Origin of the sequence: Actinosynnema sp. NPDC050436, from assembly GCF_040655415.1 — a bacterium.
Classification (GTDB): domain Bacteria; phylum Actinomycetota; class Actinomycetes; order Mycobacteriales; family Pseudonocardiaceae; genus Actinosynnema.
In genome coordinates, this window is sequence record NZ_JBFAJV010000009.1 from 282,163 (window position 1) to 339,833 (window position 57,671).

Below are 57,671 nucleotides of genomic sequence, written 5' to 3' on the forward strand. Positions count from 1 at the left end.
CGTGCGGGCGTTCCCGCAGGCGGTCGCCAAGGGCGCGCGGGTGGTGTTCCGGGGCCGTGACCTGCCGTCCGACGACCTGAACATGTTCGTCGCCCGCACCGACCTGCTGGCCCGGGGCCCCGAGGTCGTCCGCACCCTGATCACCGTGCTGTCCGAGTTGGACGAGCAGGAGAAGGCAGAGCCGGAGAAGTTCCAGAACGTGTTCGCCGACCAGGGACCGACGGCGGCGACGGGGCTCCAGCTCGACAACAACATCGCCATCGGGCGGTACGACAACGTGCTGCGCCTGCCCGAGCCCGAGGACGAGGCGCGGCTCACCGGGGTGTCGGCGGTGTTCACCGAGAACAAGGTGCTGCCCGCCGCCGCCGACCCGAAGAAGGCGTTCCACGACTGGGCGGGCACCAAGTGACCGTGACGGCGGTCCGCCCGGCCCACGCGGCGCCGGCGCTGGAGGAACCCGCCTTCCTGGGCACGAAGTCGCGCAACCGGTGGCTGTCCCTGGCGCTGCGGGCCGGCGTGCCCGCGCTGCTCCTCGCCGCGTGGTGGTACTCGACCGCGCACGACCTGGTGTCGACCGAGGTGCTGGCCTCGCCCGGCCAGGTGGTGCGGGCGTTCTGGGAACTGGTGGGCACCGGCCAGCTCCGGGACTACGCGCTGGCGTCGTTCGGGCGGGCCGGGCTCGGCGTCGGCATCGGCGTGGGCGTCGCCCTGGTCCTCGGCCTGGTCAGCGGGTTGACCAGGCTCGGTGAGGAACTGGTCGACGCGACCGTGCAGATCGTCCGGGTCGTGCCGTTCCTGGCGCTGGTGCCGCTGTTCATCTCGTGGTTCGGCGTGGACGAGGCGTTCAAGGTGGCGCTGATCGCGGTGTCGTCCGCCTCGCCCATGTACGCCTACACCTACCTGGGCGTGCGGTCGGTGGACCGCAAGGTGGTCGAGGCGGTGCGCGGGTTCGGGCTGACCGGGTGGCGGCTCGCGGTCGGGGTGATCGTGCCCAGCGCGCTGCCGAACATCCTGATGGCGCTGCGGATCTGCCTGGGCATCAGCCTGGTCGGGTTGATCGCGGCCGAGCAGGTCGGCGCCACCGAGGGGATCGGCTACCTGGTCACCCTCGCCCAGCAGTACTACCGGAACGACTACATGGTGCTGTGCATCGTGGTGTACGCGGTGATCGGGATCGGGGTGGACCTGGTGATCAGGCTGGTGGAGCGGACCGCGATGCCGTGGCTGCGGCACGGGGCGGCGACCGGATGAGCGACGCCGTGGTGCGGTTGCGCGGCATCCGCAAGGACTTCGGGGCCAAGCGCGTCCTGGACGGGATCGACCTGGACGTCGCGCCGGGCGAGTTCGTCGCGCTGCTCGGCCCGAGCGGCACCGGCAAGACCACCCTGCTCCGGCTGCTGTCGGGCCTCCAGCGGCCCGATGCCGGGACGGTCCTGGTGCCCCGTGCGCGCACGGTCGTGTACCAGGAACCCCGGCTGGTGCAGGCCCGCCGGGTGCTCGCCAACGTGACGATCGGCCAGCGGGGCAAGGCCGCGCGCGGTCCCGGCCTGGCCGCGCTGGCCGAGGTGGGGCTCGCGGACAAGGCGCGGAGCTGGCCCGCCACGCTGTCCGGCGGGGAGGCGCAACGGGTCGCGCTCGCCCGCGCGCTGGTCCGGCAGCCGGAGCTGCTGCTGCTCGACGAGCCGTTCGCCGCGCTGGACGCGCTGACCCGCCTGCAGATGCAGCAACTGGTGGCCGAGCTGTGCGCGCGGCACCGCCCGGCGGTGCTGCTGGTCACCCACGACGTGGACGAGGCGCTGCTGCTGGCCGATCGGGCGATCGTGCTGCGGGACGGCGGTTTCGCGCTCGACCGGCGCATCGACGTGCCCCGGCCGCGCGACCGCGACGACCGCGCCGTGATCGCCCACCGCAAGGACTACCTCGCCGCCCTCGGCGTCTCCCCCGACCACCCTCCCAGGAGCACCCATGAGCACGTCGACGCTTGAGCAGGACCGGATCTGGTACACCCGCTGCCCGGTGCCCACGGCCAGCGGCCTGGCCCACGACCTGGGCTGGCTGGCCGAGGAGTTCGCGGCCGACGGCCTGGACGTCGGCGTGCTCCAGGACGCGCCGCCCGACATCGCCGCGCGGCACTTCGACCACCGGCTGGTGGGCCTGTTCCGCGAGGGCGGCAACGTGCCCGCGCTGGTGGCCAGGTCCGAGGGAGCGCCCACCCGGCTGATCGGGTTGACCTGGATCGACGAGTCGCAGCTCATCGTGGTGCGACCGGGCTCCGGCATCACCGCGCCCGAGCACCTGGCAGGCAGGCGGGTCGCGCTGCCGGCGTTCGCCGCCGACCGGGCGCGCAGCTTCCCGCGCGCGATGGCGCTGCACGGGTTCGCCGGCGCGCTGCGCGCGGTCGGGCTGTCCCTCGCCGACGTGGTGCCGGTCGAGGTGCCGACCGGGCAGGGCGACGTCGGCCGGGGCGCGCAGGGCGGCGGTTCGCTGTTCGGCATCGAGGCGCTGGCGCGCGGCGAGGTGGACGCCGTGTACGTCAAGGGCGCGCGGGCCGCCGAGGAGGCGGCGGCGCACGGGCTGGTGACGGGGGTCGACCTCGACGCGTTCGCGGACCGGCGGTTCCGGGTCAACAACGGCACGCCCCGGCCGATCACCGTGCACGAGCAGATCCTCGCCGAGCGGCCGGACCTGGTGGCCCGGTTCCTGTTCAGGACGCTGCGCGCGGCCGACTGGGCGGCGGTGAACCTGGACCGGGTGCGCGAGATCCTGGCGCGGGAGACCCGTTCGGGCCCGGACGGCGTGGCCGCCGCGTACCGGGACGGGTTCCACGAGTCGCTGCACCCCGACCTGTCGCCGGAGCGGCTGGAGCTGCTGACCCGCCAGAAGGACTTCCTGCTGGCGCACGGGTTCCTCGCGCGGGACGTGGACGTCCGGGCGTGGGCGGCGCACGAGCCGCTGGCCGGGGCGCACGCCCTGCTGGAGGCCGGCCGGTGAGCGCGCCCAGAATCATCTGGACCATCCCGACCCGGGGCGACGGCCCGCGCGCCCGGGGCTGGGCGGCCGCGCCGGCGCTGCCGCCGTTCATCCGGGACGGCCGGGCCGGCGGGCCGCCGCCCACGCCGTTCGACCACCTGCACCAGATCTCCCGCGCTGCGGAGCTGGGCGGGCTGGCCGGAGTGCACGTGCCCTACGACCCGTTCGGCGAGGAGTCGCTCGTGGTCTCCGCCTCCCTCGGCCGCGACAGCCGCTTCCTCGACGTCGTGGCGGGCTTCCCGGCGGGCATCGCCACCCCGGTGTACGCGGCGAAGCTGTCCGCGACCCTGCAACGGGCCTTCGGCGGACGGCTGGGCTGGCGGCTGGAGGTGGAGCTGGACGACCGCGTCCAGCGCGCCCAGGGCGACTTCGTCACCGGCGCGGACCGGTACGCGCGGGCGGCCGAGTTCCTCACCGTGGCCCGCGCGGTGTGGCACGGCCGGGACGTCGACTTCACCGGCCGGTTCTACGAGGTCGTCAAGGGCGGGTTCACCGGCCCGCTGGCAGGCCTGCCGTTCCCGCCCGTCTACCTGTCCGGCACGTCCGACGAGGCGCTGGCGCTGTCCGCCGAGCACGCCGACGTGCACGTGTTCGACCACGCGCCGGACGACGAGCTGGACCGGCACCTCGCCCGGCTCGACGGACGGGTCCGGCGGGCGTTGCAGGCCGTCGTGCACGCCCGGGAGGAGGAGGCCGAGCTGACCGCCGGACCGGGCCTGCGCGGCACCTACGCCCAGGTCGCCGATCAGGTCGAGGCGTACCGGGAGCGGGGTTTCGACACCTTCTTCCTGTCCGCCGACCCCGCGCTCGAAGAGGTGCTGCGGATCGCGCAGCACCTGCGTCCGCTGCTCGCCGGGAGGGCCTGACATGACCATCGACCTCTGGTGGCGGATCGGCATGGCGGGGGACCCCGCCTCGATGCGCACCGCACACCGGCAGTCCCGGGGCGACTGGGCGCCGCCGGGGCCCGACAGCATCGCGCCGGGCACCCGCGACGGCGAGCCGGACGGCTACGGCCTGCTCGACTACCTGGTGCAGACCGCGCGGGCGGCGGAGTCCCTGGGCTTCCACGGCGGCCTGCTGCCGTCGTTCCCGGGCACCGACGACCCGTGGGCGGTGGCCTCCGCGCTGGCCCGGGAGACGAAGACCTACAAGTTCATGGTCGCGTTCCAGCCCGGCTTCCTCAACCCGGTGCAGGCCGCGCGGATGACCGCGAGCCTGCACCGCGCGACCGGCGGCCGGGTCGCCTACAACATCATCACCGGCGGCGGCGGGCCGCCCCAGCTCTGGTGGGGCGACAAGGTCGCGCACGACGACCGGTACGCGCGCACCTCGGAGTTCCTGGACGTGCTGCGCGGCGTCTGGGACGGCGGGCCGTTCGACTTCGACGGCCGGTTCTACCGGGTGGAGGGCGGCGGGCTGCCCGGTCCGCTGGCCGGGCTGCCGTTCCCCGAGGTGTACTTCTCCGGTTCGTCGCCGGCCGCGATCGAGGCGGCCGGGCGGCACGCCGACTACTACCTGTCGTGGCTGGAGCCGGTCGAGGCGCTGCGCGCCAAGTTCGACGCGGTCCGCGAGCGCAGCACCGCGCCGGAGTTCGCGGTGCGGATCGACGTCCTGGCCCGCGAGACGGCGGAGGAGGCGTGGGCCGAGGTCGAGCGCGGCTGGCGGCACGTGCGGCCGGAAGCGGTGCGGGCGCAGCTCTCCCGCGACGGCGGCGACTCCTTCGGCGTGCGCCGGGCGCTCGCGTTCCAGCCCGGGTCGTTCACCGGCTTCCGCGACTTCGAGGTGCGCCCCAACGTCTTCGCCGGGTTCGCGCTGATGCGGCCCGGCCCGGCGTTCGGCCTGGTCGGCAGCTACGAGCAGGTCGCCGAACGGCTCGACGAGCTGATCGACCTCGGCGTGGGCTCGTTCATCCTGGCCGGCGGGCCGCACCTGGAGGAGGCGTACCGGGTCGCCGAGGGGGTCCTGCCGCTGCTGCGGGGCCGGCTGGGCGACCGCGAGCGCACCGGGCCGGTGACCGCCCGTGCGTGACGGCGAAGGAGCGGCGGACCGGTGAAGACGACGAACGGGGCCCCGACGGGCGCGCAGGCGGTGCAGCGCGCCCTCGGCGTCCTCCAGTGCTTCCGGCACCGGGGGCCCGATTTAGGCGTCACCGACATCGCCAAGGCCATGGGGCTGCCGATCAGCACCGCGCACCGGCTGGTCCTCGCGCTGGTCGCGGCCGGGTTCCTGGAGCGCGACCCGGGCACCGCGCGGTACCGGCTCGGCACGACCGTCGCCGAGATGGGCCGGCTGCACTACTTCCAGCACGGCCTGCACCGGCTGGAACCGGTCCTCGCCCGGCTGGCCCGCGCCACCCGGGCGTCGGCCAGCATCTCGGTGCGCAGCGGGCACGACGCACTCGTGCTGATCGGCGGCGCGGTCGGCGGGGAGTCCTCGGACGGCGTCCGCGCGCCGCTGCACGCCACCGCCATGGGCAAGGTGCTGCTGGCGTGGGCGCCGCCGGGCGAGGACGACCTCGACGCGCTGCCCGACCTGGTCCGGCCGACCGACCGGACCATCGGCTCCCGCGACGGGCTGCGCGCGGAGCTGGACCGGGTGCGCGCCGCCGGGTACGCGCTCAACGACGGCGAGAGCGAGGTCGGCGTCCGGTCGGTCGCCGTGCCGGTGCCGGACGCCGACGGCTTCGGCTACGCCGCGCTCACCCTGCGGGCCACGCCCGAGCTGATCACCGACGACCGGGTCCGCTGGTTCGTCGACCAGGCGCTGGCCCGGGTGGACCGGATCGCCGCGCTGCTGCTGCCCCCGCGCTGACCGCGCATCCCCCTTCCCCCGTCACCCGGCGCGTGTCCGCGCCGGGTCCTCACCGAACTCGCATGGAGGTCCGCGATGGCCGTTCGCGTGGGATTCTTCCCGCACAACAACTCGCTGTTCGTGCTGCGGCACAACGGCATCCTGGAGCGCAGGCTCCCCGACGTCACGTGGGTGGACCTGCGGTCCCTGCCGCAGGGCGACCGGCCCGACCCGAGGTCCGGGCTGCCGACCGTGCACAGCGACCAGCTCTTCGCCGAGGGCGGCTACGACGTCATCGGCACCGGCTTCACCCCGCCGATCACCGCGCTGGGCGCGGGCCACGACGTGGTCTACCTCGGCGTGTCCGGGCCGCGCACGGAGAACGGCCGGATCGTGGTCCGCGCCGACTCGCCGATCCGGGAGGTCGCCGACCTGCGCGGTCGCCGGGTCGGCGTCGCGCACGGCTCGTGGCAGACCACGCTGCTGCTGTTCGCGCTCGACCAGGCCCGCCTGAGCTGGGCGGACGTCGAACCGGTCGACACCGGGGCAGACGCCGCGCAGCTGTTCCTGGACGGCGGGATCGACGCGTGGACCGGGTCCTACCCCGACCTGGACCGGGTGGAGGCCCGGATCGGGCTGCGCACGCTGGTCGCCACCGAGGGCCTGTTCAGCCACCCGTCGCTGTGGTTCACCCGCCGCGACTTCGCCGAGGGCCACCGGGAGGAGCTGGCGGCGATCGTCGAGGCGTTGCAGGAGTCCGACCGCTGGATCACCGAGAACCCGCGCGACGCCGCCCGGTACTTCGTGGACGACGCGGCGGCGCGCGGCGTGGACGCCGACCTGGACTCGTGGGAACGCGCGCTGCGCAACCGGCCGTTCGGGGTGCACCCGGTGGACGAGGCGTTCCTGGACGAGCAGCAGCGCGCGGCCGACCTGCTCGCCGCCAACGGCCTGCTCCCCCGCCCGGTGCGGGTCCGCGACGCGGTGCTGCCGTGGGTGGGCGACCTGGTCGCCCACACCCTGACGGCCCGCACCTGACCGCCCGCCCCGGCGTCGGCGACCGACCGGCGCCGGGGCGTCCGGCCCGCGCTCGTGCTCGTGTGTTGCGCCGGCGGACGTAGGCGGCGATGGCGGCGTTCTGTTCGGCGTGGCTGTGGTCGGTGCCGCTGAGAGCGAAGTGGCACAGGGCCGTCGGCCTCCAGGCTTTGCCCACTTGGACACCGGCTACGGCACCTGTGCTCGGCTGTCCCGCGACCTCGGGGCAGCCGAGGTGGTCGACGACCGGGCAGTGCACGACGTGCGTCGACACCGGGTGGGCCTCTCGCTGCTCACACCGACGACACCCGTCGCGCTGTCGACCACACGCTGGGACGCTGACGTCTACGCTGAGGCGATGGGCGAGGCAGGGTTGCGGGCCCCGAAATGGACTGTGCCCACCGTTCCCGAACCGGAGACGGCGCGGCGCGGGCTACTGGACAGCGGGCCTCCCGCGCCGTGCGCACGGCCGCCGGGACGGTGTCCAAGGTGATCCCGCTGCCCGGAGCCGTGGCGTCGCTCCTGATCCGTTCGGCCACGGACACGTCGATGAACGCTCCCCTGTGCGGCAGCCGACCGACCAAGCTGGTCGAGCAACAGTCCTCGCCCGTGGGATCCAGGGGCACGACTCGCGTTCGCCGCCGGGGTTGCGGTGATGGCATCGGCTGTTCTCCTCGAAGCAGCAGGAGCGGCGAGCGGGCTCGGTGCTGGTGCGACGACCAATCATCCGGTTGATCGTGGCCCGTGTGCGGTGAACGCATCCGCCATCACCCCGATGGACGCCCATGCGGTGCGACTCGCAAGTGCTGCGTCACGCGACCTTGGTCGGGTAACGGGTCCAGGTGCGGACAGGTGAGTCGGGGGCGCGCTAGCTTGGGTGCGACGCGACGACGAGGGGATCTCGTGGAGTTCCAGGACGTGGTGCGGCGCAGGCGGATGGTGCGCAGGTTCACCGACGAGCCGGTGCCCGAGCAGAGCGTGCGGCGGATCGTGCGCAACGCGCTGCGCGGGCCGTCCGCCGGGTTCTCGCAGGGGCAGGCGTTCCTGGTGTTGCGCGGGGACGAGCGGACGCGGCTCTACGACCGCATCACGCTGTGGACGTCGCCCTCGGTCAAGGACGCGCCCGTGGTCGTGGTGCCGTTCGCGGTGAAGGACGCCTACCTCGACCGGTACGCCGAACCCGACAAGGGGTGGACCGACCGCTCGGAGCAGCGCTGGCCGGTGCCGTTCTGGTACGTCGACACCGGCATGGCGGCGCTGCTGGTCCTCCAGACCGCCGTGGACGAGGGGCTGGGCGCGGTGTACTTCGGGCTCGGCGCGGACGACTTCGACGCGGTGCGCGAGGAGTTCGGGGTGCCGGCCGACCACGAGCCGATCGGGGTGATCGCCATCGGGCACGACGCCGACGAGCCGATCTCGCCCGGCGCGTCCCCGCGCACCCGCGCGCGCCGGCCGTTCGAGGAGGCCGTGCACTTCGGCCGGTGGTGAGTGCCCGACCCGCCGCGCGGCGGGTCGGGCGACGGGTCGATCACCGGACGGCTCGGTGCGCCGTGCGCTAAAGTCGCGCTCCGGCAAGGAGTCCGGGATCGGACCTGGACCACCGCCGGCAGTGCGCGGCACGCGGGGGCGTGCCCGCGTCCCGAGTCCCGCCCCCGGTGTCCGGTCGCCGACCCGTGGGCCGAAGGGGTCGTGCCGTGACCATCTACTCCCAGCACCCCAGCCGTGGCAAGGTGCAGGTGTTCGCCACCTACCGGGGCCACGCGGGCGTGGTGTCCTCGACCGTCACCAGCATCGACGACACCGGCCTGGCCGCGTCGGTGGTGGACGCGCTCAACCGGATTTCCGCCTGCGCCACCGTGCCGGTCAGCGTGCCCGACACCCGGGACGGCCGGTTCGCGCACTACCCGGCCGACCACCTGGCCGCGATCACCGACCACGCCGTGCGCCGCGACCTGCTCACCGGGGCCCACAGCCTCTGGTACGAGTACGTGAAGGCGCTGCTGCACGACTCCCTGCTGTACCTGGACGAGTGCACCGCCCGGGTCCCCGAACCGGTCCGGCTGGCGATCGAGGCCGAGGTCGAGACGGAGGTGCGCGGGTTGCGCGAGGCGCTGGCCGCACACGCCGCCGGCACCGCGCCGCCGGCCTCGGACGGTCGGCTGTGGGACTTCGGCGCCCCGTTCGTGTCCTACGGCGACGTGGACGGGCTCGGCGGCGAGGCCCGCCGGCGGCTCGACCGCGTGCAGGAGGGGCTGACCGCCGACCAGGTCCGCACCGGGGCCGCCGACCTGCGGCTGCTGCTCGACGCCTACACCCGGTGCGCCAACGACAACGCCCGGTTGCTGGTCGAGGACTTCGCCCTCACCGACGACCCGGTGGGCGACGGCGAGGACGGCTGCTTCCTCAGCGTCGAGGCCCCGGTACCGGACGGCTCGCACGACCGGGCCGGCTGGCGGGTGGAGATCTGCCGGTGGGTGCCCGACGACCCGGACGACGAGGACAGCGGCGCGACCGGCGAGCCCGTGCTGCGGTGCGCCCGTGACGTGCACCCCTCCGCCGCCGAACTCGCCGACCTGCTCGACCGCAGCGCGGGCCGGCCCGAGCAGGTGGCGGAGTGGGCGCTGACCCCGGTCGGTGAACCGTTGGCGGGCACCGCTTTCGTCGTGACCAAGAGGTACGGGTGATGACCTGTCGGTGACGACCGGGCGAAGGCGTGCGCGCACGGCCAAATGGCGGACACGGCCGCACAAGAGCAGCGCCGGCCGAGTTCGTATGCTGGCGGCAAACCCTGCTGAGGTCCGGAGGCGCTGAACCATGACCATCCACCGCGACCTGCTGATCGCCGGCTCCGACGTGCCCGCGACGTCAGGCCGCACCGTCGAGGACGTGAACCCCTTCACCGGCGAGGTCTACGCGACCGTCGCCGCCGCCGGCCCCGAGGACGTGGCGAACGCGGTGGCCGCCGCCGACGCCGCGTTCGCCGAGTGGGCGGCGGTCCGCCCGTTCGCCCGGCGCAAGATCCTGCTCGACGCGGCCGACCTGCTCGACTCCCGCGCAGAGCAGGCCGTGGAGCTGATGGCGGGCGAGGCGGGCGGCACCCGGCGGTGGGCGGCGTTCAACGTCTTCCTGGCCGCGAACGTCCTGCGCGAGGCCGCTGCGGCGGTCACCGCGCCGCTGGGCGAGGTGCTGTCCGCGCAGGAGCCCGGCGCGCTAGGGCTCGCCGTGCGGGAGCCGCTCGGCGTGGTGGCGGCGTTCGCCCCGTGGAACGCGCCGCTGATCCTGGGCGTGCGGGCGTTCGCCGCGCCGATCGCGGCCGGCAACACGGTGGTGCTCAAGCCCAGCGAGGACGCCCCGCTGGCGTCCGGGCTGTTCCTGGCCGACGTGCTGCGCGACGCGGGCCTGCCCGCCGGCGTGCTGAACGTGGTCACCAACGACCCGGCGGACGCCGCCGAGGTCGCCGAGTCGCTGATCGCCGACCCGAGGGTGCGGGCGGTGAACTTCACCGGCTCCACGGGCGTCGGCCGGATCATCGGCACGCACGCCGCCCGCCACCTCAAGCCGGCCGTGCTGGAACTGGGCGGCAAGAACGCGATCATCGTGCTGGACGACGCCGACCTGGACCACGCGGTGGACGCGGCGGTGTTCGGCGTGTTCATGAACTCCGGCCAGATCTGCATGTCCGGCGACCGGGTGCTGGTGCACGAGCGGATCGCCGACGAGTTCACCCGGCGGTTCGTGGCGAAGGTCGACTCCCTGCCCCACGGCGACCCGGCCGACCCGGAGACGGTGATCGGCCCGCTGGTCAACGAGAGGTCCGCGACGCGGGTCGCCGCGCTGGTGCGCGACGCGCGGGAGAAGGGCGCGACCGTGCTGACCGGCGGCGACGAGCCGACCGGCGCGCTGCACCGGGCGACCGTGCTGACCGGCGTGACGCCGGGGATGGACCTGCACTACGGCGAGGCGTTCGGGCCGGTGTGCGTGCTGGAGACCTTCACCTCCGACGACGAGGCGGTGGCCCGCGCCAACGACACCGAGCACGGCCTGACCTGCGGCATCCTGACCGAGAACGGCACCAGGGGGCTGGCGCTGGCCCGCCGGGTGAAGACCGGGATCGTGCACGTCAACGACCAGTCCGTGGGCGACGAGCCGCAGGCCCCGTTCGGCGGCGTGAAGTCCAGCGGCTACGGGCGGTTCGGCGGCCGGTGGGGTCTGGAGGCGTTCACCGCGACCCGGTGGATCACGCTGGCGACCGAGCACGCGCACTACCCGTTCTGATCGCCCTCCGGGTAGGAGCCCGTCCCCGACCATCCGCTGCGACGGTCGCGGGCGGGCTCCGCCGCACCGGGTGGCGTCAGCGGCGGGTGGCGGCGGCGGTGAGGGCGAGCAGGGCGGCCAGGCCGAGCAGCCCGCCGGACAGGCCGACGACCACGGCGATGCCGCCGACCAGCAGCGGGCCGCCCGCGTCGCCCAGTTCGCGGCCCACCTCGGCGCTGCCCATGGTCTGGCCCAGGCGCTCGGGCGGCGTCGCGGCGGCCAGGGCCGCGAAGCCCAGCGGGGTGACCAGGCCCGCGCCCGCGCCGATCGCGACCGCCGCGACGAGGGTCGCCGCCAGGCCCGGCAGCAGGCCCGCCACCCCGTAGCCGGCGGCGGCCAGCAGCAGGCCGGCGGCCATGCCGGCACCGTCGCGCAGGCGTCCGGCGTCGCGGGCGCGGCCCGCCCAGGGCTGGACCAGCGCCGCCGCAGCGGCCAGGGCGGAGACCGCGATGCCGGTGGCCACCGGTCCGGCGGCGGCCGTGTGCACGGGCAGGAAACCGACCCCCACGGCCAGTGCGGCGGTGGCGGCGGCGAGCGCCGCCGTGGGGCGCAGGAAACCGGGGTGGGCGAGCCTGCGGGCCAGGTCCAGGAGGGTCTGCCGGGCGCGCGGGAGCGGCGGCGCGGCGGGCACCGCGAGCAGCGCCCACCCCGCGACCGCGAGCGCGAGGCCGGCGAGCACCGCGAACAGCAGCGGGTAGCCGCCCACGGCGGTGAGCACGCCGCCCAGCAGCGGTCCGAGGGTGTAACCGAGGCCCTTCCACGCGCCGTAGCCGCCGAACGCGCGCCCGTGGCCCTCGGCGGGCGTGAGCCGGGCGACCAGCGCGCCGGCGGCCGGGGAGAACGCGGCGGCGGCAGCGCCCTGGCCGAGCCTGGCCACGGCGACCGCGCCCGCGCCGGCCTCCCCGGCGACCACGAACGCGGCCGAGGCCAGCGCGAACGCGACCAGGCCGCCGAGCAGCACCGGCCGGGGTCCGACCCGGTCGGCCAGCGAGCCGAACACGGGCTTGAGCACGACCTCCGCCCCGTCGTACACGGCCAGCAGCAGGCCCAGGGTGAGCAGCGAGGCGTGGGTGTAGCCGCCGAGGCCGGCCGCGATGCCGTGCGCGCCGAACGCGGTCACGAAACCCGCCGCGTACAGGGGGGAGAGGGACCGCATGGCGTGCACGCTAAACGAGCGCGGCCTCGTGCCGGTCCCCCTGCCGCCGGTGTCGTGCTACGGTTTCACATGTAAGAACTTTCTGACACGTGAAGGGTTGGGCTGACCATGACGCGGCCGACCGGTGACGACCTGGTCGAGGTCCTGGCCGCCCTCGCCAACCCCCTGCGCCTGCGGATCGTCGCCACGCTCGCCGGCGGCCGGGACTACGTCAGCCACCTGGCCCGCGAGATCGGCATCAGCCGCCCCCTGCTGCACATGCACCTCCAGCGCCTGGAGGCGGCCGGCCTGGTGGTCGGCACGCTGGAGCTGTCCGAGGACGGCAAAGCGATGAAGTACTACGAGGTCACCGGGTTCGACGTGCGCCTCACCGCCCCGGCGATCGCCGAGGCGGCCCTCACCCTGACCGACCCCGACAAGGGTCCCGGACGCAAGGAGCGTTCCTGATGAACGTCAGCCCGCAGGGAGGCACGACGTGGCCCGACGCGGTCCTCACCATCGGACTGGTCTTCCTCGCCGTGGTCACCGCCCTGTTCCTGTTCCAGAGCCTCCTGGACATCCGCAAGGCGCGGATCAACGCCGAGCAGGAGGAGCAGTTGCGGCAACTCGTGGGCCGCTACGAGCAGCTCGCCGAGAAGACCCTGGACGCCCAGCAGCGCACCGCCGCCGACGTGGCCGAACTGCGCACCCGCGTGGCGTCCGTCGAGCAGATCCTGCGGACCGTCGAGTGAAGGCGGCGGTGCAGCACGAGTACGGCACGGCGGAGGTCCTGGAACTGGCCGACGTCGACACGCCGACCCCGCGCGGCGGCGAGGTGCTGGTGCGGGTCCGGGCCGCGTCGCTGAACTACGCCGACTGGCTCTTCCTCACCGGGACGCCGTACGTGCTGCGGCTCGCGGCCGGGGTGCGCCGACCGAGGAGGCCGGTGCGCGGCAGCGACCTGGCCGGCGTGGTCGAGGCGGTGGGCCCCGGCGTGACCGGGCTGCGGCCGGGCGACGAGGTGGTCGGCCAGGGCGTCGGGGCGTTCGCCGAGTGCGCCGTGGCGAAGGCGGCGCACCTGGTCGCCAAACCGGCGAACCTGACGTTCGAGCAGGCGGCGGCGCTGCCGATGGCCGGGCTCACCGCCCTGCACGCGCTGCGCGCGGCCGAGTTCTCGGCCGGCGACCGGGTGCTGGTCAACGGCGCGGCGGGCGGCGTGGGGTCGTTCGCGGTGCAGCTCGCCCGGCACCGGGGGTGCGTGGTGACGGCGGTGTGCGGCGGGTCGGCCGAGCTGCTGCGGTCGGTCGGCGTGGACGACGTGATCGACTACCGGGAGCGCGACTTCACCACCGAGGACGCCCGCTACGACGTCGTGCTGGACAACGTCGGCAACCACCCGATCACCGACCTGTGCCGGGTGCTGACCGAGCACGGCACCCTGCTGACCAACAGCGGGCGCGGCGGGCGGTGGCTGGGCAGCCTGCCCCGGGTCGTCCGCGCCGGCGTCACGTCGATGCTGGTCAGCCAGCGGGTCAAGGTCGTCGTGTCCACGGTGGTGCCGGCCGACCTGGCGGAACTGGTCGCCCTGGCCGGTTCCGGCGCGATCGTGCCGCTGGTCGGGCGGACCTACCCCCTGGCGCAGGTCGCGGACGCGTTCGCGCACCTCGGCGAGGGCCACGCCCGGGGCAAGGTCGTCATCACGGGCTGAACACCCCCGACCCCCGGGGGTCGGGGTCAGGGCCTGGTCACCGGGCCCGGCAGGTGGTGCAGGTACGCACCGAGCCAGTCGACGGTGTCGTGCGGCGGCTCCTGCGGGTGCCACGGCACGAAGTTCGCCGCGTCGTCCACGCTCCCGCTGCCGTCGTACCGGGCCTGCACCGGGTACGGGAAGACCGGGCGGGTGCGGGTGACGGTCCCGTCGTCGGCGCGCGCGGTGGCGACCACGCGGTCCGGGGCGGTGCCGCCCTCGGTCCACCGGACCAGCTCCGGCAGCGGGTCGAAGGTGGTGAGGGTGTCGCCGCCGCCGCAGTGGTAGACCGCCGGGACCATGAACAGCCTGGCCCACCGCTGGGTGGCGGCGCGACCGCCCTCCCGCCGGGTCAGCCGGTCGTAGTAGTCCAGCACGCCGGCGGGCGGGATGGCCTGGTCGTTCCAGCCGTGCCAGAGGACGAGCTTGCCGCCGGCGCGGCGGAAGGCGCTCAGGTCGAGGCTCGACGCGTTGGCCCGCGACCCCTCGACGGCCAGCCGGTGCAGCTCGCCGGCGGTGAACCCGACCTGCTCGGCCGAGCTGTGCGGGGTGCCGATCGGGTAGCCGAGGTGACGCAGGTAGTTGTCCGCGAGCAGGTGCGCGAGCGAGTCGCCGAACGGCGGGTACGGGATCAGCCAGCCGTACCAGGCCAGCTCCGAACCGCGCTCCTGGCCGCCCGGGTAGAGCCGGCGGCCCCGACCGTCGACCGCTCCCCCGTACACCTTGCGCACCACCTCGACCTGTGCCGGGGTCAGGCAGGTCGGCGCGTCCGCGCCCGCCGGGCACCCGGTGGTCGCCGGGTCGAAGTCGCAGCGGCGCGGGTCTTCGAGCTGGCCGTCCACCAGGCCGTCGAGCCCGTCACAGCGGGCCAGCACCGCGTCGTGCAGCGCCGGCAGCTTCTCGCCGGTCAGCACGGGGTTGCCGGCCGCGTCGGTGTTCGACCGGGCGAGCCACGCTTCGTGCAGCACCAGCGCGGAGAAGTGCAGGGCGGGTGCGGCGGCGACGATCCCGTCGAAGTCGTGCGGGTAGCGCTGGGCCAGCAGCAGGGCCTCCCGGCCGCCGTTGGAACAGCCGTCGAAGTAGGAGGTGCGCGGGGGTGCGCCGTAGTAGGCGGCGATCACCCGCTTCGACGCCAGCGAGAGCACGTGCGGTGCCCGGAACGCCCAGTCGTCGCGGGCAGCCCGGTCGTGCGCGGCCCACCGGCCGTCGGCCGAGGGCACCACGCCCCCGCCGACGTGACCGTCGTCGGTGGTCGCCACCGCGAAGTCGCCGGGCGCGGGCGCGCACGACCGGACGGTCGGCGGCACCAGCTCGCCGCAGAACCCGCCGCAGCCCAGTTGCAGGTAGCGGCCGGAGTAGGTGGTGGGCAGCTTGAGCTGGAAGCGGACCGCCGGCTCGACGTGCCCGCGCACGTCGCAGTGCTCGGGCTCGGCCCCGGCGGCGACCGGCGTCGCCTGCTCGACGTGCACCTTCGTGCCGGGTACCTCGTAGCCGCCGACCAGGTCTGCGCACGCCCGCACCGGGCGCGGCGCGGCGGCCACCGCCGGTTCGACCGCGACCAGTGACGCCCCGGCTACTAGCAGTGCCGTGCAGAACGCGCGCGACCTCATCGTCCACCCCCATGGTCAACCGGTGGCGCGCACGCGCGAAACCCGTCCCCCGGTGCGCGCCTCCCCTGAGGCACAGCCAACCACAGGGGCACGACAGCACCGTGGGCCAGGTGCCCGCACTCGGCTACGCCGGGGCCAGGCGGTTGGCCCGTTCGGTGAGGTGGCGGCGCTCCGGCGCGCTGGTCGCCCGGCGGGCGGCCTCCCGGTACGCCGAGGACGCCCCTGCCCGGTCGCCGGACTGTTCCAGCAGGTGCGCCCGGACGGCGTGCAGGCGGTGGTGGTCGGCCAGGCGCTTGTCCCGCGCCAGGTCGGCGAGCAGGTCCAGGGCCGGGCCCGGCCCGTGCACCTCGCCGACGGCCACCGCCCGGTTGAGGGTGGTCATCGGGTTGGGCGCGGCCAGTTCCAGCAGCTCGTAGAGCGCCAGCACCTGCGGCCAGTCGGTCTCCCGCGCGGTCGGTGCCTCGGTGTGCACGGCGGCGATCGCGGCCTGGAGCTGGTAGGGGCCGACCTGCCCGCGCGGCAGGGTGCGGCCGATCAGGGCCAGGCCCTCGGCGACGAGGTCCCGGTCCCACCGGGTGCGGTCCTGGTCGGCCAGCGGCACGACGCCACCGTCCGGGCCGGTGCGGGCCGGGCGGCGGGCGTCGGTGAGCAGCATCAGCGCCAGCAGGCCCGCGACCTCGGCGTCGTCGGGCAGCAGGTCGGCCAGCCAGCGGGTGAGCCGGATGGCCTCGTCGGACAGCGCGGGCGCGGTCAGGTCCGCGCCGTCGGTCGTCGCGTAGCCCTCGTTGAACACCAGGTACAGCACGTGCAGCACGGCCCGCAGCCGCTCCGCGCGGTCCCGGGGCGACAGCGCGCCGAACCCGGTGCCCCTGATGGTCTGCTTGGCGCGGCTGATCCGCTGCGCCATGGTGCTCTCCGGCACCAGGAACGCGGCGGCGATCTGCGCGGTGGTCAGGCCGCCGACGGCGCGCAGGGTCAGCGCGACCCGGCTCGGGTCGGACAGGTCGGGGTGGCAGCACAGGAACACCAGCGCCAGCGAGTCGTCGCGGTCGTGGTCGGCGTCGGCGGGGCGGGCGAGAAGCTCGGCCTGCGGTGTCGCGGCCAGCTCGCGCCGGCGGCGGGCCTGCTCGGAGCGGATGTGGTCCACGAGCCGCCGCGCGGCCACCGTGACCAGCCAGCCGCGCGGGTTGTCCGGCACGCCGGAGGGCCACTGGGCGGCGGCGTCGAGCAACGCCTCCTGCACCGCGTCCTCGCAGGCGTCGAACCCGCCGTACCGGCGCACGAGCGCGCCGAGGACCTGCGGCGCGAGTTCGCGCAGCAGGTCCTCGAGCCGGTGGGGAGCGGTCACCGCGCGCCCGTCACGGCTGCGGGGACTCGTGCAGGATCGGCCACAGCTCCACCGGGTCGGCGTCGGCGAACGGGATGTCGGCGGCGATCTCCCGGGCCCGCTCCTCGCTCGCCACGTCGAGCAGGTACAGGCTGGCGATGTACTCCTTGCTCTCGATGTAGGGCCCGTCGGTCACCACGGCGACGCCGTTCTCCCGGCGGACGAGCTTCGCGGTGACCGCGTCGCCCAGGCCGTAGGCGCCCAGCAGCTCGCCGCTCTCCCGGTACCGGGTGTTGAACGCCTCCTGCTTGGCGATCGCCTCGGGCCACTCCTCGGCCGGGAACGAGTCCCACTTCTCCTGGTTGCCGTAGATCATCAGCAGGTACTTCACGTCGGTCGTCCTCTCTCCGGCGCACACCGCGTGGCGTGCTCTCGTCCCCCAGTCGGAGCACGCCACGCGGTTCTCGACATCGCCGCCGGAAAAACTTGCGAAAAGTTTCCCGACCCGGTGCCGGGCCTGTCGGAGCACCTGCCGGCGGGGTGGCCGCCGGAGTCTACGTCCCGTTCCCGCCGCAGGTCGGAGCGCCTGCCGGCGGGTGTGGTGTCACCGCCGCGAGGGGCGGGCGTCGCACACCGGGACCCGGAACGGGGACCGCCGGGCACCCCTCTCCCGGACGCACCGGCAGGTGTCGTCCTCGTCCGGTCGCGGGGCCCCGATCACCCCGTCGTCCGACATGACCCACGCCGCCGGCCGGGTCCGGTCCACCTCGGGCACGTCCATGGTCAGATCACTCCGTTCCGCAGGGCGTAGGCGACCGCGTGCGGCCGGTTGCGCAGGTCGAGCCGGGTCGTCATCCGGTAGAACACGTTCTTGATCGTGCGCTCCGAGTAGCTCAGCGTGGTGGCGATCTCGGCGGTGTCCAGCCCGTCCGCCATCAGCCGCAGCACCTCGACCTCGCGGCTGGTCAGCGTGGTGCGCTCGGACTCGGGCGCGACGAGTTGGCGGCGCAGCCGGCGCACGTGGCCGAGCAGGTCGGCCACCATGGTGGGCGCGACGACGCCCCGGCCCGACGCGGCGGTCAGCACGCTGGTGAGCAGCCCCTCCCCGGTGAGGCCGGCGCGCGGCAGGATGGCCACCACGCCGCACTCGACGGCGGTCGGCACGTCCGCCTCGCCGACTTCGTCGAGCACCAGCACCACCGGGATGCGCGCCCGCTCCGCGCGCCGGCGCAGCTGCGCCGCGACCTCGCCGGTCAAACCGGCGACCGCCACCACCGCGACCTCCGCGTCGACCCACCGCCCCGCACCGACCAGCGCGATCTCGGCGCGACCGCCGAGGAACCCGGTCAGGCCCGCCGCGCTCAACTGGTCCGTGGCCTGGACGACGGTCCGCACTCGCTGCTCCACCGCTGCCTCCCACACTCTCGACTCGGGTTCCGAGTGTGCGAGGTGCCGCTTCACGTCCGCTCAAACCGGTCTCAAAGCAGCCGCGCCGCCGCAGGTGGGAGGTGGTGGGCGACCGGGGCGGGCGGGCGTCACCCAAGGTGCCGATTAAGTGAGCGGTTTACGCGTTGTGGCCGTGTGATTGCGCCGTTCGCGCGAACGCGGACGGATGCCTTGTCACTGTCCGTCGCCCTCTGATATCCCGACCCGGTACAGCAGGCTCGGGCGCGAGGGGGCGGACGTGGTGCGGGTGCGCTTGTTGGGCGGCGTCGGGGCGGAGGTCGGCGGAACGCCGGTGAACCTGGGTTCGGCCAAGCAGCGCGGGGTGCTGGCGGTGCTGGCGGTCGAGGCCAACCGGCTGGTGCCGGTGGACCGGCTGCTGGCGTGCGTGTGGGGCGACCCGGTCCCGCCCCGGGCGAGGAACTCGCTGCACACCTACGTCTCCGGGCTGCGCGCGGCGCTGGCCGGGAGCGGGGAGGTGCGGCTGGAGCGCCGTCCGGGCAGCTACCGGCTCACCGTGGACGAGCGGTCCGTCGACCTGCACCGGTTCCGCGAGCTGGTCGGCGCGGCCCGCACGGCGGACGACCTGCGGGCCGGGGCGCTGTTCGAGGAGGCCCTCGCGCTGTGGCGGGGCGAGCCGGTGGCCGACCTGCCCACGCCGTGGGCCCGGGACCTGCGCGCCGCCCTGGGCCCGGAGCGGCTGGCCGCCGAGCTGGACCACGCCGACGTCGCGCTGCGCCGGGGCCGGCACGCCGAGCTGCTGCCCGACCTGGTGGACCGCGCCCGGGACCACCCGCTGGACGAGCGGGCCGCCGCCCAGCTCGTCCTGGCCCTGCACCGGGCCGGCCGCCGGGCGGACGCGCTGGAGCACTACCGACTGGTGCGCGACAGGCTCGTCGACGAGCTGGGCGCCGACCCCGGCCCCCGGTTGCAGGACCTGCACCGGCAGCTCACCGGAGGCGACCCCGCGCCGGCCGGCCCCGGTCGGGTGGTGCCCCACCAACTGCCGGCCGCACCCAGGTCGTTCACCGGCCGGGCCGACGAGCTGGCCGCGCTGACCGCGGCCGTGGACGGTGCGACGCCCGGCGCGGCGGTGGTGATCTCGGCGTTGTCGGGGGCGGGCGGGATCGGCAAGACGTGGCTGGCCTTGGCGTGGGCGCACCGCAACCTGGAGCGGTTCCCGGACGGGCAGCTCTTCGTGGACCTGCACGGCTTCAGCCCGACCGACCGCCCGACCGCACCCGCCGACGCGCTGCGCGGGCTCCTCGACGCGCTCGACGTCCCGGCCGAGCGCGTCCCGGCCGACCTCGACGCCCGCGCCGGCCTCTACCGCAGCCTGGTCGCCGGCAAACAGGTGCTGGTGGTGCTGGACAACGCGGCCACCGCCGACCAGGTCGTCCCGCTGCTGCCCGGTGCCCCGACCTGCGCCGTCCTGGTCACCAGCCGCAACCGGCTGGCCGCCCTGGTCACCCGGCACGGAGCTCGCCCGCTGGCGCTGGAGGCGCTCACCGACGCCGAGTCCCGCGCCCTGCTCCGCGCCGCGCCGGGCACCACCGCCGACGACGACCCGGCGATAGCCGAACTGGTCGCACTGTGCGGCGGGTTCCCGCTGGCGCTGGGCCTGATCGCCGCGCGGCTGCACCACTCGACGCCCGCCGAGGTCGTGGCCGAGCTGCGCGACTCCGGCCTGGACGCGTTGGACGACACCGACGACCTCGCCGCCAGCCTGCCCGCCGTCCTGTCCTGGTCGTTGCGCAGGCTCACCGAGCAGCAGCGCACCGCGTTCGCCCTGATCGGCATCGCACCCGGGCCCGACGTCGACCTGGCCGCCGCCGCCTCGCTCACCGGTCTGTCCGAAGTGGACGCGCGGCGCGTCCTGCGCACGTTGGAACAGCACTCGCTGCTGGACCGCAGACCCGGCGGCCGGTACGCCATGCACGACCTCGTCCGCGCCTACGCCGCCACGACCGCCGACACCCTGCCCGACGCCGACCGCCGCGCCGCGCTCGACCGCGTGGTCGACTTCCACCTGCACACCTGCCGCGCCGCGACCCTCCTCCTCACCGCCCACGGTGCGCCGATGGAACTCGACCCGCCCGCACCCGGCACCCGCCCGCAGCCGATGCCCGACCTGCCGGCCGCGCTGGAGTGGCTCGACACCCACCACCCGCACGTGCTCGCCGCCCAGCACACCGCCGCCGGCCTCGGGCGGCACCAGACCGTGTGCGACCTGGCCCGAGGTCTGTTCACCTACCACCACCGACGGGGGCGGCTGCACGACGACGTGGCCGTGTGGCAGGTCGCCCTGGCGTCGGCGGCCCACCTGCCCGACCCCGCCACCCACATCCGCGCCCACGGGTACCTCGGCGGCGCCCACGCCGACCTGGGGCAGCACGACGAGGCCATCGCCCACCTGCACCAGGCACTCGCCCTCGCCGAGCACCACGACCACACCCTCCACCGCGCCAACACCACCCGCGCACTCGCCCGCGCCTGGGAACAACGCGGCGACGACCACCGCGCCCTCGAACACGCCCTGCTCGCCCTCGACCTCTACCGCCGGGTCGAGCCCCCGGTGTCGGAGTCCACCGCGCTCACCACGGTCGCCTGGTACGCGGGCCGCACGGGCGACTTCGACACCGCCCGCACCCACTGCCGGGCCGCCCTCACCGCGCTGCGCGAGGAACAGGACCTCGACGGCGAGGCCGCCGCCCTGGACAGCCTCGGCTGGATCGACCACCACACCGGCCACCACGGGGAGGCCGTCCGCAACTACCGGCAAGCCCTCACCCTCTTCCGCGACCGCGGCAACACCCGGGAAGCCGCCAACACCCTCGACAACCTCGGCCACCCGCTGCTCGCCCTCGGCCACGCCGACCAGGCCCGCACCGCGTGGCAGGAAGCGCTGGCGCTCTACCGGGACCAGGGCAGCGACGCCGACTCCGACCGCGTCCGGCACCAACTCCGCGACCTCGACGCCGCCCGCTGACCCGACGCCGTGGCACACCTCCTCCCGGCGGGAGGGCGGCCGGTCGGCCGCCACACCGGATCGTGTCACGCACGTGCTCGCGCGGCCGAGGCGTCGAGGGGCAGCGCGGTTGCCCGTTCGGCTTCGGTCGCCCGACGACGGCGCACCCCGGCCGGCCGATCGCGTCCACTGGAGTACCGCACACGGCCGGGAACACGGCCCCGGAACACTTCGGAGGACACGATGGCACCCGTTCGGCACCGGGACGCGAGGGCGGCGTTGGCCGCGCTGTCCTGCACCGCGCTCGCCCTCACCGCCTGCGGCACCCCGGTGTCGCTGAGCGGGTCGCCCGTCGCCGCGCCCCAGCGCAGCGGCCAGGTCACCGCTCCCCCGGCGGCACCGCCCGTCACGACGCCGGGCACCGCGTCGACGCCGGTGTCGACCCCGGCGTCGACCGCCACCACGCCGTCGAGCGCGGACGTGCCGGCGCAGGGCTGGTGCCGGGCGGGAGAGCTGGCCATCAGCGCGGACGAGGGTGTCGCGCCCGTCGCGCAGGGGCGGGTGTTCGTCATCCGGTTCGCCGCACGGCGCGGCGTGGCCTGCTCGGTCGGCGGCGCGCTCGGCGAGGTCGCCTTCCTGGCCCAGGACGGGACGCCGCTCGACGTCGGCCTGGGTGAGGCATACGCCCCCGAGACGCCGGAGGTTGCGGTCGCCGAGGGGCTGGAGGCGGTCGTCTACGTCACCACGGCACCCGCCGGTACGCCCGGCCTGCCCGTCGCGGCAGTGCGCTTCACCCTGCCGGTCAAGGGGACCAAGGGCGACCCGGTGACCGTCGCCTGGCCGGCCCCGTTCGCCGGCCCGACCCGGCTGACGGGCTTGATGGCCCCGGTCGGCTGACCCGGTCCGCTGGACGGACCGCTCAGCCGCGCGCGACCTCGCGGACCGTGTCCGCCGGCAACCGCAGCGACATCGGTGCGCCGGGGTTGAGCAGGACGTCAACGCCCCGGTCGGGCAGCGCCGCAGCCAACTGCTCCAGCACGACGTCCCGCCACCCGGCGGCACGCACCCGCCGGCGGTGCCCCGGGGAGGTCGTCACCAGGACCGAGGGCACGTCGTCGGGCGCGGGCCGCACGACGGCGGCACCCCGCTCGTCCACCGCGACGCCGAGCACCACGTCCCGCAGCGCGGCGGTCAGCACGTCGGCACCGACCTCGCCGCGCGCCAGCAGGCCCAGCACGGCGTCCACGGGGTCGAGCGGGGAGTCCGGTGTGGACGGTCGGTGCCCCGGGTTCGGCTCGAACCGCCCCCGGGACCCGTCCGGGAGCACGGGCCACCCCCCGACGACCGCTGCCGGCGGCGGGTCGGGGACGGCGTCGGTGGGCGTCCACGCCGAGTCGATCAGCAGGAGCAGAACCCCTTGCCGCAGCACCCCTTCCGGCAAGTCCTCCGATGACGGGCGCTCGCGGGACGGGTCTTCGCGGGACGGGTGCCCGTCAGCGGGACCGGTCATCGCCGGACCCTCGCGGGTGCCCCGAACCGGGGATGCGCGTCGTCACGGTCTCCATCATCCGCGAGAGCAGCGGCAGCGAGGTCTCCGCCGCTTCCCCCTGCCCCGCAGGGCTTTCCGCCGCCGGGCGGCTCACCGGACGCCCGGCCTGCGCCGGATCGGCCGGTGCCGCGCCCGCCGTCGGCTCAAGCGGTTCCGCACGAGGCCGTGGCGGGGTGGGCAGTGCCGTGGTGGGCATCAGGGCGGTGGTGAGCAGGGTCGCGTGGTCGAAGCGTTCCAGCAGGCTCTGCGCCAGCACCCGCAGGCGGTCCGCGTGCGCGGGGTCGAGCGCTTCGTACAGCACCAGGTTGCGGTCCGGGTCGAGCGGGGCCGTGCGGGCGGCTGCGGCGGTGGCCGTGGTGTCGGCGGGGCGCACCCACAGCCCGGCCGCGACGACCTCGATCACGGTGTCCGGCGCGTACCAGTACACGCCCGGCGCCATCTCGCCCAGGCCCGCGACCGGCGGCTGGTAGGCGCACAGCCGGGGAGGCGGCGGTTCGGCCGCGCCACCACGCGGGCGGTGGGCGAAGCCCTGGGCGATCGTCGTGCGGCCGAGCGTGCCGTCCGGGCGCAGCGCGTGGACCTCCGTCCCGTCCGGCGAGGCGACCGGCAGGCCGGTGCTGCACCGCACCTCAGCGCCGAGCAGGTCCGCCAGCGCCTGGCCGGGGACCGCGCCCGGCGGCAGCGCCACACCGCCGTACGGCACGAACCAGGCCGTGGCCAGGACTTCCGGCGGCAGGCCGTGGCAGAACGCCGCGACCTCCGCCGGGTCGAGGTCCGCCGCGCCCGGACTGCCCAGCACGACGACCAGCGCGTCCGGCCGGCACGGCAGCGTCCTGGTCAGGCCGGCGCGGCCGACCGCGAACGAGTCGTCCGCGTCGTCGGGCCGCAGCCACACGCCGGCGGGCAGCGGTTCGGCGACGGTGCCGGCACCGACCTTCCGGGGCTCGGCGAAAGCGGGCGACTCCCAGGCGGGGCGCGGGAAGCGCTTCGCCTCCCACTCCGGCGGCCGGCCCGGCGGGAACCACACCCAGCCGCTGTTCGGACCGGAGTGGACGAACAACGAGCCGGTGACACCGTGGTGCACCAGGCCGCACGGTGCCAGCACCGCCCGGCCCAGCCGGTCGGCCAGCCACCGCGCGACGTGCGGACCGACCTCGCGCGGGTGCCGGCCGGGCACCAGCCGCACCGGGCGGCGGCCCTTGGGCAGGGCGGACGCGAACGACTCCCACACCTCGACCGGCGCTCCCGGCGGCAGGTCCGCCACCACCAGGTCGTGCTCCGGGTCGGCGGGCAGCGACGCGGCCAGCGCACGGGCCTCCGCCGTGCCGCCGTCGGCCGCGTGCACGAGCACCGCGTGCCCCACCTCGGTCCTCCCCGAGCCGACGCGGCCCAGCCCCCGGACCCTGGTCAGCAGTGACATGGCAACCCCTTCCCTCGGCGGTCCCCGGCACCGCACCGGCCGTCCACTCCCCCACGATCGCCCAGCCGCGCGCCGCCCGTCCGGTCGTCGCCGTCACCCGCCGACTTCGCCGGACTTCCCCTCACGAACACCCGCCGCTACCCAGGCGTGGGCATCAGGTGGACCGCGACCGCGCGCCGGCGCTCGGCGAGGGTCGCCCCGGTCGTCGTCGGGTCGTGCGAGCGGCCGTGCGCGAACACGGCGATCTCGTACCGGTGGAGGTCGGGCAGGTCGGCCCCGGGCCGGTTGCGGGCGTCGAACTCGGCGCGCAGGACCTCGTGGATCAGGTCGCGGACGGCGTTCGCCCGGTCGGCGGCCGTGCCGTCCCCGCCCCGGAGGGCGTTCCCGTGCCCGATGACGACCACGCGGGTCAGCGGGTCGCCTTCGCGGTGCTGCGCCAGCAGTTCGTGGAACAACCCGCGCGCGAGCCGCTCGACGTCCCGCGCGGCCTGCGGGGACAACCCGTGCTCCCCCTTGCCGAACGGGACCGTGGTCAGCCGGTCGGGCACGGGCACGGCCTCCGGCACCGGAGCGGGCTCGGGAGTCGGGACCGGCTCGGCTTCCTCGGCGATGGGTTCCAGCGGTGGCCGGGGTGGCTCGCCGCCCCACCACTCGGGGTCCGCCGTCTCCACGAAGAGGTCGTCCCGGGCGTCCGGCACGCCGTCGCGGGCGCGGATGGCCTCTTCCGCCTCGACGAACACGTCCTCCAGGTCGTCGAGCCGCTGGATCAGCTCGCGCCAGGTACTCCCGCCCGTGCGGGAGGTCGCCGGCAGGTGGTCGGGGTGGACCCAGGTGCCGACCCCGATCTCCCGGTGCGGCCACTCGACCAGCGCCAGGGCGTGCTCGTCCGGGAACAGGCCGTCGACGGCCACGTCGGCCCGCAGCTCGTCCTCGGTGAGCGGGTCGAGCCTCCGGTGCCGCCCCCAGTCGTCCACGTACTCGAAGCCGGGGTCGGCCAGCGCGTTCGCCCGCTGGACCTCGTGCAGCGAGTGGTGCCCGGCCGGCAGCAGGTAGGCGGCCATGGCCAGGCGCATCAGGCCGGGGTCCACCTCGATCCCGGTCCGGGCCGCGACGCGCTGGACGAACGTCATCACCATGTACGCCGACCCCGACGTCCCGGTCGACACCAGACCCCCGGTGTGCTCGGCGGTCCGGTGCAGGTCGCCGGAGACGACCATGTGCATCCGGTTCTCGGCGGGCAGCCAGGTGAGCCCGCCGTCCCGCACGCCGATCCCGCGCTCGCGGTGGCTCAGCGGCGGAAGCAGCGCCTCGGGATCCTGCGCCATCCGCATGGGCCGCTCCGCCGCGTCGACCAGCGCCCGGCGATCGGCGTCTGGCACGTCCGCGCGGCTCGCCTCGACCAGGGCGCGTTCCGCCTCGGTCTCCCGGCGGTCGCCGCGTTCGAGCTGCACCTCGGGGTGGCGCGGGACGACACCGCCGAACGCGGCGGCGAGCCGCTCGTCGCGCGCGGCCGACCAGATCATCGTCATCTTCTCGCGCAGGTTGCCGTTGTCGCGGACGCCGTGCCCCGTGCCGACGCCGGCGGACCCGGCCAGGTGGGGGTCGTGCTCGCCCAGGAGGCCCCGGTCGCGCGCCGGGATGCCCCGGTAGAGGGCGGCGTAGACCTTGTCGACCTCGGCGGTGACCGCCGGGTGCTGGGCCAGGTAGTGCCCCAGCCGCTGTTCGAAGACCTTCGACCGCTCCGCGTACTCGATCCGCGCTTCGAGCCGGCTCTGCTCGAACCGCGACAGCCCTGCGGGCCCGGACCGGTCCGCGTGCTCGGGCTCCGGGGCCCGGTGCGGCGGCACGTCGCCGATGTGCAGGGCCAGGACGTCCAGGGACCGGGTCGGCAGCACCATGTCGGACATCGGCCGCACGCCGTCGGGTCCGACCGTGGTGTTGCGGCCCATCAGGGTGCCGGAGATGCCGAGCCGGTCGTACTCGTCGGGCAGGCCGAGCATGTGCCCGACCTCGTGCGCGTAGGTCACCGGCGGCTCGCCCGGCCGCCAGGAGGTCTGGGTCGTCGGGGCGTCCGGGTCCAGCACCACCACGTGGTGCACGGGGGTGCCGGGCCCGGCCTCCAGGACCCGGACCACCAGCCGGTCCCCGTTGCGCAGCACGTGCTCCGGCGCGTTGAAGTAGTCGTCGACACCGGTTTGCAGCGCAGCCCACACCCGGACCGCCTCGGGGCCGGGCACGCCGCCCAGGTCGAACGCGACGCGCACGGTCAGCTCGGTGACCGGGCGGCCGGCCGTCTCGATCCGCCGCACCTCGAACGCCGAGCGCTGCACGTCCTCCACCCCGGGTGTGCGCCGCACCCGGCCGCGCTGGTGCGCGGGCGCGTCGTCCAGCAGGCGCCGCTCCTCGGGGGTGAGCGCCTCCTCCCGCCGCCCGTCCGGCCCGCCGGCACCCGCCGGCTCGCGGACGTCGGCGACCGGCACCGGCGAGGGCGCGTGGGGTTCCGGCACGCCCGGCGGGAGGGCCGGGGTGACCGCGGGGCGCATCCCCCGGATCGGCAGGTCGATCGTGCCGAGCGGTCCGTACGTGTGCCGCCCCTCCGCGTCGACGCGCTCCGCGATCGGCACGTCCCGCGCACCGGTCCGGTCGAACGGTTCCAGCCGGACGGGGTCCTCGCCGGTCCGGTGCAGCACCAGGTTCACGTCGAGGCCCCCGGCGACGAACCGGCCGGCGGTCCGCACCGCGTTGGTGGCCTGGTCGTCCCGCGAGCCCTCGTCGGGACGGGGTCGGTTCCCCGTCAGCGCGTTGACCAGGTGGCCGTCGGCTGCGGGCCACCGCGCGAGGTGGTGGCTGAAGTCGACGGGGTCGGCGACCCTCGACGTCAGCTCCACCCCCTGGGCGAGCACCGTCGCGCGCACCTCGGCCGCGTCGCGGTGCTCCACGCGGGCGACCGCGTCGAGCAGGCTGCCCTCCTGGACCGGGGTCGCCTCGGCGGTCTGCTCGGCGAGCAGGCCCAGCAGCCGGTGCAGCCACGTGTCGTCCCGCGAGGTGACGACGTTGTGCGCGGCGAGCACCTGGTGCTCCTGGGGGATGCCCGCCACGACCGCCCCGTCCTGCCGGGGCGTGCGCGCGACCGGCTCCGCCTCCCGGGCGGCCATCGCGGCGGCCACCTCGTGCTGGGACCGGCCCCGGACGACTTCCTCGGGAACGGCCGAGGAGATGGCCTTGCTGAGCACGTTCCTCTCCTGGTTACCCAGCCACGCCGCGTGGTCGGGATCGGGCGGCTGCCAGCCGGCCTGCCCCGGGTTCGCGTTGGGCCGCAGCGGTTCCCGCTCTTCGTAGGGTCGGTCCGGGTACTCGGTGCGGTAGGACTTGTAGCTCGTGCCGGTCTTGGCGTTGCGGGTCTCGTAGACGCGGTTGATCACCGTGGCCAGGTCGCCGTGCGTCTGCGGCAACCGCTTCGGTTTGCGGGGGTCGGTCGCGGAGCTCTGGTTGAACTGGTCGGCCAGCCGCTTCAGGTCGGTGGTGACCGCCCCGTCCACGTAGTCGACGTCGAACGCCTTGCCCCGCACCGGGTGCCGCCCGTTCATCGCCTCCGCCGGCAGCGGATCCGGCACGGTGGCGGCCAGGTCCAGCAACAAGTCGGCGGTGATCCCGCGTCCGACGAGGTCCCCCCGGGCCAGGTCCAGCAGCGAGTCGCGGCCGGTGGCGTCGGGTGCCGTGCCCTCCAGCGACAGGGCGACGGCGGCGCGCAACCCGTCACTCGCCAGGCGCGTCGCGTCCCGCACCGCGTCGGCGACGTCGGCACGGGCCCCGCCGGGGTGGGTGCGGTGCAGGGCTTCCACGCGGAGTTCGCCGAGCACGGCGTTGGCGGCGTCGCCCAGCAGGCCGTCGAGGACGCCGCGCAGCTCGGGGTTCCCGGCCGGCTCCCCGGCGCGCACCCTGGCCAGCTCCCCGTCCAGCCGGGCCTTCAGCGCGGCGCGGTCCTCCGGGGACATCCCGCCGATCCACTCGGTGACCAAGGGGACGTGCGACTCCCGCAGCTCGCGGGCGTACCAGCCGTTCAGCCTCTTGGACAGCGCCACGTACTCGCCGCCGGTCTGGCCGAAGCGGTTGCCCGCGTCGGCCAGCACCGGGATGGCGTCGAAGAACAGCGTCGGTTCGGGCCCGTACGGCAGCAGCGGGTGCGTCGCGGCCAGCCGCTCACGCACGCGCATGTCCTCCGCCACCTTGTCGCCGAACGCCTGCCCTCCCTCCTCGGACCGGTAGCCGCCGACGAACAGCAGCGGTCGGACGGGTGGCGCGTCGTCCCCCGGTACCCCGCCGTCGTACTTGTCCTGGAAGTGGTTGAACACGTGCCCGCCGGACGGGACCGTGCGCCCGCCCAGGTCGAAGTCCTGGATGGAGACGTAGGGGTGCAGGTCCTTGGCGATGAACGCCTCGGCGAGCTGCCGGGTCGCCTGGCTCGACAGCGTGTCGTTGCGCATGGTGCCGTACGGGAACGACGGCGGTTTCGCGTTCTTGCCGGGGTTGCGGGGTACGGGGAAGGTCATGCCCACGGTGGCCACCGGCACGTCGATCCCGGCGATCAGCCCCGGCACCCGGTCCAGCGCCGCGCGCAACTCGGCCTCCTGGTCGCTGCGGGCGTTGACACCCAGCACGAACCCCACCCGGCCGGTGAAGCCCTTCGCCCCCTCCAGGATCGCGTCGACCACCTTCGGCAACCGCCCCAGGTCGCGGAACGGGAGGATCGCGCTGACCACGAAGGCCATCGGCCGCCCGCCCTCCACCAGCCTGGTCACGGTGTCGAGGTAGTTCGCGGCGGTCACGGTCGGGCCGGAGTCGGCGACGAACTCGTCGAAGGCCGCGTTGCGGTGCACCGGGAACGGCTCCGGCCGCGCCCTCTTCCCCGGCAGCTTCACCGGCGCGGAGGCGGGTGGGTCGTCCTCGCTCAGCCTGCGCTTGACCTTGCCGGGGCCGCGCCCGCCCGGCGCGTCGGACGGCGCGTGCTGGGCGTTGTAGGGGCCGTCCGCGTAGACGCTCGCGGTCGGTCCGCCCGTCGGCTCGGCGACGGGCCGGGCGGGGGTGGCCGGATCGCCCAGCGCGTGGGAGACGACGGGCAGCGCGTTGTCGCGCACCCGACCGATGACGTCGAGGTGCTCCGGGGTGAGGAACTTCTGGTCCGGGTCGAGGCTCCCCATGATGCCGCCGCGCCCCTCGGAGCGGGTGAACAGCAGGGAGTCGTCGTGGTAGCCCTCCCACAGGCCGAGGTAGTGGAAGAACTCGTGCACCATGGCTTCGACCGGGTCCGCGACGTCCCACTGCGCCTGGTTCGTGCGCGTGGTCGGGTCGGACGTCGTGGCCGGTCTCGGGCTCGCGGTCACGGTCGGCGTCGGGCCTCCGCTCTTGCCGGAGTTCCGGGTCTCCACCAGGGCGTTGCGCGACGGGTCGTTGTCCCAGCCGCGCGCCACGGAATCCGGCGTGCCGGCGGACAGCGTGAAGTGGACCTGGCTGCCGTGGAACGGCCCGTCCCCGGTCCACAGGTGGCGGTGGTTGAAGTGCTCGTCCAACTGCCGCTGCACGTCGTCGGCCAGGGCGCGGCGCTCGTGCGCGTCGACCGAGCGGTCCGGCGAGACGAGGTCCAGCGGGACGGTGAACTCCAGCACCCACTTCCCCGGCTCCACCTCGAAGTGGCGCTGGTCGAACCGGATCCGGGTGACCTTCCCGGTGACCCGGCCGTCGTCGGTCCGCAACCCGCCCTCCCGACTGGACGGCTCGAACCGCTCGCTGTCGTACCGGGTGGCGGGGGCACCCTCGCGGCGGGCCTCCCAGGTGGGGTCCTTGCGCACGAACCCGTCCGGCGGGACGAGCGGACCGGGGTTCTGGTGCACCGGCCCGGGTTGGTGGTGTTCGGGAGTCGGGTCGCGGAGTTCGAGAGCCGATGCTCGGTGTCCGGCAGTCGGTTCCGCCGTGGTGGCGACCGCTTCGCCGGGGGTGACGGACCTGGTGGGCACGTCCCGGACCGGCGACGGGACCTCCGTGCGCTGGAACACCGGAACCTCGGCGCGCGACGGCCCACCGGTCTGCGTGGCCGGCGTGCTCGACGAACCCACCGCCGGGCTCGTCGTCGGGCTGGACACCGGGACGGTCGTCGGGGTCGCTGCCGGGACGGTCGTCGGGGTCGCTGCCGGGACGGGGATCGCCACGTGCGGGACCGGGGTGTCCAGCAGCGAGCGTTCGAAGCCCGGGTGCCCCGCGCTGTCCATCCGCGACGTGAGGGGACTGCCCGGCCTACCGCCCAGGAAGTGGGTGGTTTCGGCCATCGGGACGGACTGCGGCACCCCCACCGTCCGGCTCGGCGCAGTCGTCGCCGGCGCGGTGGTGGTTGGTGTGGTGGTTGGTGTGGTCGTCGGTGTGGTGAACAGGCTGCCCAGCGGGGTCGGTGTGGTGGTGGTGATCTGGCGTGTGCCGTCCGTGGTCCGGTTCGTGAAGCCCCACGGTGACCCGGCGTTCGGCACCGTGCCGGGGCCGTCGACGCCGAGGCTGGGGACCACCAGCGGCGTCCACGGTTGGACCGGTGACTGCGTGGCGAAGTCCGGGTCGCGGAAGGACTCGTTGTCCGGGTCGACCGGCGAGCGTTCACCGGGGTCCGACAGCGAGCGGCTGTCGGGGTCTGTGGTGAAGTCGCCGTCGTGGCGGTCCTTGCCGCTGCCGTCCTGTTCGTCCCCCTTGAGCAGCGGGACCTTCTCCGAGCCGAACCCGGAACCCGCGTCCGGCGTCGGCAGGTCCAGGTTCAGGCCCAGCTTGCCACCGAGGCCCTTGGCCAGGTCGGCGATCGCGCCGTCGACCTTCGCCGAGGTGTCGCCGCTGCCCTTGTACGGGGCCAGGCCGCCGAGGATGCCGGCCCACGCCTCGTCGTTGTTTCCGGTCGCGCGGTTCACCAGCGGGTTGCTGCCGGCGACCATGCCGACCTGCGTGGTGGCGTAGCCGAGCTGGCCGAGGCCGCGCACCCAGCCCGGCGCGTCGGTCTTCAGCTTGTTGGACAGCGAGCCCAGGCCCAGCTTGGTCACGCCGTGCGCCAGGCCGAACGCCCCGCCGCCGATCGCGCCGCCGATGACCGAGCCCTTGACCGAGTTCCAGTCGATTCCGTCCCGGCCGCTCACGCCGTCCGCGCCGTCGAACACGTTCTGGAACGTCTGGATGCCGAGGTCCAGCCCGCCCATGAACGCGGCACCGGCCGCCGCGTACTTGGCGATGGTCCACCCGATCTGCGCGAGCCCGGTCACGGCCCGCTGCCAGGTGAGCTGCGACAGCTTGGTGACGATCGCCTGCCAGATCTGGACCAGGATGGTGCGGCCGAACGCCAGCGCGCCCGGGGCCGCGAACGCCCCGAACAGCGAGTGCAGCAGGGCCATGACCGTCGCGAACACCACGGCGGCCATGACGACCAGCATGATCTTGCCCTTCTGGATGTCGGCGGCGGCGGTCTTGCACATCTTCGCCAGCTCGCCCGCCGCCTCCTCGACCTTGCGCAGCTTGCCGCTCACGTCGCGGAGGTAGTCGCCCATCGCCCCGGCCGTCACGCCGCGCATCGAGTCGTCCAGCCGGCGCAGCAGCGGTTCGACGCGGTCCGCCGCGTCGCCCGCCGCCGCCTCGAAGTCCCGCCACGCCACGGACATCGCCTTGAGAGCGGCCTCGTTGCCCTCCGGCCAGGTCATGCCGAGCATGACCTTGAAGAACTTCTGGAGCCCCGGCGGCAGCTCGACGGTCTTCGCGGTGCCGGGTCCGGTCACCGGCTCGACGTCGTCGCCCCCTTTCCTGCCCCCCATCCGCCGAAACCCTTCTGCTCACCGCGTGGAACGGACGTGCGCCCGTCCCGTGCGCGACCTAATCGACCTCGACCTGCGAGTCCATCCACCGGGCGGCGTCCTCGTCCAGGCCCGCCAGGTCGTTCGCCAGCCCCTGGGCGTCCCCGGCCGACTGGACCAACCCCCGCGCCGCCCGGCCGGAGCCCTCCTCCAACTGGTCGGCGGGCTGGAGGTACTTCTGCTGGAACGCCTTGCCGATCTGGTCCTTGCCCCACGCGCCCCGGTACTGGAGCAGCACCTCGGAGAGCTGCCGCTGCGCCTCGCCCAGGTCTTCGCCGACGTCCCGCAGCTCCCGGGTGAACGCCCGGAACCCCTCGGGGTCGAGGTAGAAGTCGTCAGCCATCGCCGCGGTCCCCCTTGGTCCGGTCGTCGGGTCGCGGCGGGTCCTCGGCCTCGGGTTCGTCGAAAGCCGCGAGCACGGGCCCGAGGATCGACTCGACCAGTTGGTCCGGGGTGACCTTCCCGGTGGCCAGCCCGCTCAGGTCGATGGTGGGCAGGGCGGGCGTGCCCATCAGCTCGGCCATCCGCTCCTGGACCCGCTCGCGCCCGCGCTGCGCGGTCTCCACGAGGACGGCCGCCAACTGCGCGGGTGCCATCGCCCGGTACTTCGAGCCGTGGAAGACCACGTCGACCAGTTCGCCGCGCCCGTCGAAGGTCATCTCCACCGAATGGTCCTTGGCGCGCACGGTGGTGCGCGCCTCCTCCCAGAACTTGCCCAGCTCGCCCAACTTCCGGGCCTCGGCCTCGACGTCCGCCCACGCCCGCTCGGCGACGCGGGCGGGGTCGCCACCGCTGAAATCCCAGTCCACCACGGTCATCTCCCCCGTTCCACCAGGCGGTCGAGTTCGGCCAACTTGTCGGCGAGCGCGGCGTCCCCGTCGACCGGGTCGGGTGCGGGGGCGCGGTGTGCGGGCGGACGCCCGCCCAGCACGCCGGAGTCCTCAGCCGAGTCCCAGAACTCGGGTCGCGGCTCGGTCGGCATGGCGGCGGTGCGCGCGTTCTGCTGGGGTGCCTGACCGGCCGCGCCCCCGAACATCATCGGCGACATCGGGTAGCCGCCCGGCGGTACGGCCGACGAGTCGACGGTCCGGCTCGTCAGCGGCGGTTCCGGGACCCCGGCCGGCGTGCCGCGCTCCGGCGGGGACACCGCCGGCGACTGCCCGCCGTGGCCGGGCACCGCGAAGTGCGCGGGTGCCGCGTCGGCAGCGGCTGCCGGCACGCCGGAAGCCCCGGCGACGGCAGGAAGTTCCGGCACGGCGACGGCGGCGGCTCCCGGGGCGGTCGGAATTCCTGGGACGGTCGGGACCCCCGCGACGGCGGCGGGTTCGGTCGCTATCGCCTTCACCACCAGGTCCGCGCCGTGCGGGCCGGCCGTGCCGGGAGCGCCGGCCACCACTGTGCCGGGGGCGCCGGTCGTCACCGTGCCGGGAGCGGGCGCAGCACCGGTCGACACCGTATCGGGCCGCTGGACCACCTGCGGCGTAGCCGGGTCACCGTTGTCGCGCCGGTCCTTCAGCTTCGACTTCCCGGACGCGCGTGGGACTTCCGGCCGCTTCTCCGGACGGCCCAGCACACCCGCCGTGGCGGGCACGCCGCCGTCCAGCGGCGTGCCCTTGCGGGACGACGGCGGGGTGGCCCGGTCCCGGCCCGGCACGGGGTGCGCGCCCTCCAGCCGGGACACCGGGTACCCGACCTCCCCGCAGTGCTCCGGCGCGGAACGCCCGCGCGGCTGCGTGCCCTCCTGCACGGGCGCGGCCGACGCCTGCGAGACGTGCCCGGTCTCCGCGCGTTCGAACCGCACCGCCCCGGAAGGCTGCTCGACCGCTGCGCGCCGGCCGAGGACGTCACCGGTCGCGCCGCCGGCCCGGTACCGGCCGGCACCCGACACCGGCACGACGGCCGCCATCGGGGCCACCTCGTACCGGACCGCGCTCGCTGCCGACAGCGGCGGGGCGGGCGCTTCCGTCCCCCGGCCGACGCCCGGTGCCCCGACGACCTGCGGTGCCGCGTGCGGCAGCGGTGCCATGGCCTTCCCGACGTCGTGGTAGGCGGTGCGCAGGTCGCGCAGGATCTGCCGGGCAGACTCGTCCTCCAGCCCGGCACCCGCCTCGGGCGGCGGCCCCGGCGGCGCTCCCGCCCGCTGCGCCCGGCGTGCGGCCAGGTCGCGGAACCGCTGCTGGTGCGCGGCCAGCACGTCACCGGCACCGCGCAGGACCGAGCCGTAACCGGGGCCGCGCAGGAACTGCGAGACGACCGCGACGCGGCCGGACACCTCCCGCGCGAGCGCGTCGAACTCGTCCGAGCCCCGGCCCGTCCAGACGTCCTGCACCGCGTTGAGCCGGCGGCGCATCCGGTCCAGCACGTCCTGGAACTCCTCGGCCGCCCGGTCGAACGCGGCGGCGCGCAGGTAGAAGACGTCCGGCGACACCTCGTTCACCGCCTGGGCGGCCTGCTCGAAGGTCAGGTCCGCCGGCACGTCCGAGCCGATCTCCGGCATCAGGTGGTCCTGCTCGTGGTCGACCACGGGTCAGCTCCTGCCCAGGACCGGGTCGCCTGAGGCTTCCGGGTCCTCGGTCCACGCGTCCTTGTCTGCCTGCATCCAGATCTGCGGCTCCCGCTCGGGGTTCTGCTGGCCGGCACCGCCCATGCCGCCCATCGGCATCCCGCCCATCGGCATCCCGCCCATCGGCATCCCGCCCATCTGCATCGCGGCCGGCGTGGTGGCGAGGTGCGAGGTGGGCGGGGCCCCGCCGGTACCCGGCACCAGGCCGACCGGAGCCGGTGACGCGGCGCTCACCAGCCCGCGCTGCTGGGCCACGTCCGTGTCGAACCGGGCGCGGCCGGGCGCGTCGGGGCCCGGCGACGACGTCGGGACGGCTCCGGGCAGCGTCGGGACGGACCGGTCCCCGCCGGAGTCCCCTCCCGCCGGGACCTTGCTGTCGAGGTCGAGGCCCGGAGGGAGCCCACCCGTCCGTCCGGTGAGGAAGTCGCGCATCCCGGACTCGTCGCCCGGCGACCGGACGCCGTCGATGGCCTTCTCGACGGCGTCCTTGGCCGTTTCGAGCGCCTGTTTCGCCTCCGGGTCGGTGGACTTGCGGATCAAGTCGTCGAACGTCCTGTCCGCCGCGTGCTTGGCGTCGTCCAGCACCTTGCGGGTCTCGGGGTCCACCCGGTCGAGGCCGAGCGCGTCGTCCACCTTCGCCTTGGCGTCCTCCAGCGCCTTGCGCGCCTCGGGATCGGTGGTGTGCGTCAGAGCGTCGTCGATGGCCTTGCGCGCGTGGTCCTGCGCCTCCCGCAACGCCTCGCCCTCGGGTCCGCCGGAAAGGGTCGGCGGGGTCGTCCGCGTCGGGGCGAGCAGGTCGGACTTGAGCCCGTCGGAGCCGAGCCCTTCGGACTTGAGCCCGTCGATGGCCTTGCCGACTGCTTTCTTGGCCTCGTCCAGCGCTTTGCGCGCCTCGGGGTCGGTCGTGCGGTCGGCCACGCCGTCGATCGCGTCGAGCGCCTTGGTCTTCGCCTGGTCCAGGGTCTTGTTCAGCGGATCACCCTTGGACAGCGGGTCCTTCGACAGCGGGTCGTCCTTGCCGGTGAAGCCGTCCATGTCGCCCTTCAGGGCGTCGATGGCCTTGGCGGCGTCCTTCTTGGCCTGGTCGAGCGCCTTGTCCGCCGCCGGGGCGGTGGTGTCGTCCGCGACGCCGTCGATCGCGTCCATCGCGGCTTTCCGGGCGTCGTCCAAGACCTTCTGGCGCTGCTGCCGCTCGGCGTCGGCCGCCGGGTCGCCGCCCACGGTCCGGGGCGTGCTCCCGGGGGACTTGTCGGTCGGGGCCTTGCCCGGGATGCCGCCGGCTCCGAGAGACGTGCCCACCCCGGGTGAGGTGCGGTTGCCCGGTGCGTTCGGGCCCGGAGCACCCGGACCCGGGACGCCACCGAGGCCGGGGAGACCGGCACCAATGCCGTCGATGGCGTCGCCGACCGCCTTCTTCGCGTCACCGAGGGCCTTCTGCGCCTCCGGGTCGGTCGTGCCGTCCGCGATACCCTTGATGGCGTCGGTGGCGGCCTTCTTCGCCGCGTCGAGCCCGTCGCCACCCGCGCCCTTGCCGGTCGTCCCCGGGAGACCCGACCCGCCCGTGCCCGGTCCGTCGGACCCGGTGGGGACCGGCGCGACCTTGTGCTGGAGGTTGTCGTCCTTGACGCCGTCGATGGCGTCGCTGACGGCTTTCTTGGCGTCGCCGAGGGCCTTCTGCGCCGCCGGGTCGGTGGTGCCGCCGCTGATCTTGTCGATCGCCTGCTCGGCGGCCTTCTTCGCCTTGTCGAGCACGCCGGCCTTGTTCCCGCCCTTGCCCGAGCCGGGACCCGACCCCGCGCCGCCGTCCGAGCCCGACCCGCCGAGGCCGCCGCCCAGGCCACCCAGTCCGCCGCCTTCGCCCTTGCCGCCGCCCTCGTCCCCGCCCTCGCCGCCCTTGCCCAGGTCGTCCAGGCCCAACTCCTTCAGGCCCGGGAGGTCGAGGTCGTCCTTGCCCCCGCCTTCCCCGCCGCCCTCGCCCCCACCCTTGCCGCCGCCCTTCCCGCCGTCCTGGTCGTTCTTGCCCTTCCCCTTGCCCTTTCCCTTTTCCTCGCCGCCGCTCTTGTCGCCGCCCAGGCCCTTGCCGCCGTCGCCCCCCACGTCCCGGCCGCCGACGATGTGCAGCGGGGACAGGTCCTGGCCCCGGTTCGCGTACTGGTCGCCCAGCCCGGCCAGCAGCTCCTGGAGGTGCTTCACGAGGTTCTCCTCGCTGGCCTTCTGCACCTCCTCCATCGACGCCTTGACCTTCGCCACGATGGCCGGGATCTCCTCCGGCTCCGCAGCGGCTATCGCGGCCGTGGCCACCGCGTGGAGAGCGCCCAGCGTCTCCACGCGAACCTCCTCCGCGCGGTCCACCGCGTCCCACCACGCGGCCCCGAACGCCTGGATCGCGTGGCCGATGTTGCCGATGGTCGTGCCGTACTGCCGGGACACCAGCGACTGGTAGAGGTCCTCGCTCTTCTTCAGCACCCGGGTGGAGTACTTGCCGAACGCCTCGCCCGCCTCGCCCTTGAGGGAGTCCTGCAACGACTTGATCTCGCGCTGGAACGCCTGGTTGACGTCACCGAGCCGCTTGGTGGCCGCGTCGACCCGCTCCTCCAGCTCGTACCACGCCTCGGCGGTCGGGTTGCCGGACAGGCTCACCCGGGCACCGTCCCGGCCGATCAGCCCGGCCGCCACCTCGGTGAGCTCGGCGACCGTCCCGTACTGCTCGACGGCCAGGGCCGGGGCCGAGGAGTTGAAGAGACCGACATCCTGGATCTCGGTGTCGGGCACGTCGGGCCTCCCTCGATCTGTCTATCCACAGTGGACTTTTAACGGCGTGGCGGGCACTCAGGTCCTGGGCACCTTGGTGGACGGGGGCGACTTCTCGCCGTGGGGGTCCTGCGGCGGTGGCGGCGGCTTCTCGTCCTCGTCGTCGTCATCGTCGTAGTCGTAGTCGCCGTCGTCCTCGTCGTCGTCATCGTCGTCATCGCCGCCGGGTTCTTCGTCGCCCAACGGGATGTCGAGGTTGTCGTTGTAGCCGTCGCCGTCGGTGGAGTTCTGCTTGCCGCCACCGCCAGGGGTGAAGTTCTTCTGCGCCTTCTCGGTGTTGCGGTCGAGCTGGTCGATCTCGGAGTCGATGGTCTTCTGCATCCGGCCGACCATGCTCAGCACCTTGCGCGCGTTCTCCCCGTCGACGTTCTCGAAGTCCGCGACGATCCGCTCCAGCGTCGTCTGCATCTTCTGGAACGTCAGCTTGAGGTGCTCGGCGTGCGCGACGATCCCGTTGCGGCGGTCGTCCACGATCCGCTCCAGCCACTGCGCGAGCGGGAAGCGACCGGCGTCCGGCCAGTGCGCCTTCAAGTCGGTGAAGGTGTTCATCTCCGCGAGGATGCGGCCGAGGTTGATCGCCGCGTTCTTCACGTTCTCCTTGGTGTACACCGTGTCGGGCACCGCTCGGCTCCTCTCTGGTTCGCACGGTCGGACGTCCGGTCCTCGGATTCCGACGTTTCCGGGGTCAGGCCCCCGCCGGCCCGCCCCGGTGGTGGCCGCCGTCGCCGTCGCCGAGGGCCGCGCCCATCCGGCGCGCGTTGCCCGTGTCGACGGCCTCGAACCCGGTGGCGATCCTGGTGAGCGCCGCGTCCATGTCGTCGAGCAGCGCCTTGAGGTGCGCGGCGTGCGCGAGGACGGCCCGGCGGCGGTCGTCCACGACCGCCTCCAGCTCCCGCGCGACGTCGAACCCGCCGATCGACGGCCAGCTCGCGCGCAGCGGGGTGAAGGCGGACGCCTCGTCCATGATCCGCCCCAGGCCGGAGGCGGTCTCCCTCAGCGCTTGGGCGTTGAACTTGGTGGTCATCCAGCACTCCTCACCCGGTGTCGGCCCGCGCGGGGCCGACGGACCGCGTGGTGCCGTGCCACCTCGGCGGCCCGGCACCACGCGGAGTGGTCACGACTCGGCGATGACGTCGCCGCTCTTGCGGTCCTGCCGCTGCATCTCGTCGGCCGCCTGGTACAGCCTCGACTTCAGCTCCACGAGGCGCTGCGAGTGCTCGACGAGGTCCTGGTGCAGGTCCCTTGAGAGCCGGTCGTAGGAGTTGGCCGTCTCGCCCTGCCAGTCCCCCATGATCTTCCGCACGTCGGCGGTGAAGTCGTCGGTGGTGCCCATGATCAGCGTGACCTTGTTCTGCATGGCGTCCACGCAGGCGTCGATGGCCTTGTAGTTGTAAGTGATCGTGTCGTCCATTGCGGCTGCCCTCTTCCTCTCGGGTTGGCGGGCTCAGCGACCGGTGGCGCCGAGGAACCGGCTGGTCTCGATCGGCATGTTGATGATCTGCCGCTCGTGCTCCTTGTCGAGCGCCGCCTGCCCCTTGGCCTCGTTCCTGATGTTCGTCGCCATCGCGTTGAGGTGCTCCAACGCCGACTTGCGGACCGAGTCCGCGAACCGCTGGGTGGTCGCGCGCAGCGCGGCGGTCATGTCGCTCTTGCTCACCGACAGCACGGACTCGACGTCGGTGATCAAGTTCTTCAGGTGGCCGTCGACGGTGGTCGACGTCTGCACGTGGCGGGCGGCCTGCGCGTTGACTGCGGCCGGGCTGAGGCTCGTGGTCATTCGGCGTTCTCCTTGGTCTCACTGGTGATTCGCGATCCGGTCGGTCGTCGCACCAGCCCGGACGGACGCCCCCACCGTAGGTTCGCGGCGTGGTGCGCGACCGCCGCGCGCGGCCGGCGGGGCGAACCGGCGGGACATCCCTCAGGAGGGACCGGGTGCGGTCTCGTCGTCGGTGCTTCGGGTGCGCAGCGCGCCTTCCGTGCTCAGCAGCGGGCCGGGCGGCAGCAGCGCCAGCAGGCCCGCGTCCACCGGCACGGCGGCCTGTTCGGAGTAGCCCAGGGCGCTCACGGCGGCGGTGTCGGCCAGCGGGTACCGGACGCCGGTCTCGGTCACCAGGTGCACGACGCCGGCCCCCGACCGGTCCCGGAGCAGCACGCCCCGCCCGGCGGGCACCGAGACCCGGTCGGCCGTCGTGCCCGCCACGTGCGCGGCCACCGGCACGGCCTTCGCGGTCACCACCGCCGCCGGCAGCAGGCCGACCGCGACCCCGGACTGCCCCGTGCCGCCGGGGGTGAAGTGCGCGCACGCCAGGGCTTCCGGCGACGGCTGCACGAGCTCGGGCGGTTCCGGCGGCAGGTCGGCGGCCAGGTCGGGCCCGCTGCCCGACACCGGCACGCCGGTGAGCGCGGCCGGACCCACCTCGACCGGGCGCGCGGACGCGCCGGGGTAGGCCCGGCCGGTGAACGGCGCGGTCAGCAGCAGCGCCGCGCCGGTCCGGGTCAGCGGTGCCACCCCGTCGCCCCGGACCAGGTAGAGCTGGTCGGTGCCCAGCGCCGGGTTGCCGACCCGGTAGACCTGGCCGACCACGCTGCGCCGGCCGTCGATCACCGGCCCCGGCTGCCCGGTGCCGGGGGTCTCCGGCACCGCGAGGTCCCGGCCCTGGGGCAGGGGGTTGAGCCAGGCGGCGGTGACGGCGGTCGGCCCGGCACCGCCGTAGCCCAGGGCCTCCACCTCGGTCCGGCCCGGCAGGCGGTGCCGCTTTCCGCGCCACACCAGGTGGTCCACGCGGTCCGGCCCGCGCACCAGGAGCGCCTGCCGGTCGGTCAGCGCGCGCTCGGCGCCTTGTCCGATCAGCACCGTGACCGCCACCGGGTTCGGCTGCCCGGCCTCGGGCGGGTGCGCGCACACCGCCCACGGCCCGGTGTCGAGCGCGTCGGAGGCGGGCAGCGCGTCCGGGCCGCCGGGGATGCCGATCGGCTGCCCGACGGGCGTGCCGCTCAGCGAGGACTGGGCGACCGAGTGGATCCGGCCGTCGCCCGACCGGCCCGCCGCCAGCCTCGCCGACGAGTAGTTGAGCACCGGGCGCAACCGGCCGTCGAGGAAGACGTACCGCGCGCCGGTCGCCTCGTTCATCACCACGGCACCCGGCTGCCGCCAGGAGTTGTTCCCGCCGGGCACGAACAGGCCGTAGATGCCGAACACGCCCATCAGCACGGCCGCGACCACGACACCGAGGAAGGTTCCGGTGTTGAGCCTCCTGTTGGGCTGTTGCAGCACGTCCGGCCGGCCGTGCACGACGGCGGCCACCAGCCTGCCCACCACGAAGAAGTACGCCTGGACCTGATCCCGCCGCGACTGCATCAGCCCGCCAACCCGCGCATCCAGGCGTACACGCCCAGCACCTGCAACAGGATCGGCACGACCGCCACGGCGGTCACCGACTCCAGGATCTCCACCGCGCGCCCCCAGTACGGCCGCTGCCGCTTGCCCGGGAACACCCGGCCGGCCAACAGCAGGACCACACCGGCCACCACCAGCGGCACGCACACCAGGAACAGCCCGCCGAGCCCGGTCTGCGCGGCGGCGGCGAGCCGGACGCACCCGGCCACGCAGACGATCGCCGGCACCAGGACCGACCAGCGCTCGACCACGCCGCTGGGGTGCCGCGAGCGCAGGACCAGCAGGAAGGCCACGACCAGCGACAGCACCACCGACCAGGTGCCGCCGTCGGCGACCAGCACCGGCAGCAGCACCGCGAGCGCCGCGCCGAGCCCGGCGTGCAGCGCCATCGAGTAGCCGGCCGTCAGCGCGCCCCGCTCCACCACGACCCGCGCGGGCACCGGGTCGATGTCCTGGCCCAGCTCGTCCGCGCCGGTCGGCAGCATCGGCAGCGTCAACCCGGACAGCCGGAACGCCGTCGCGGGCACGAAGACGCCCACCACCAACGCGATCAGCAGGCCGATCGCCGCCGCCTGGTGGGGCAGCACGGCCGTGGCCGAGGCGATGAGTCCGGTCAGCGCGGTGACGGCCGCGAACATGATTCCCCCCGTGAACAACGTCGACGCGTCGGCCACCGCCACCACGCCGGTGGTCAGCACCAGCAGCGCGACGGCCAACGCGACCGTCGCGTGGACCGGCGCGGCGGCACCGGGGTCGAACACGCGCACCACCAGCGACCCGCCCAGCCCGCCGTAGCAGGCCGCCACACCGGCCAGGACCACCGCCGTCTGCGGGTCGCCGGCACCCCGCGCGACCAGCGCGCCGCCGGCCAGCAGCAGCACGGCGACGACCAGCGCCGTGACGGCCTGCGCCGCACCCGCACCGGTCGTGGGCAGCAGGACCGCGCCCAGCAGCAGCGCGAGCGCCGCTCCGACCCGGAACATCCAGCGGGTGTGCGCGGGCCGCCACGCCCCGGGGTGCTCGCGCACCTGCTCGCCGACGCCGTCGACCAGGTCGTCGTAGTCGATCGCGGCGAGCCGGTCGGCCCTCGGTCGCAAGTGGACGGTCTCGCCGTCGAGCAGCTCCAGCTCGGCCGGCGTCCGGTCCTCGTCCAGCGGCGGCCCGCCGACCCGCTGCACGACCCACCCCTCGTGGTCGGCGCCCTGCTCGACCCACTCGGTGCCGAACTGGGTGAGGATCACGGGCAGCAGGTCCACCAGCGGGGCGTGGGCGGGCAACGCCACGTCGGTGGCCTTGTCGCCGAGCGCGAACCGTAGCCTCACCGCGCTCGTCGTGCGATGCTGTGTCTGCTCTTCCATCGGTCGCCAGGTCCCTCCTGCCCAGGACAACAGACCTCGAACCAGGCCGAAACCTAGCTCCGCGCGGTCCCGGTCGACCCGGTCGTCGACCCGCCGGCGCGAATGCGGGGAAGTCCACCCACGAGGGAGAGCGAAGTGAGCACGGTGCTTTTCGCGCGCCGGGCCCGGCGGCCCCGACCGGCCGCGCCCGGCGACGAGATCGAGATCCAGGAACCGCCCGTCGTGCCCGAGGACACCGGGGGCGGGATCAGCTCGGTGCTGATGTACGCGCCGATGGGGCTCGGCTCCATCGCCATGGTGATGATGTTCGTGCGACCCGGTTCCGGGCTGATGTCCTACCTCGGCGGCGGCATGATGCTGCTGTCGGTGGTCGGGATGCTGGTCGTCCAGCTCATCCGCAACTCGGCGACCCACAAGCAGAAGCTGCACGGCCACCGCCGCGACTACATCCGCTACCTGTCGCACCTGCGCGGCCGGGTCCGCACGTCGCTGGCCGCGCAGCAGGCGGCGGCGCGCTGGATCCACCCCGACCCGAAGGCGCTGTGGTCCCTCGCGCTGGGCTACCGGCTGTGGGAGCGGCGGCCGGCGCACGACGACTTCGGCGAGGTCCGGCTCGGCATGGGCACCCGGCGCTCGACGCTCACCCTCGTCCCGCCCGACACCAAGCCGATCGACGACCTGGAGCCGCTCGCCGCGCACGCGCTGCGCCGCTTCCTGCGCGCGTACTCCACCCTCGCCGACGCGCCGATCGCCGTCTACCTGCGCGGGTTCGGGCAGGTGCAGCTCAGCGGCGACGAGGAGACCGCGCGGGGCCTGGTCCGGGCCGTGCTCGGCCAGCTCGCCACCGCGCACGCGCCCGGCGACGTCCGGATCGCGTTGTGCGCCACCGAGGACCGGCTGGCGCACTGGGACTGGCTCAAGTGGCTGCCGCACAACCAGGACCCGGACAACCGGGACGCGGCGGGCGCACGGCGGCTGGTCGCCGGCGACCTCGGCGAGCTGGAGGGGCTGCTGGGCGGCCCGGCGTTCACCGGGCGGCCCCGGTTCGAGGCCGACACCCCGATCACCGCCTCGGAGCCGTTCGTGGTGCTGGTGCTCGACGGCGTCGACGTGCCCGCCGACCACCGCGCGGCCGAGGAGGGCTACCGCAACGCGGTCGTGCTGGACGTCTCCGGCTGCCTGCCGTGGCAGCAGCGGCCGGGCGCGCTGTACCTGGAGGTCGAGCCGGGCCGGGCGGGCACGGTGAGCTTCGACCGGCTGGGCCGGCCGCGCACCAGGCCCCTGTGCACGCCCGACCGGCTGAGCGTCACCGCCGCCGCCGCGCTGGCCCGCACCATGGCCCGCTACCGGGTCGGCGAGGCCGGTGGGGACGAGGAGCCGATGGCCGTCGACTACGACCTGGCGGGCCTGCTCGGGCTCGGCGACGTGGCCCACTTCGAGCCGACCGCCTACCGCCGGGAGCGGATGACCGCCAAGCGGCGGCTGCGGGTGCCCATCGGCATCGCGGCCAACGGCAGCCCGATGGAGCTGGACATCAAGGAGGCAGCGGAGGACGGGATGGGCCCGCACGGGATGTGCATCGGCGCCACCGGCTCCGGCAAGAGCGAGCTGCTGCGCACGCTGGTGCTGGCGCTGGCCGTGTCGCACTCCTCGGAGGAGCTGAACTTCGTGCTGGTGGACTTCAAGGGCGGCGCGGCCTTCCTCGGCTTCGACCAGCTCCCGCACACCTCGGCGGTGATCACGAACCTGGCCGAGGAGCTGGAGCTGGTCGACCGGATGCAGGACGCGCTGACCGGCGAGCTGAACCGCCGCCAGGAGTACCTGCGCGCGGCGGGCAACTACGCGTCCCGCCGGGACTACGAGGCCGCGCGGGCGCAGGGCGTCCCGCTGGAGCCGATGCCCGCGCTGTTCATCGTGGTGGACGAGTTCAGCGAGATGCTGTCGAGCAAGCCGGAGTTCATCGACGTGTTCGCCATGATCGGCCGGCTGGGCCGCAGCCTCGGCGTGCACCTGCTGCTGGCCTCGCAGCGGCTGGACGAGGGCCGCATCCACAAGGTGGAGACCCACCTGTCGTACCGGATCGGCCTGCGCACCTTCTCCGCGATGGAGAGCCGCAGCGTGATCGGCGTCCCGGACGCCTACGAGCTGCCCAACAGCCCGGGGAACGGCTACCTGCGCCCGGACACCCAGACCCTCGTGCGGTTCAAGGGCGCGTACTCGTCCTCGCCCTACCGGCCCAAGCGCCGGGGCACCGGGGCGGCGGCGCAGCAGCACGTCGTCCCGTTCGGCGTGGGCTACGTCCGGCCGCAGCTCCCGCCCGCGCCCGTCGCCGAGCCGGAGCCGGCCGCCGAGGGCGAGGGCACGGAGACCGTCCTGGACGTGCTGATCGCCCGGCTGCGCGACGTCGGGCCGCGAGCGCACCAGGTGTGGCTGCCGCCGCTCAAGCAGTCCGCCACGCTGGACCAGCTCCTGCCGCCGCTGGTCGACCACCCCGAGTTCGGCCCCCGGCCGGTCGGCGACCTGCGGACCGGCACGCTGACCGTCCCGCTGGGCCTGGTCGACCTGCCCGCGCAGCAGAAGCGGGAGCTGCTGGTCGCCGACCTGTCCGGCAGCAAGGGCAACGCGGCGGTCGTCGGCGGCCCGCAGAGCGGCAAGAGCACCCTGCTGCGCACCCTGATCGCGGGCCTCGCGCTGACCCACACCGCCGCCGAGGTCCAGTTCTACTGCCTCGACTTCGGCGGGACGCTCACCTCGCTGGCGCGGCTGCCGCACGTCGGCAGCATCGCCAACCGGCTCGACCGGGACCGGGTCACCCGGACGGTGCTGGAGGTGACCAACCTGATGGCCCGCCGCGAGGCCGTCTTCGCCGAGCACAACATCGACTCGATGGCGTCCTACCGGCGGGCCCGGCGGGACGGCCGGCACACCGACACCGACCCGTACGGCGACGTGCTCCTGGTGGTGGACGGCTGGTACACGGTCCGGCAGGACTTCGAGGACCTGGAGGACCGGTTCAGCGAGATCGCCGCGCGCGGGCTCAGCTTCGGCATCCACCTGGTCGTCGCGTCCAACCGGTGGTCGGAGATGCGGCCGTGGCTGCGCGACGTGCTGGGCACCCGGTTCGAGCTCAAGCTCGGCGACCCGGTCGACTCGGAGATCAACAGCCGGTTCGCCGCGACCGTGCCCGCGATCCCCGGCCGGGGCATCACGCCGGACCGGCTGCACTTCCTGGCCGCGCTGCCCCGGATCGACGGCGACCCCGGCACCGACGACCTGGCCGAGGCCACCGTGGAGCTCGCCGAGTCGCTGGCGCTGCCGGCCGCGCCGACCGCGCCCCGGGTCCGGCTGCTGCCGGTGCTGCTCACCGCCTCCGAGCTGCCCGGCCCGACCGCACCCGACCCGGCGGCGGAGATGCGGGTGCCGCTGGGCGTGGACGACACCGAGCTGGCCCCGCTGTGGCACGACTTCGACGCCGGCCCGCACCTGCTCGTCTACGGCGACGCGGAGTCCGGCAAGACGAACCTGCTGCGGCACATCGCCCGCGCCGTCGCCGCGCACCACACCACCGACGAGGCACGGGTGATGTTCGGCGACTTCCGCCGCGAGCTGCACGACTCGATCCCGGCGGAGCACCAGTTGGAGTACGCGGTCGGCGTGGAGGCCCTGACCCGGTCCATCGAGGGCGTGGCGTCGGTGCTCGAGGACCGGGTGCCCGGTCCGGAGATCGGCCCGGCCCGGCTGTCGCGGCGGGACTGGTGGGAGGGCGGCCGGCTCTACGTGATCATCGACGACTTCGAGCTGGCCGAGGCGTCCGGCGGCGGGCCGCTGGCACCCCTGGTGCCGCTGCTGCCGCAGGCGGCCGACATCGGCCTGCACGTGATCGTCGCGCGCAGCACGTCCGGCGGCGGCAGGTCGATGATGGACCCGGCGATCCGCCGGATGTGGGAGCTGGGCACGCCCGCGCTGCTGCTGTCCTGCCCGAAGTCGGAGGGCGCGTTCCTCGGCAACCTGAAACCGCGCGTGCTGCCGGCCGGCCGCGCCCAGTTCGTGAACCGCCGCCGAGCCGTCCGCCTGGTGCAGACCCCGCTGGTGGAGCGCACGTCCGCACCGGACGCCTGACCGCCCGTTCCCGCGTGGCCCCCTGCCACGCGGGAACGGGTGTCGGGCCGGCGGGCGGGTGCGGCGATGTGGGAGCTGTGCGGGTGCGCCCGTCGAGACCGCTGGGCGGGGTGCGCCGGCCAGGGCAGGGGTTCGGCGGTGCTCCGGCGAGGTCCGCTGTCGGTGGCGCGGGAAGACCCGGCCCGGCGGCGGGCCGGGGGTCGGGCGGCGGGCCGGGTCGGGTCGGGTGGCGGGATGCCGGTCAGGGGTGGGGTGTGCCGGTGGGTGGGGCGATCTCCACCACGCGCAGTCGGTTCCAGCGGCGCCTGCGGGCCGCCGCGACCAGGCGGACGACCAGGAGCGACGTCGGCACGAGGCAGAGGGTGCCGACCACCGCGACCACGGCGAGCAGCGGGCCGATCCCACCGGGCGGGGCCGGGTCCGCGCCGCGCGCGTCCGGCGGGGAGACCCGGACGGCCGGCTGCCCGGACTCCTCCGGCAGGACGGTGGTCACCGCCGCGCGCGGGTTCACCGTGCCCCAGCCGAGGGCGGGGTCCGGCAGCGGCACGGCGGGGCGGTCGGCCGTGGCCAGCAGGCGGTGCTTGACCTGCGCGGCGGTCAGGCGCGGGTGGTAGGCGCGCACGAGCGCGGCGGTGCCCGCCACGAACGGCGCGGCGTAGCTGGTCCCGCTGCCCTTCCAGTGCCCCGGGCCGCCCGGACCGAGCCCGAGCACGTCGACGCCCGGCGCGACCAGCGACACGAACCGGCCCACCTGGGAGAACTCGGCGTGCGCGCCGGCCTCGTCCACCGCTCCGACGGCGATCACCGACGGGTAGGCCGCCGGGTAGGTGGCCGGGCCGCCGCCCTGGGGGTTGTTCGCGGCCGAGACGACCACCACGACGTCGTTCCACTCGGCGTACCCGACCGCCTCGCGGAGGCCGGGGTGGTCCTCGGTGGTGCTCGCCGACAGGTTGATCACCTGCGCGCCGGCGTCGACCGCCGCCCGGATGCCGAGCGCCATGCCCTCGGGGGTGAGCGAGCCGGGCAGGTTGGGCGTGTCCGTGGTGGCGCAGCGGACGGGCAGCACCCGCACGCCCGGCGCGACCCCGGCGTACCCCGTGCCGGCGGTGGGCGAGGCGGCGATGATCCCGGCGACGAACGTGCCGTGCCCGAAGCAGTCGTCGGCGGCGGGCCCGCGGCCGGGCCGGGTCGTGTCGACGCCCGGGAGCACCTTGCCGCCGCCCAGTTGCGGTGACCTGCCGTCGACCCCGGTGTCCACGACCGCCACGGTGACCCCGGAGCCGTCGGTCAGCGGCCAGACCTGCTCCGGTGCGAGCCGGCGCTGCGCCCACGGCACCCCCGGCTCGACGGCCGGGGGCGGCGGCAGGCACGGCTCCCGCACCGCACCCGGCGGCCGGGCGCTCGTGGCGGACGGCGGAGCGGTCGAGGAGCCGGTCGGCTGGGTGGTCGGCGGCTGGGCACGGGCCTGAAGCCCGGCCGCCGGCAGCGCGTCGGCTGGAAGCCGGGCGTGGACCGGCGGCTGGGCATGGGCCTGGAGGCCGGGAGTCCCGGTCAGCGCGACGGCGGCCAGGGCGACGGCGAGGCGGGCCGCCGCGCGGCCGGGCGTCGGCCGGGTCACGAGGCCACCGCCGAGGTCCGGCCCGCGTCGGGCTGCCAGGCGACCAGGGACGTGGTGAGGCGGGCGACCGCGTCGGGGTCGTCCACCAGCCTCACCGGTCCCCCGTGCCGCCGGGTCAGCACGCCGTCCAGCTTCGCCAGCACGGCGAGGTCGCGCTCGTCCAGCTCGGTGGTGGCGGGCTCCTCGCCGGGGGCCAGCTCGCGGAACAGCACCGCGACCTTCGGGACGGCGGGTGTGCCGTCCGGCTCCTCCTCCGGGCGGTCCTGCGCCGTGCGCACGGCCAGCGCCTTGAACCGGGCGCGGGAGAGGAAGACCGCTTCGTCCACTTGGCGGCCGAGCGCCAGCTCCGAGGTGCGGTGCGCCGAGACCGGCCAGATCAGCACGTCCAGGTCGGCACCGGGCACGGTCACGCCGAGGTCCGTGCTGGCGGCCAGGAACCCCGGTTCGACCAGCACCGAGCCGGGTGGGCTGCGGTGTTCGAGCGACTCGTCCACCCGGCCCTGCCGCAGCACGGCCCGGCGGTGCGTCGGCAGCCGCCGGACACCGGAGGTCAGGCACGCGACCTGCCCGTCCGGCCCGCCGGCCCGCCCGTCGCGCAACGCGGCGTTCACCACGCGCGAGCTGCCCTCGCCCCGGCCGAGGAACAGGCACACGGCGACGTAGTCGGCCTTCGCGCCCGCCGACTCGTCCACGCGCATGGCCGGCCACGTGGCCAGCGCCGCGTTCACCGTGGCCAGCGCCTCGGGGAACGACTCGCGCGCGGACGCGGTGAACCGCGCCTGCTCGGCGGCGGTGCTGGCCCGCACGGGCACGACCAGCGGCGTGACGGGCCGCTGCGGAACCGACGCGCCGACCGGTGCCGCGACCGGCACCCCAACCAGCCCTCCGGCCGGTGCCGCGATCGGCACTCCGTGGGGCACTCCCCCCGCCCCTGCGACCGGCGAGCCCGGTGACGACCCAGCCGCCTGCCCGGTCGCCGGTGGCCACACCGCGCCGGCCTGCGAGGGGTGCGCGGAGCCGGCCACCGATCCGGTCGGCACCGGCACGGCCGAGGTCGTCGCGACCGGCGGCAGGTGCTGGGACGGCGCCGGCGGCCCGGCCCAGCGGTCGAGTGCGCGCCTGCCGGGCTCGTCCAGGACGCCCGCCAGCGTCACCCGGGCGGCAGCGCGCTGCCAAGCCGGCAGGACCGCGAGCACGTCCTCGGCGGCGGTGAGGACGGGCAGGCCGACGACACCGCCGGGGGTGCCCAGGGTCAGCGTCCACCGCTCCGGGTCGAACGGGACGGCCTCGGCGGAGGCGTCCACGGGCTCGTCGGCCGACCTCAGCACCAGGCCGGACGGCACCACGTCCGCAACCACCCCGCCCCCGACCACCCCGTCCGCGAGCCGGTAGGAGCGCCGGCCGTCGCGCTCCCAGCCCGGCGGCGGCGGGGCGATGTCCAGGACCTGCTGGTCGCCGCCGCTCGCGGGCTGCCGCAGCACCAGCGGAAACGGGCGGAAGAGGCGGCGGCCGGCGGCGTCGCGGACCACGGTCGAGGACGCGCCGGTCCGGGAGCCGACCTGCACGCCGGCGGTGAACACCACGTCCCGCCCCAGCCGCAGCGCGAGGTCGGCCAGCCACACGTGCGACGCGGCACCCGGCGACCCCGGCACGACCACCAGGGGCCGGTCGGGCAGGCCGGCGAGCAGGGCGGCCACGGCGGACGCCGGCGGCACCGGCCCGCCGGCACCCACGACGACCTTGGGGAACCGCTGGTTGACCGGCACGCGGAACGCGGCCTCGCCCCGGTCGGCGTCCGCGTGGTCGAGCACCAGCAGCCCGCACGGCGCGGGCACGGCCACCACGCCGGCCTCCTCCACCGGCACGGCCGGCACCCACGACTCCCAGTCCGGCAGCGGGAACCGGGCACCGTGGAACCCGGCGAGTCGGCCGGGCCGGAACCGGTGCCATCCGGTGCCACCCGCCGTGTGGCCCGCGTACAGCGCCGCGCCCGGCACGGCCACGACCCCGCCGTCCGGGGCGACGACCTCGACGCCCAGCTCCTCGGCGAGCCGCCCGGCGGCCCCGCCGGCGGCGAGGCCGGCGACGCCGAGCCACACCGACTCGACGTCGGGGTCGAGCAGGGGCCGCAGCAGCTCCGGCAGGGCGGCCACGAGCGCCGGCAGCCGGTGCGCGCCGGGCGTGGCCAGCACCAGCAGCTGCCCCGGCCCGAGCGGCGCGGTGCCCGGGACCGGTCGGTCCGGGCCGGTCTCGTCGCGGTGGCGCAGCAGCACGTGCCGGCCGTCCTGCTCGACGGCCGGCAGGTCCGGCTCCGGGTGTTGCTGGTCCATGGTCACTCCCACCGTCGTTCCGGCCAGGTCGGCGCACCGGGGACCGCCGGCCCCGGCGGGCGGTCACCTGGCGAGGAGCAGGTCCTGCTCGGTCAGCAGGGTCAGGTCGGCGGCACCGGCGGTCGGGTCGGCCGCGAGCCGGGACGCCTGCCGGTCGGTCATCCGCTCGAACACCCGCCGCGCGGTGCGGCCGTTGCCGAACGTGCCGTCCTTCGGGATGTCCTCGAAGTAGGCCAGCAGGGCGTCGGACGCGCCCTCGGTGAGCCGGTAGTCGTGCTTGGCGCACTGCGCCCGCACGATCGTCACCAGCTCGTCCGCCGTGTAGTTGGCGAACTCGACGGTGCGGCTGAACCGCGACTCCATGCCGGGGTTGGCCGCGAGGAACTGGGTCATCTCGGCGGAGTAGCCGGCCGCGATGACGACCACGTCGTCGCGGTGGTCCTCCATCAGCTTCACCAGGGTGTCGATCGCCTCGCGGCCGAAGTCCGGGCCGGTGCCGCCGCCGCCGGAGCTGAGCGTGTACGCCTCGTCGATGAAGAACACCCCGCCGAGCGCGGTGGTGAACGCGTCGGTGGTCTTGATCGCGGTGCCGCCGATGATCTGGGCGACCAGGTCGGCGCGGGCGACCTCGACCAGGTGCCCTTTGCGCAGCACGCCGAGCTGGGCGAGGATCTGGCCGTAGAGGCGGGCGATGGTGGTCTTGCCGGTGCCGGGTGCGCCGGCGAAGACCAGGTGCCGCGCCATCGGCGGCGCGGACAGCCCCGCGTCCACCCGGCGCTGGGCCATCTTGTTCAGGTTGACCAGCGAGGTCACCTCGGCCTTGACGCCCGCGAGCCCGACCAGGCCGTGCAGCTCCTCCAGCGGGTCCGAGCCGAGCGCCGGGCGGGCCCGGTCGGCGGGCGGCGCGGCCGGCGGGGCGTCGGCGGTGGCGGCGGTGCCGTAGGCGTCGGCGACCAGGTTGCCGCCGCTGACCAGGTCCACGACCTCGACGGCGGGGCCGGGCCGGACCTGCCGCAGGCCGCTGCCGTGGTTGTCCCGGACCGTGCACGCCGTGACCGTCACGGCCTCGGAGGTCTCCAGCCGGATGCCGTCGGCCGACCCGCCGGAGAACTCCGACCCGCTCACCGTGCCTGACGCGCCCTCGGCGAACAGCAGGCCGGTGCCGGCGCTGTCGCGCACCCGGCACCGGACCAGCGAGAGGTCCGCGCCCGCGCCCGCGTGCACGCCGTCGCCGCCCGAGCCGCTGATCGCGCCGTCGGCCAGCGCCAGCGCCGCGCCGACCACCCGCACCCCGTCGCCGCCGAGGTCGCGCGCGCTCAGCCCGGCGACCGAGGGCCGCGCCGCGTCGGACACGGACAGGCCGGGTCCGCGCCCGCCGTCGACCTCGACGTTCTCCAGCCTGCCCCGGGCGCGGGAGCCGACCTCGACGGCGGCGCCGTCGCAGCCGCGCACCAGCAGCCGCTGGAAGAACGGGTCGGCACCCCGGTCGACCCGCACCCCGGGCCCGGTGCACCCGCTGACGGTGACGTGCTCGAACTCGGGCCGGCTGCGGTCGGTGACCTCGATGCCCACACCGTCCACGCCGGACACCGCGCAGCGGGTGACCGAGCCGCCCGACCGGCCGGCGAAGTGCAGGCCGCGCCCGCGCGCGCCGGCGACCCGGCAGCCGCGCAGCACCGGGGCGCACCCCTCGTCCACGAAGACGCCCTCGGCGGCGGCACCCTCGACCGCGCAGTCCTCCAGCACCGGCGGCCGGGTCGTGGCCAGGTAGAAGCCGATCGCGCCGGCGTCGGTCACCCGCAGCCTGGTCGCGGTCAGCCCGGCCTGCTGCTCGACCGCGACGGCCGGCTTCCCGGTGCCGGCCACGACGGTGTCCTCCACGGTGAGCCGGCCCCGGCCGTTGAGGCAGATCCCGTTGCCGGCGGCGGTGCGCACGACGCACGAGCGGACCAGGAACGACCCCTGCTCGGCGACCACGACGGCGGACGTGCCGAGGTCCACCAGCCGGCAGTCGTCCAGCACGCCGCCGTCCGGCGAGGTGACCACAACACCCGCGCCGGTGGCGTTGCGCACCTCGCTGGAGCGCATCAGCAGCGTGCCCCGGTCGCGGACGAACACCGCCGCCCAGCTGGAGGACTCCACCTCGCACTCCGTCACGCCGAGCTGGCCGCGCACGACCAGCAGCGCCGGGCTGTCCGGGTCGCCGGCCACGACGGTGATGCCGGACAACGCGGCCGACTCCGCCTGCAGCGACACCGCGACGCCGTCGGCCGCGTCCAGCCGGACCGTGCCCGGCCCGTCCTCCGCCGTGATGGTGACCGGCTTGGTGAGCACCAGGTTCTCGGTGTAGCGCCCGGGGCCGACCACGATGACCGCGCCCGCGCCGGCGTGCGCCAGCGCCTCGCCGATGGTGCGGTGGCCCGGCCCCGGCGACCGGGTGACCGCGATGACGTTCCTGCTCACGTCTCCAGCTCCTCCGTAGTGCCGGGCACGACCGGGCGGTGCGCGTCGAGCGCGCGGTGCCGGGTCGCGCACCGGGTGTCAGGCACCGAGCGGTTCCGGCCGCCCGCCCAGGCCGGACGTCGCCAGCCCGTGCCGGGTGCGGCAGCCCGCCTTGGTGAACAACCTGGTCAGGTGCTTCTCCACGGTCTTCTCGCTGACCCGCTCGGCGAGCGCGATCTGCCGGTTGGTCCGGCCCAGCCGCACCAGCCCGATGATCCGCAGCTCGACCCCGGTCAGGTCCGCGCGCCCGCCCCGGGCGGCCGGGGCGGCGACCCCGCGCTCCCCCATCGCCCGCCGGGCGCGCGCCGTGAGCCTGGCCGCGCCGATCGTGCGCGCGATCCCGAGCGCCTCGTGCAGCCACGGCTGCGGATCGGCGGCCGTGCGGCCGACCTCCTGGCAGGCCAGGGCCAAGTCGAACGCGGTGCCCCGGCGACGGGCCAGGCGTACGGCGGCCGGCGCGCCGTCGCCGTCGACCGCGCTGCGGACGTGCAGCAGGGTCTCCCGGGCGTCGGGGGTGCCGTCCCGGTCGCACCAGCGCTCGGCCTCGGCCCGCGCCCGCCGGGCGTGCAGCGCGTCGCCGGCCTCGACCGCGATCGCGGCCACCCGGCGCAGCAGCCGGCCCAGGCCGGACGCGTCCTGCCGGACCCGGTCGGCCCCGTCGCGGGACCGGGCGCGGGCGGCGGCGCGCACGCCCGCCCGCAGCGCACCCGGCACGTCGCCCGCGTGGTGGAGCAGGCCGACCTCCACCCAGCCGCGCGTCGCGGGCGCGGCGCAGTCCTGCGGGACCGACGCCAGCCACGCAGCGGCCCGGCGGTCCTCGCCGCGCCAGCCGCACATCTCCGCGGCGAGCAGGCGCGACCGCGTGCGGGTGCCCGGGTCGGCGCGCGGGTCGACTTCCAGCTCCCGCGCGGCGCTGAGGGCGTCCGTCCACGCGCCGGCGGCGTAGCCCGCCCGCAGCCGGTGGTAGGCGGCGAGCGGCCCCTCGGTCGGGGTGCCGTAGCGGGACCCGAGCACGGACTCGAACACGGCCACCAGGTCGCGGTCGGCGAGGGCCCGTTCGACGGCGGGGGCTGGTGCCCGGCCGCGCCGGGTGCGCCCCTCGATCGTCGGCAACGCGGCCGGGTGGCGCAGCGGCGCGAACGCCGCCTCCACCTCGGCGAGCCGGACCACCGCGCCGGCCGACCACCGGTCGCAGAACCCCACTGCGGCGGGCACTGCGGCCGGGTCCGGCCCGGTGACGGCGGCGCGGACCGTCGCGGGCAGCGGCTGCCCGAGGTGCACCGCCGCCAGCGCGGCGGCAGCCGCCAACTCCTCCCGCGCGACCAGGTCCGTCCCGGCCGGCTCCTCGACGAACGCGGCGAGCCGGGCGTGATCGCCGGTCCGGACGTAGAGGCGCACCAGGTCGGCGGCCACCGGCTGCGCCGCTCCTGCGGGGTGTGACTCCCGGGCGTGCCACCACGTGGCGTGGCGGAGGGCGGCGTGGCGGGCGGTGTCGGCGGGCGGCACGGACAGCTCCGCCTCGCGCAGGTGGTCGACCAGGTCCGGCCGGGCGGGCAGGGTGCGGCCCGCCGCCGCGACGTGGCCGGCGAGGGCTGCGGGCCGGACGCCCCGAACACCCCCGTCCAGCACCGTCGTGGCGATGGCCCGGTGCAGCCGCGCCGCCGCCGTCCCGGGACCGGTGGCCGGGGAGGACCCGGCCACGGCGGCGGCCACGGCGGGGCAGCGGGTGCCCAGCCGGCCCGTCCGGTCGGCGTCGAGCACGCCCGCCAGCACCAGCCGGTCCACCGCGTGACCGCACTCCGGCTCCGGACGCCCGGTCGCGGCGGCGAACGCGGGGACGTCGTCCACGCCGAAGCCGGCGTCGGACGCCGCCAGCAGCACCAGGTCGCGGCCGACGTCCCCGCACGCCGCCACCTCCTCCAGCAGCGGGTGCCCGGCGGGCAGCGCGATCGGCTCGCCGGGGTCGCGCAGGCACAGGTGCCCGTGCACGGCGACCAGCCGGCCACGCCGGCGCAGGTCGGCCACGGTGGACACGACGGTGGCGGGGTTGCCCCACAGCGGCCCGAGGTCGTACTCCAGGGCCCGCCGCAGCGCTTGGTCGACCGGTGCGCGCGCCGCCTGCCGGAGCACGCGGTCCACCGCCTGGTCCGGCAGCGGGCCGAGGTCGACCACCCGGTCGGCCGCCTCGCACAGCGCCGCGTCGGCCCCGGTGGTGCACGAGGCGAGCACGAGCTGCCCGGCCCGCCGCACCGCCGCCACCACGGGCGTGGGCGCGGGCAGCCGGTCGGCGTCGTCCACGACCAGCGCGACCCGGCCGCCGCCGATCCGCGCGAACACCGTTCCGAGCGCGTTCAGCAACCGGAACCTGCCCCACGCCGTGGCGTAGGCGTCCTCGGCGCACAGCCGGTCGAGCACCTCCACCGCGTCGACGAGCCTTTCGCCGACGTCCTCGAACCGCTCGCGCAGCGCGCCCAGCACGGTGTGCACGCCGTAGCGGTCCCATTCCGGGTTCTGCGCCGTACCGGGCGCTTCGAGCACCACCACGCCCCGGTCGGCCAGGTCGCGGCCCGCCCGCGCCAGCACGGCGGACCGCCCGCTGCCCCTCGGCCCGCGCACGACCACCAGTCCCCGGCCGTCCCCGTGCGCCCGGAGCGCGGCCAGTTCGCCCTGCCTGCCCACGGGATCACTCCCCTGCCGCCCCATTCCGGCGTCCCCTCCCCACGTCACCCGCACCGCCGTCGCGGACCTGCCCGCCGGTCAGCACCGCGGTCGACAGCTCGATGCGGGACCGGTAGCCCGAGTGCGCGAACAACCTGCTGAGCCGTCCTTCCACGCTCTTCTCACTGGTGCGCAGCGCGAGCGCGAGCTGCTTGTTGGACAGCCCGTCGGCGGCCAGCGCGGCCAGCACGCGTTCGTTCTCGGCCACGGTCTCCCAGCGGCCGGGGACCGCGATCCCGTTGTCCCGCATCAGGTTCCGCAGCCACGACCGGTGCAGCAGCGCGTCCAGACCGCCGAGCACGTGGTACACCTCGGTCAGCGACGCGGGGTCGCCGACGCCGTGCCGGACGAGCCGTTCGGACACCGCGGCCAGCTCCCCGGGCTGGTCGCGGTCGCGCACCAGGTGCAGGCAGCGCCCGGCCGCCTCGCGGTCGCCCTCCACCACGGCCCGCAGCAGGTCGGCGTGCAGCAGGACGCGGGAGGTGGGCAGGGTTTCGGCGAGCGACTCGACCTCGGCGAGGCAGCGCCGCGCGCCGTCCCGGTCGCCGGCGCGCAGCGCCACGTCGGCCAGTTCGGACCAGCACAGCTCGGCACCGACGAGCACCTGCCGCTCGTCCACCGCCCGCAGGGCGCGGTCCAGCGCGACGGTCGCGCGGTCGTCGTGCCCCAGGGCCAGGTCGAGCTGCGCCTCCGCCAAGTCGAGGAGGTGCGCAGGCCGCAGGCCCGCGTCCCGCGCAGCGGTCAACAGCGCCCGTGCGCCGGCCGGTTGGGCGCGGGCGACCAGCAGGGCGACGACGGCCTGGCACATCGCGGCCGACGCCGGGTCGCAGTCCCGCCGCGCGACACCGCGCCAGGCCAGCTCGACGGCGTGGTCGACGTCGCCGCGCAGCGCGGCGACCAGCGCCCGGCCGCTCGTCCGCAGCCGCGCGACCTCGACGCCCTCGACGGCCGGCAGGTGTTCAGCGCGCCGCAGGTCGCCGGTGACCAGCAGGGCGGACACGTGCGCGTCCACCTGCTCCAGCAGCCGGCGCGGCACATCCCGGCCCGGCCACCGGTCGCGCTCGGCGAGGCTGCGCTCGAACCGGTCGGGGCGGCCGGTCCACAGCGCCGCCGTGGCGAGCAGCAGGTCCCCGGACCGCGCGGACGCCGGGTCGTCGGCGTGCCGCCAGGTCCCGTCGGACTCCAGCAGGTCGCGTGCCTCGGCCCACCTGTCGGCCGCGCTGAGCGCGTACGCCCTGGTGACCGCGTTCTGCGCGGCGTGGTCGGTCCACGAGCGGCGGTGCTCGGCAATGTCCCGCAGCGCATCGACGTCGCCCAGGCTCCGGACCGCGTCCACGGCGATCACCTGGAGTTCGTGGGACGCGTCGGGCGCGAGTTCGTCGGCGAAGTCGTCCAGGAGCGTCCGTGCGCCGCGCAGCACCGCCGCGTGGTCCCCCTGCGTCCGGTGCGCGGCGACCTGCGCGCGCAGGGCCGCCACGCGCTGGGCCCGGTCGTCGGCGAGGTCGACGGCCGCGTCCAGCCAGCGCGGCACGTGCGGGTGGGGCTGCCCGCCGGCCTGCGCGACCCGGCTCAGCAGCGCGTCGAACGCGCGTGCCGGGTCGACCAGCCGGCCCGCGTCGGCCACCAGGTCGGCCAGGTGGTCCGGGTCGGCGCACCGCGCACCGCCGGTCCACACCGCGTCCACCGCGCACGCCGCGAGCCGCCGCCGTTCGAAGGGGCCCATGCCGGCGACGAGCGCGGCGGCGACCAGCGGGACGGGGAACCGCCAGGTCTCGCCGCGCCGGCCCCGGTGCAGGACCCCGGCCCGCAGCAGGACGCCGAGCAGCCGGGCGGCCTCGTTGGCGGTGACGCACAGCGCCTCGGCGACCAGCCCCGGCACGGCCGCGCCCAGCGGCGCGAGCACGCTCACCGCGCGCGCCACCGCGTGCGCCTGCGGCCCGAGGGCGGTGATCGCCCGGACGAACTCGTTGTCCCGCGCGGGCGCGCACCGGCCGACGCCCGGCGCGAGGTGCGCGCGGC

41 protein-coding genes (2 of these 41 only partly in view) are annotated in these 57,671 nt (G+C 75.4%); 17 read left to right on the forward strand and 24 right to left on the reverse strand.

Annotated elements, in window-relative coordinates:
• From AB0I60_RS22950 to AB0I60_RS23000, 11 genes are all read left to right on the forward strand, one after another.
• Positions 1-409, forward strand: the final stretch of a protein-coding gene (locus AB0I60_RS22950; protein WP_360732768.1) for an ABC transporter substrate-binding protein. Its footprint begins 608 nt before the window's first position; 409 of the gene's 1,017 nt are visible here — the last part of the coding sequence; its start codon lies beyond the left edge, outside the window; the stop codon is at positions 407-409.
• A 2-nt stretch (positions 410-411) separates the two neighbouring features.
• Entirely contained in the window at positions 412-1,251 is an 840-nt protein-coding gene (locus AB0I60_RS22955; RefSeq protein ID WP_360732770.1) for an ABC transporter permease, read from the forward strand.
• Entirely contained in the window at positions 1,248-1,985 is a 738-nt protein-coding gene (locus tag AB0I60_RS22960; protein ID WP_360732867.1) for an ABC transporter ATP-binding protein, read from the forward strand. Before AB0I60_RS22955 ends, AB0I60_RS22960 begins: the two co-directional genes overlap by 4 nt.
• Entirely contained in the window at positions 1,966-2,991 is a 1,026-nt protein-coding gene (locus AB0I60_RS22965) for an ABC transporter substrate-binding protein (protein ID WP_360732772.1), read from the forward strand. Before AB0I60_RS22960 ends, AB0I60_RS22965 begins: the two co-directional genes overlap by 20 nt.
• Positions 2,988-3,896, forward strand: coding sequence for an LLM class flavin-dependent oxidoreductase (locus tag AB0I60_RS22970; RefSeq protein ID WP_360732773.1), 909 nt, complete (start codon positions 2,988-2,990; stop codon positions 3,894-3,896). The genes AB0I60_RS22965 and AB0I60_RS22970 overlap by 4 nt, the downstream gene beginning before the upstream one ends.
• A gap of 1 nt (position 3,897) precedes the next feature.
• Positions 3,898-5,061 carry an LLM class flavin-dependent oxidoreductase gene (locus AB0I60_RS22975; RefSeq protein WP_360732775.1) on the forward strand — a complete coding sequence of 388 codons (1,164 nt, stop codon included), beginning with the start codon at positions 3,898-3,900 and terminating at the stop codon, positions 5,059-5,061.
• A 21-nt stretch (positions 5,062-5,082) separates the two neighbouring features.
• Complete coding sequence (locus AB0I60_RS22980) at positions 5,083-5,844, forward strand: IclR family transcriptional regulator (protein WP_360732777.1); 762 nt, start codon at positions 5,083-5,085, stop codon at positions 5,842-5,844.
• Between the two features lie 75 nt (positions 5,845-5,919).
• Positions 5,920-6,861, forward strand: coding sequence for an ABC transporter substrate-binding protein (locus tag AB0I60_RS22985; RefSeq protein ID WP_360732778.1), 942 nt, complete (start codon positions 5,920-5,922; stop codon positions 6,859-6,861).
• Between the two features lie 900 nt (positions 6,862-7,761).
• Positions 7,762-8,346 (forward strand): nitroreductase family protein, encoded by a 585-nt coding sequence (locus AB0I60_RS22990; RefSeq protein ID WP_360732779.1) that lies wholly within the window; start codon positions 7,762-7,764, stop codon positions 8,344-8,346.
• A gap of 206 nt (positions 8,347-8,552) precedes the next feature.
• Complete coding sequence (locus tag AB0I60_RS22995; protein ID WP_360732781.1) at positions 8,553-9,542, forward strand: hypothetical protein; 990 nt, start codon at positions 8,553-8,555, stop codon at positions 9,540-9,542.
• A gap of 130 nt (positions 9,543-9,672) precedes the next feature.
• Positions 9,673-11,133 (forward strand): aldehyde dehydrogenase family protein, encoded by a 1,461-nt coding sequence (locus AB0I60_RS23000; protein ID WP_360732783.1) that lies wholly within the window; start codon positions 9,673-9,675, stop codon positions 11,131-11,133.
• Between the two features lie 76 nt (positions 11,134-11,209).
• Here the strand turns inward: AB0I60_RS23000 and AB0I60_RS23005 are convergent, their stop codons facing one another.
• Positions 11,210-12,328, reverse strand: a complete 1,119-nt coding sequence (locus AB0I60_RS23005; RefSeq protein WP_360732784.1) for an MFS transporter — start codon at positions 12,326-12,328, stop codon at positions 11,210-11,212.
• Between the two features lie 108 nt (positions 12,329-12,436).
• Between AB0I60_RS23005 and AB0I60_RS23010 the strand changes: the two genes are divergently transcribed.
• The 3 genes from AB0I60_RS23010 to AB0I60_RS23020 are packed head-to-tail and all read left to right on the forward strand — an operon-like array spanning position 12,437 to position 14,015.
• A complete protein-coding gene (locus tag AB0I60_RS23010; RefSeq protein WP_360732786.1) occupies positions 12,437-12,775 on the forward strand; it encodes a winged helix-turn-helix domain-containing protein in 339 nt (112 codons plus the stop codon).
• A complete protein-coding gene (locus AB0I60_RS23015; RefSeq protein WP_360732788.1) occupies positions 12,775-13,059 on the forward strand; it encodes a hypothetical protein in 285 nt (94 codons plus the stop codon). Before AB0I60_RS23010 ends, AB0I60_RS23015 begins: the two co-directional genes overlap by 1 nt.
• Positions 13,056-14,015, forward strand: coding sequence for an NAD(P)-dependent alcohol dehydrogenase (locus AB0I60_RS23020; RefSeq protein WP_360732790.1), 960 nt, complete (start codon positions 13,056-13,058; stop codon positions 14,013-14,015). Before AB0I60_RS23015 ends, AB0I60_RS23020 begins: the two co-directional genes overlap by 4 nt.
• A gap of 26 nt (positions 14,016-14,041) precedes the next feature.
• Here the strand turns inward: AB0I60_RS23020 and AB0I60_RS23025 are convergent, their stop codons facing one another.
• The 5 genes from AB0I60_RS23025 to AB0I60_RS23045 all read right to left on the reverse strand — a co-directional run bounded on the left by AB0I60_RS23025 (position 14,042) and on the right by AB0I60_RS23045 (position 18,398).
• Entirely contained in the window at positions 14,042-15,664 is a 1,623-nt protein-coding gene (locus tag AB0I60_RS23025) for a tannase/feruloyl esterase family alpha/beta hydrolase (protein ID WP_360732791.1), read from the reverse strand.
• 124 nt (positions 15,665-15,788) lie between these two features.
• Complete coding sequence (locus tag AB0I60_RS23030; RefSeq protein ID WP_360732793.1) at positions 15,789-17,012, reverse strand: sigma-70 family RNA polymerase sigma factor; 1,224 nt, start codon at positions 17,010-17,012, stop codon at positions 15,789-15,791.
• 10 nt (positions 17,013-17,022) lie between these two features.
• The gene (locus AB0I60_RS23035) at positions 17,023-17,382 is read right to left on the reverse strand and encodes a YciI family protein (RefSeq protein WP_360732795.1); all 360 of its coding nucleotides are present in this window, start codon (positions 17,380-17,382) and stop codon (positions 17,023-17,025) included.
• Between the two features lie 213 nt (positions 17,383-17,595).
• Positions 17,596-17,772, reverse strand: a complete 177-nt coding sequence (locus tag AB0I60_RS23040; protein ID WP_360732797.1) for a hypothetical protein — start codon at positions 17,770-17,772, stop codon at positions 17,596-17,598.
• 2 nt (positions 17,773-17,774) lie between these two features.
• A complete protein-coding gene (locus AB0I60_RS23045; protein ID WP_360732799.1) occupies positions 17,775-18,398 on the reverse strand; it encodes a response regulator transcription factor in 624 nt (207 codons plus the stop codon).
• Positions 18,399-18,675: 277 nt separating this feature from the next.
• Between AB0I60_RS23045 and AB0I60_RS23050 the strand changes: the two genes are divergently transcribed.
• Both AB0I60_RS23050 and AB0I60_RS23055 read left to right on the forward strand, forming a co-directional pair.
• Complete coding sequence (locus AB0I60_RS23050; RefSeq protein WP_360732800.1) at positions 18,676-21,423, forward strand: BTAD domain-containing putative transcriptional regulator; 2,748 nt, start codon at positions 18,676-18,678, stop codon at positions 21,421-21,423.
• A gap of 222 nt (positions 21,424-21,645) precedes the next feature.
• On the forward strand, positions 21,646-22,299 hold the full coding sequence (locus tag AB0I60_RS23055) for a hypothetical protein (protein ID WP_360732802.1): 654 nt from the start codon (positions 21,646-21,648) through the stop codon (positions 22,297-22,299).
• Positions 22,300-22,321: 22 nt separating this feature from the next.
• On the opposite strand, the gene AB0I60_RS23060 is transcribed toward AB0I60_RS23055, so the two are convergent.
• The 13 genes from AB0I60_RS23060 to eccD all read right to left on the reverse strand — a co-directional run bounded on the left by AB0I60_RS23060 (position 22,322) and on the right by eccD (position 42,329).
• On the reverse strand, positions 22,322-22,912 hold the full coding sequence (locus tag AB0I60_RS23060) for a type VII secretion system-associated protein (protein ID WP_360732804.1): 591 nt from the start codon (positions 22,910-22,912) through the stop codon (positions 22,322-22,324).
• A complete protein-coding gene (locus AB0I60_RS23065; protein ID WP_360732805.1) occupies positions 22,896-24,371 on the reverse strand; it encodes a hypothetical protein in 1,476 nt (491 codons plus the stop codon). The genes AB0I60_RS23060 and AB0I60_RS23065 overlap by 17 nt, the downstream gene beginning before the upstream one ends.
• 137 nt (positions 24,372-24,508) lie before the next feature.
• Positions 24,509-32,197, reverse strand: coding sequence for a hypothetical protein (locus tag AB0I60_RS23070; protein ID WP_360732807.1), 7,689 nt, complete (start codon positions 32,195-32,197; stop codon positions 24,509-24,511).
• Positions 32,198-32,255: 58 nt separating this feature from the next.
• Entirely contained in the window at positions 32,256-32,579 is a 324-nt protein-coding gene (locus AB0I60_RS23075) for a hypothetical protein (RefSeq protein ID WP_360732809.1), read from the reverse strand.
• Positions 32,572-33,048 carry a YbaB/EbfC family nucleoid-associated protein gene (locus AB0I60_RS23080; protein ID WP_360732811.1) on the reverse strand — a complete coding sequence of 159 codons (477 nt, stop codon included), beginning with the start codon at positions 33,046-33,048 and terminating at the stop codon, positions 32,572-32,574. The genes AB0I60_RS23075 and AB0I60_RS23080 overlap by 8 nt, the downstream gene beginning before the upstream one ends.
• Before the next feature lie 2 nt (positions 33,049-33,050).
• Positions 33,051-34,760, reverse strand: a complete 1,710-nt coding sequence (locus AB0I60_RS23085) for a WXG100 family type VII secretion target (protein ID WP_360732813.1) — start codon at positions 34,758-34,760, stop codon at positions 33,051-33,053.
• A 3-nt stretch (positions 34,761-34,763) separates the two neighbouring features.
• Positions 34,764-37,571 carry a hypothetical protein gene (locus AB0I60_RS23090; protein WP_360732815.1) on the reverse strand — a complete coding sequence of 936 codons (2,808 nt, stop codon included), beginning with the start codon at positions 37,569-37,571 and terminating at the stop codon, positions 34,764-34,766.
• A gap of 57 nt (positions 37,572-37,628) precedes the next feature.
• On the reverse strand, positions 37,629-38,231 hold the full coding sequence (locus AB0I60_RS23095; protein ID WP_360732817.1) for a hypothetical protein: 603 nt from the start codon (positions 38,229-38,231) through the stop codon (positions 37,629-37,631).
• A gap of 64 nt (positions 38,232-38,295) precedes the next feature.
• Positions 38,296-38,634, reverse strand: a complete 339-nt coding sequence (locus AB0I60_RS23100) for a hypothetical protein (protein WP_360732819.1) — start codon at positions 38,632-38,634, stop codon at positions 38,296-38,298.
• Between the two features lie 90 nt (positions 38,635-38,724).
• Positions 38,725-39,021, reverse strand: coding sequence for a WXG100 family type VII secretion target (locus AB0I60_RS23105; RefSeq protein ID WP_360732820.1), 297 nt, complete (start codon positions 39,019-39,021; stop codon positions 38,725-38,727).
• A gap of 33 nt (positions 39,022-39,054) precedes the next feature.
• Positions 39,055-39,387: a hypothetical protein gene (locus tag AB0I60_RS23110; protein WP_360732822.1), complete on the reverse strand. Its 333-nt coding sequence runs from the start codon at positions 39,385-39,387 to the stop codon at positions 39,055-39,057.
• Between the two features lie 141 nt (positions 39,388-39,528).
• Positions 39,529-40,968 carry a type VII secretion protein EccB gene (gene eccB, locus AB0I60_RS23115; protein WP_360732824.1) on the reverse strand — a complete coding sequence of 480 codons (1,440 nt, stop codon included), beginning with the start codon at positions 40,966-40,968 and terminating at the stop codon, positions 39,529-39,531.
• Positions 40,968-42,329 carry a type VII secretion integral membrane protein EccD gene (gene eccD, locus AB0I60_RS23120; RefSeq protein ID WP_360732826.1) on the reverse strand — a complete coding sequence of 454 codons (1,362 nt, stop codon included), beginning with the start codon at positions 42,327-42,329 and terminating at the stop codon, positions 40,968-40,970. Before eccD ends, eccB begins: the two co-directional genes overlap by 1 nt.
• A 171-nt stretch (positions 42,330-42,500) precedes the next feature.
• On the opposite strand from eccD, the gene eccCa reads away from it, so the two are divergent.
• Positions 42,501-46,484 (forward strand): type VII secretion protein EccCa, encoded by a 3,984-nt coding sequence (eccCa, locus tag AB0I60_RS23125; RefSeq protein WP_360732827.1) that lies wholly within the window; start codon positions 42,501-42,503, stop codon positions 46,482-46,484.
• A 241-nt stretch (positions 46,485-46,725) separates the two neighbouring features.
• Here eccCa and mycP read toward each other — a convergent pair whose 3' ends face one another.
• The 5 genes from mycP to AB0I60_RS23150 all read right to left on the reverse strand — a co-directional run.
• Complete coding sequence (gene mycP / locus AB0I60_RS23130) at positions 46,726-48,102, reverse strand: type VII secretion-associated serine protease mycosin (protein ID WP_360732829.1); 1,377 nt, start codon at positions 48,100-48,102, stop codon at positions 46,726-46,728.
• Positions 48,099-50,432, reverse strand: coding sequence for a hypothetical protein (locus AB0I60_RS23135; protein WP_360732830.1), 2,334 nt, complete (start codon positions 50,430-50,432; stop codon positions 48,099-48,101). Before AB0I60_RS23135 ends, mycP begins: the two co-directional genes overlap by 4 nt.
• A gap of 63 nt (positions 50,433-50,495) precedes the next feature.
• Entirely contained in the window at positions 50,496-52,895 is a 2,400-nt protein-coding gene (locus AB0I60_RS23140) for a right-handed parallel beta-helix repeat-containing protein (RefSeq protein ID WP_360732832.1), read from the reverse strand.
• Between the two features lie 78 nt (positions 52,896-52,973).
• Positions 52,974-55,613 carry a LuxR family transcriptional regulator gene (locus AB0I60_RS23145; protein ID WP_360732834.1) on the reverse strand — a complete coding sequence of 880 codons (2,640 nt, stop codon included), beginning with the start codon at positions 55,611-55,613 and terminating at the stop codon, positions 52,974-52,976.
• 4 nt (positions 55,614-55,617) lie between these two features.
• Positions 55,618-57,671, reverse strand: partial view of an AAA family ATPase gene (locus AB0I60_RS23150; protein ID WP_360732835.1) — the 3' portion only. Its footprint extends 655 nt past the window's final position; the window shows 2,054 of its 2,709 coding nt (coding positions 656-2,709); its start codon lies off the right edge, out of view — the gene reads right to left on this strand; the stop codon is at positions 55,618-55,620.

Bases quoted from the DNA above. Each gene is read 5' to 3' on its own strand.
- AB0I60_RS22960 (WP_360732867.1), top strand. From the start codon at position 1,248: ATGAGCGACGCCGTGGTGCGGTTGCGCGGCATCCGCAAGGACTTCGGG.
- AB0I60_RS22965 (WP_360732772.1), top strand. From the start codon at position 1,966: ATGAGCACGTCGACGCTTGAGCAGGACCGGATCTGGTACACCCGCTGC.
- AB0I60_RS22975 (WP_360732775.1), top strand. From the start codon at position 3,898: ATGACCATCGACCTCTGGTGGCGGATCGGCATGGCGGGGGACCCCGCC.
- AB0I60_RS22985 (WP_360732778.1), top strand. From the start codon at position 5,920: ATGGCCGTTCGCGTGGGATTCTTCCCGCACAACAACTCGCTGTTCGTG.
- AB0I60_RS23000 (WP_360732783.1), top strand. From the start codon at position 9,673: ATGACCATCCACCGCGACCTGCTGATCGCCGGCTCCGACGTGCCCGCG.
- AB0I60_RS23005 (WP_360732784.1), bottom strand. From the start codon at position 12,328: ATGCGGTCCCTCTCCCCCCTGTACGCGGCGGGTTTCGTGACCGCGTTC.
- AB0I60_RS23010 (WP_360732786.1), top strand. From the start codon at position 12,437: ATGACGCGGCCGACCGGTGACGACCTGGTCGAGGTCCTGGCCGCCCTC.
- AB0I60_RS23015 (WP_360732788.1), top strand. From the start codon at position 12,775: ATGAACGTCAGCCCGCAGGGAGGCACGACGTGGCCCGACGCGGTCCTC.
- AB0I60_RS23025 (WP_360732791.1), bottom strand. From the start codon at position 15,664: ATGAGGTCGCGCGCGTTCTGCACGGCACTGCTAGTAGCCGGGGCGTCA.
- AB0I60_RS23040 (WP_360732797.1), bottom strand. From the start codon at position 17,772: ATGGACGTGCCCGAGGTGGACCGGACCCGGCCGGCGGCGTGGGTCATG.
- AB0I60_RS23055 (WP_360732802.1), top strand. From the start codon at position 21,646: ATGGCACCCGTTCGGCACCGGGACGCGAGGGCGGCGTTGGCCGCGCTG.
- AB0I60_RS23060 (WP_360732804.1), bottom strand. From the start codon at position 22,912: ATGACCGGTCCCGCTGACGGGCACCCGTCCCGCGAAGACCCGTCCCGC.
- AB0I60_RS23065 (WP_360732805.1), bottom strand. From the start codon at position 24,371: ATGTCACTGCTGACCAGGGTCCGGGGGCTGGGCCGCGTCGGCTCGGGG.
- AB0I60_RS23070 (WP_360732807.1), bottom strand. From the start codon at position 32,197: ATGGGGGGCAGGAAAGGGGGCGACGACGTCGAGCCGGTGACCGGACCC.
- AB0I60_RS23075 (WP_360732809.1), bottom strand. From the start codon at position 32,579: ATGGCTGACGACTTCTACCTCGACCCCGAGGGGTTCCGGGCGTTCACC.
- AB0I60_RS23100 (WP_360732819.1), bottom strand. From the start codon at position 38,634: ATGACCACCAAGTTCAACGCCCAAGCGCTGAGGGAGACCGCCTCCGGC.
- AB0I60_RS23105 (WP_360732820.1), bottom strand. From the start codon at position 39,021: ATGGACGACACGATCACTTACAACTACAAGGCCATCGACGCCTGCGTG.
- AB0I60_RS23110 (WP_360732822.1), bottom strand. From the start codon at position 39,387: ATGACCACGAGCCTCAGCCCGGCCGCAGTCAACGCGCAGGCCGCCCGC.
- eccB (WP_360732824.1), bottom strand. From the start codon at position 40,968: ATGCAGTCGCGGCGGGATCAGGTCCAGGCGTACTTCTTCGTGGTGGGC.
- AB0I60_RS23135 (WP_360732830.1), bottom strand. From the start codon at position 50,432: ATGGACCAGCAACACCCGGAGCCGGACCTGCCGGCCGTCGAGCAGGAC.